This window comes from Bradyrhizobium sp. ERR14, from assembly GCF_014198235.1.
Lineage (GTDB): Bacteria > Pseudomonadota > Alphaproteobacteria > Rhizobiales > Xanthobacteraceae > Bradyrhizobium.
In genome coordinates, this window is record NZ_JACIHD010000027.1 from 1 (window position 1) to 56187 (window position 56187).

The 56187-nt window shown below is 64.9% G+C and carries 49 protein-coding genes (1 of these 49 only partly in view); 24 read left to right on the forward strand and 25 right to left on the reverse strand.

Translation table 11 applies throughout. The features are described 5' to 3' along the window. Nucleotides 1-202: 202 nt before the first annotated feature. Both GGD62_RS36565 and GGD62_RS36570 read right to left on the reverse strand, forming a co-directional pair. The gene (locus tag GGD62_RS36565; protein WP_183713312.1) at nt 203-1291 is read right to left on the reverse strand and encodes a mandelate racemase/muconate lactonizing enzyme family protein; all 1089 of its coding nucleotides are present in this window, start codon (nt 1289-1291) and stop codon (nt 203-205) included. 171 nt (nt 1292-1462) lie between these two features. Next, complete coding sequence (locus GGD62_RS36570) at nt 1463-2656, reverse strand: M20/M25/M40 family metallo-hydrolase (RefSeq protein ID WP_183713315.1); 1194 nt, start codon at nt 2654-2656, stop codon at nt 1463-1465. A 230-nt stretch (nt 2657-2886) separates the two neighbouring features. On the opposite strand from GGD62_RS36570, the gene GGD62_RS36575 reads away from it, so the two are divergent. Beyond that, complete coding sequence (locus tag GGD62_RS36575; RefSeq protein ID WP_183713318.1) at nt 2887-3774, forward strand: outer membrane protein; 888 nt, start codon at nt 2887-2889, stop codon at nt 3772-3774. A 54-nt stretch (nt 3775-3828) separates the two neighbouring features. Here GGD62_RS36575 and GGD62_RS36580 read toward each other — a convergent pair whose 3' ends face one another. After that, nucleotides 3829-5079 carry an MFS transporter gene (locus GGD62_RS36580; RefSeq protein ID WP_183713321.1) on the reverse strand — a complete coding sequence of 417 codons (1251 nt, stop codon included), beginning with the start codon at nt 5077-5079 and terminating at the stop codon, nt 3829-3831. Between the two features lie 226 nt (nt 5080-5305). Beyond that, nucleotides 5306-6826 carry a CYTH and CHAD domain-containing protein gene (locus GGD62_RS36585; RefSeq protein WP_183713324.1) on the reverse strand — a complete coding sequence of 507 codons (1521 nt, stop codon included), beginning with the start codon at nt 6824-6826 and terminating at the stop codon, nt 5306-5308. Between the two features lie 287 nt (nt 6827-7113). Here GGD62_RS36585 and GGD62_RS36590 point away from each other — a divergent pair, with 287 nt between their 5' ends. The 3 genes from GGD62_RS36590 (at nt 7114) to GGD62_RS36600 (ending at nt 9392) form a co-directional block, all read left to right on the forward strand. After that, nucleotides 7114-8532, forward strand: a complete 1419-nt coding sequence (locus GGD62_RS36590) for a TAXI family TRAP transporter solute-binding subunit (RefSeq protein WP_183713327.1) — start codon at nt 7114-7116, stop codon at nt 8530-8532. Nucleotides 8533-8803: 271 nt separating this feature from the next. Next, the gene (locus GGD62_RS36595) at nt 8804-9031 is read left to right on the forward strand and encodes a DUF3606 domain-containing protein (RefSeq protein ID WP_183238712.1); all 228 of its coding nucleotides are present in this window, start codon (nt 8804-8806) and stop codon (nt 9029-9031) included. A gap of 196 nt (nt 9032-9227) precedes the next feature. Beyond that, nucleotides 9228-9392, forward strand: a complete 165-nt coding sequence (locus GGD62_RS36600) for a hypothetical protein (RefSeq protein WP_245283389.1) — start codon at nt 9228-9230, stop codon at nt 9390-9392. A gap of 117 nt (nt 9393-9509) precedes the next feature. Here the strand turns inward: GGD62_RS36600 and GGD62_RS36605 are convergent, their stop codons facing one another. The 4 genes from GGD62_RS36605 to GGD62_RS36620 form a co-directional block, all read right to left on the reverse strand. Continuing rightward, entirely contained in the window at nt 9510-9878 is a 369-nt protein-coding gene (locus tag GGD62_RS36605; protein WP_183713330.1) for an avidin/streptavidin family protein, read from the reverse strand. A gap of 142 nt (nt 9879-10020) precedes the next feature. Then, a complete protein-coding gene (locus tag GGD62_RS36610) occupies nt 10021-10461 on the reverse strand; it encodes a CBS domain-containing protein (protein WP_183713332.1) in 441 nt (146 codons plus the stop codon). A gap of 134 nt (nt 10462-10595) precedes the next feature. Beyond that, nucleotides 10596-10892, reverse strand: a complete 297-nt coding sequence (locus GGD62_RS36615) for an HGGxSTG domain-containing protein (protein ID WP_183713335.1) — start codon at nt 10890-10892, stop codon at nt 10596-10598. Continuing rightward, on the reverse strand, nt 10889-11536 hold the full coding sequence (locus tag GGD62_RS36620; protein ID WP_026202792.1) for a hypothetical protein: 648 nt from the start codon (nt 11534-11536) through the stop codon (nt 10889-10891). The genes GGD62_RS36615 and GGD62_RS36620 overlap by 4 nt, the downstream gene beginning before the upstream one ends. Nucleotides 11537-11987: 451 nt before the next feature. Here GGD62_RS36620 and GGD62_RS36625 point away from each other — a divergent pair, with 451 nt between their 5' ends. Then, nucleotides 11988-12971, forward strand: coding sequence for a tripartite tricarboxylate transporter substrate binding protein (locus GGD62_RS36625; protein ID WP_018322680.1), 984 nt, complete (start codon nt 11988-11990; stop codon nt 12969-12971). Nucleotides 12972-12992: 21 nt separating this feature from the next. Here GGD62_RS36625 and GGD62_RS36630 read toward each other — a convergent pair whose 3' ends face one another. Then, nucleotides 12993-13454 carry an NUDIX domain-containing protein gene (locus tag GGD62_RS36630; protein WP_183713405.1) on the reverse strand — a complete coding sequence of 154 codons (462 nt, stop codon included), beginning with the start codon at nt 13452-13454 and terminating at the stop codon, nt 12993-12995. A 106-nt stretch (nt 13455-13560) separates the two neighbouring features. Between GGD62_RS36630 and GGD62_RS36635 the strand changes: the two genes are divergently transcribed. Beyond that, nucleotides 13561-14676 (forward strand): DUF1236 domain-containing protein, encoded by a 1116-nt coding sequence (locus GGD62_RS36635; protein WP_183713338.1) that lies wholly within the window; start codon nt 13561-13563, stop codon nt 14674-14676. A 48-nt stretch (nt 14677-14724) separates the two neighbouring features. Here the strand turns inward: GGD62_RS36635 and GGD62_RS36640 are convergent, their stop codons facing one another. After that, nucleotides 14725-15684: a lytic transglycosylase domain-containing protein gene (locus tag GGD62_RS36640; RefSeq protein WP_183713341.1), complete on the reverse strand. Its 960-nt coding sequence runs from the start codon at nt 15682-15684 to the stop codon at nt 14725-14727. A gap of 184 nt (nt 15685-15868) precedes the next feature. Between GGD62_RS36640 and GGD62_RS36645 the strand changes: the two genes are divergently transcribed. Next, complete coding sequence (locus GGD62_RS36645; RefSeq protein ID WP_183713344.1) at nt 15869-16903, forward strand: L,D-transpeptidase family protein; 1035 nt, start codon at nt 15869-15871, stop codon at nt 16901-16903. A gap of 6 nt (nt 16904-16909) precedes the next feature. Here GGD62_RS36645 and GGD62_RS36650 read toward each other — a convergent pair whose 3' ends face one another. From GGD62_RS36650 to GGD62_RS36660, 3 genes are all read right to left on the reverse strand, one after another. Further along, nucleotides 16910-17185, reverse strand: a complete 276-nt coding sequence (locus GGD62_RS36650) for a hypothetical protein (protein ID WP_018322685.1) — start codon at nt 17183-17185, stop codon at nt 16910-16912. Nucleotides 17186-17262: 77 nt separating this feature from the next. Then, nucleotides 17263-18120 carry a VOC family protein gene (locus tag GGD62_RS36655; RefSeq protein ID WP_183238706.1) on the reverse strand — a complete coding sequence of 286 codons (858 nt, stop codon included), beginning with the start codon at nt 18118-18120 and terminating at the stop codon, nt 17263-17265. 148 nt (nt 18121-18268) lie between these two features. Further along, on the reverse strand, nt 18269-19471 hold the full coding sequence (locus GGD62_RS36660) for a urate hydroxylase PuuD (RefSeq protein ID WP_183238705.1): 1203 nt from the start codon (nt 19469-19471) through the stop codon (nt 18269-18271). 178 nt (nt 19472-19649) lie between these two features. On the opposite strand from GGD62_RS36660, the gene GGD62_RS36665 reads away from it, so the two are divergent. Further along, on the forward strand, nt 19650-21014 hold the full coding sequence (locus GGD62_RS36665; RefSeq protein WP_246783588.1) for a sorbosone dehydrogenase family protein: 1365 nt from the start codon (nt 19650-19652) through the stop codon (nt 21012-21014). A 52-nt stretch (nt 21015-21066) separates the two neighbouring features. On the opposite strand, the gene GGD62_RS36670 is transcribed toward GGD62_RS36665, so the two are convergent. Then, complete coding sequence (locus tag GGD62_RS36670) at nt 21067-21867, reverse strand: SDR family NAD(P)-dependent oxidoreductase (RefSeq protein ID WP_183237887.1); 801 nt, start codon at nt 21865-21867, stop codon at nt 21067-21069. A 249-nt stretch (nt 21868-22116) separates the two neighbouring features. Between GGD62_RS36670 and GGD62_RS36675 the strand changes: the two genes are divergently transcribed. Genes GGD62_RS36675 through cyoD form a run of 4 tightly spaced genes read left to right on the forward strand, consistent with a single transcriptional unit; the run spans nt 22117 to nt 25964 of the window. Continuing rightward, nucleotides 22117-22950, forward strand: a complete 834-nt coding sequence (locus GGD62_RS36675) for a cytochrome ubiquinol oxidase subunit II (protein ID WP_091964603.1) — start codon at nt 22117-22119, stop codon at nt 22948-22950. Further along, nucleotides 22940-24940 carry a cytochrome o ubiquinol oxidase subunit I gene (gene cyoB, locus GGD62_RS36680; RefSeq protein WP_183237988.1) on the forward strand — a complete coding sequence of 667 codons (2001 nt, stop codon included), beginning with the start codon at nt 22940-22942 and terminating at the stop codon, nt 24938-24940. The genes GGD62_RS36675 and cyoB overlap by 11 nt, the downstream gene beginning before the upstream one ends. Continuing rightward, nucleotides 24940-25581 (forward strand): cytochrome (ubi)quinol oxidase subunit III, encoded by a 642-nt coding sequence (locus GGD62_RS36685; RefSeq protein WP_018322692.1) that lies wholly within the window; start codon nt 24940-24942, stop codon nt 25579-25581. Before cyoB ends, GGD62_RS36685 begins: the two co-directional genes overlap by 1 nt. Further along, a complete protein-coding gene (cyoD, locus tag GGD62_RS36690) occupies nt 25578-25964 on the forward strand; it encodes a cytochrome o ubiquinol oxidase subunit IV (protein ID WP_018322693.1) in 387 nt (128 codons plus the stop codon). Before GGD62_RS36685 ends, cyoD begins: the two co-directional genes overlap by 4 nt. Nucleotides 25965-26183: 219 nt before the next feature. On the opposite strand, the gene GGD62_RS36695 is transcribed toward cyoD, so the two are convergent. Next, the gene (locus GGD62_RS36695) at nt 26184-26972 is read right to left on the reverse strand and encodes a thermonuclease family protein (RefSeq protein ID WP_179735506.1); all 789 of its coding nucleotides are present in this window, start codon (nt 26970-26972) and stop codon (nt 26184-26186) included. A 200-nt stretch (nt 26973-27172) separates the two neighbouring features. On the opposite strand from GGD62_RS36695, the gene GGD62_RS36700 reads away from it, so the two are divergent. The 4 genes from GGD62_RS36700 (at nt 27173) to GGD62_RS36715 (ending at nt 32127) form a co-directional block, all read left to right on the forward strand. Next, entirely contained in the window at nt 27173-28771 is a 1599-nt protein-coding gene (locus tag GGD62_RS36700; protein ID WP_018322695.1) for a GMC family oxidoreductase, read from the forward strand. A gap of 7 nt (nt 28772-28778) precedes the next feature. Next, the gene (locus tag GGD62_RS36705; RefSeq protein ID WP_092259814.1) at nt 28779-29225 is read left to right on the forward strand and encodes a hypothetical protein; all 447 of its coding nucleotides are present in this window, start codon (nt 28779-28781) and stop codon (nt 29223-29225) included. A gap of 92 nt (nt 29226-29317) precedes the next feature. Then, entirely contained in the window at nt 29318-30337 is a 1020-nt protein-coding gene (locus GGD62_RS36710; RefSeq protein ID WP_183713346.1) for a S1C family serine protease, read from the forward strand. A gap of 59 nt (nt 30338-30396) precedes the next feature. Further along, on the forward strand, nt 30397-32127 hold the full coding sequence (locus GGD62_RS36715; RefSeq protein ID WP_183713349.1) for an FAD-dependent oxidoreductase: 1731 nt from the start codon (nt 30397-30399) through the stop codon (nt 32125-32127). 273 nt (nt 32128-32400) lie between these two features. On the opposite strand, the gene GGD62_RS36720 is transcribed toward GGD62_RS36715, so the two are convergent. Further along, on the reverse strand, nt 32401-35877 hold the full coding sequence (locus GGD62_RS36720) for an indolepyruvate ferredoxin oxidoreductase family protein (RefSeq protein ID WP_183713353.1): 3477 nt from the start codon (nt 35875-35877) through the stop codon (nt 32401-32403). A gap of 164 nt (nt 35878-36041) precedes the next feature. On the opposite strand from GGD62_RS36720, the gene GGD62_RS36725 reads away from it, so the two are divergent. The 3 genes from GGD62_RS36725 to GGD62_RS36735 all read left to right on the forward strand — a co-directional run bounded on the left by GGD62_RS36725 (nt 36042) and on the right by GGD62_RS36735 (nt 39613). Beyond that, a complete protein-coding gene (locus tag GGD62_RS36725; RefSeq protein WP_177237265.1) occupies nt 36042-36989 on the forward strand; it encodes a hypothetical protein in 948 nt (315 codons plus the stop codon). Between the two features lie 247 nt (nt 36990-37236). Beyond that, a complete protein-coding gene (locus GGD62_RS36730; RefSeq protein ID WP_018322701.1) occupies nt 37237-37935 on the forward strand; it encodes a cysteine hydrolase family protein in 699 nt (232 codons plus the stop codon). Nucleotides 37936-37945: 10 nt separating this feature from the next. Further along, a complete protein-coding gene (locus GGD62_RS36735; protein ID WP_183713356.1) occupies nt 37946-39613 on the forward strand; it encodes a regulator in 1668 nt (555 codons plus the stop codon). Nucleotides 39614-39691: 78 nt separating this feature from the next. Here GGD62_RS36735 and GGD62_RS36740 read toward each other — a convergent pair whose 3' ends face one another. Beyond that, nucleotides 39692-40696, reverse strand: coding sequence for a helix-turn-helix domain-containing protein (locus tag GGD62_RS36740; RefSeq protein ID WP_179735521.1), 1005 nt, complete (start codon nt 40694-40696; stop codon nt 39692-39694). 165 nt (nt 40697-40861) lie between these two features. On the opposite strand from GGD62_RS36740, the gene GGD62_RS36745 reads away from it, so the two are divergent. Then, nucleotides 40862-42481, forward strand: coding sequence for a hypothetical protein (locus GGD62_RS36745; RefSeq protein WP_246800433.1), 1620 nt, complete (start codon nt 40862-40864; stop codon nt 42479-42481). A 34-nt stretch (nt 42482-42515) separates the two neighbouring features. Further along, nucleotides 42516-43040, forward strand: coding sequence for a hypothetical protein (locus GGD62_RS36750; protein ID WP_246800434.1), 525 nt, complete (start codon nt 42516-42518; stop codon nt 43038-43040). Nucleotides 43041-43042: 2 nt separating this feature from the next. On the opposite strand, the gene soxA is transcribed toward GGD62_RS36750, so the two are convergent. From soxA to GGD62_RS36785, 7 genes are all read right to left on the reverse strand, one after another. Beyond that, nucleotides 43043-43822 carry a sulfur oxidation c-type cytochrome SoxA gene (gene soxA / locus GGD62_RS36755; protein WP_183713359.1) on the reverse strand — a complete coding sequence of 260 codons (780 nt, stop codon included), beginning with the start codon at nt 43820-43822 and terminating at the stop codon, nt 43043-43045. Next, nucleotides 43819-44136 carry a thiosulfate oxidation carrier complex protein SoxZ gene (gene soxZ, locus GGD62_RS36760; protein WP_183713362.1) on the reverse strand — a complete coding sequence of 106 codons (318 nt, stop codon included), beginning with the start codon at nt 44134-44136 and terminating at the stop codon, nt 43819-43821. Before soxZ ends, soxA begins: the two co-directional genes overlap by 4 nt. Then, nucleotides 44136-44603: a SoxY-related AACIE arm protein gene (locus tag GGD62_RS36765; protein WP_183713365.1), complete on the reverse strand. Its 468-nt coding sequence runs from the start codon at nt 44601-44603 to the stop codon at nt 44136-44138. Before GGD62_RS36765 ends, soxZ begins: the two co-directional genes overlap by 1 nt. A gap of 8 nt (nt 44604-44611) precedes the next feature. Then, on the reverse strand, nt 44612-45052 hold the full coding sequence (gene soxX, locus GGD62_RS36770) for a sulfur oxidation c-type cytochrome SoxX (RefSeq protein ID WP_183713414.1): 441 nt from the start codon (nt 45050-45052) through the stop codon (nt 44612-44614). Nucleotides 45053-45248: 196 nt separating this feature from the next. Next, nucleotides 45249-46520 (reverse strand): NAD(P)/FAD-dependent oxidoreductase, encoded by a 1272-nt coding sequence (locus GGD62_RS36775; protein WP_183713368.1) that lies wholly within the window; start codon nt 46518-46520, stop codon nt 45249-45251. Nucleotides 46521-46572: 52 nt separating this feature from the next. Then, nucleotides 46573-48759, reverse strand: a complete 2187-nt coding sequence (locus tag GGD62_RS36780) for a xanthine dehydrogenase family protein molybdopterin-binding subunit (RefSeq protein ID WP_183713371.1) — start codon at nt 48757-48759, stop codon at nt 46573-46575. A 12-nt stretch (nt 48760-48771) separates the two neighbouring features. Next, the gene (locus tag GGD62_RS36785; RefSeq protein ID WP_026202799.1) at nt 48772-49221 is read right to left on the reverse strand and encodes a (2Fe-2S)-binding protein; all 450 of its coding nucleotides are present in this window, start codon (nt 49219-49221) and stop codon (nt 48772-48774) included. A 332-nt stretch (nt 49222-49553) separates the two neighbouring features. On the opposite strand from GGD62_RS36785, the gene GGD62_RS36790 reads away from it, so the two are divergent. Together GGD62_RS36790 and GGD62_RS36795 are read left to right on the forward strand one after the other, a co-directional pair. Next, complete coding sequence (locus GGD62_RS36790; protein ID WP_183713374.1) at nt 49554-51170, forward strand: B12-binding domain-containing radical SAM protein; 1617 nt, start codon at nt 49554-49556, stop codon at nt 51168-51170. A 263-nt stretch (nt 51171-51433) separates the two neighbouring features. After that, complete coding sequence (locus GGD62_RS36795) at nt 51434-53629, forward strand: hypothetical protein (protein ID WP_183713377.1); 2196 nt, start codon at nt 51434-51436, stop codon at nt 53627-53629. Nucleotides 53630-53667: 38 nt separating this feature from the next. On the opposite strand, the gene GGD62_RS36800 is transcribed toward GGD62_RS36795, so the two are convergent. Beyond that, nucleotides 53668-55056, reverse strand: a complete 1389-nt coding sequence (locus tag GGD62_RS36800) for an MFS transporter (RefSeq protein ID WP_183713381.1) — start codon at nt 55054-55056, stop codon at nt 53668-53670. Between the two features lie 173 nt (nt 55057-55229). On the opposite strand from GGD62_RS36800, the gene GGD62_RS36805 reads away from it, so the two are divergent. Next, nucleotides 55230-56187, forward strand: partial view of an isocitrate/isopropylmalate dehydrogenase family protein gene (locus GGD62_RS36805; protein WP_183258600.1) — the 5' portion only. It continues 104 nt past the right edge of the window; the window shows 958 of its 1062 coding nt (coding positions 1-958); it begins with the start codon at nt 55230-55232; the stop codon falls past the right edge of the window.

The following is a 56187-nucleotide window of genomic DNA, read 5'->3' on the forward strand; positions in this document are numbered from 1 at the left end:
CCCTCCGGCGTAAAATCAAGCGCGCTGGCTGGGACAACGCATTCCTCTTGGCCACCCTCAGCCATATGCGATAGCCCTGCGCTTGCGGGGGAGGGTCGGGGTGGGGGTGCCTCCGCGGTGGGATTCCCGACGAGGAGAAAGCCCTCACCCGCGCCCTTCGGCGCGACCTCTCCCGCAAGCGGGAGAGGTTAGGACACCGAGTCTAAGGCGCCAGCTTCGCCAGCCCCGACCAGTCGAAGCTGATGCCGTGCCCGGGCCGGTCCGGCGCCAGCGCCTTGCCCTCCTGCAGCACCAGCGGATGCTCGATATATTTGTCCAGCCCGAACCCGTGCGCCTCCAGATAGGATCGGTTCGGGCAGGCCGCGAGCAAGTGAACGGTAATGTCGTGGGCGCCGTGGCTAGTGACGGGCAGGTTGAACGCTTCCGCCAGCCGCGCGATCTTCATGAAGGCCGAAACGCCGCCGCAATTGGTGACGTCAGGCTCGGGATAGGACACCGCGCCACTGGCGATGTAGCTCTTGAACTCCCACAGCGAGCGCAAATTCTCGCCCGCCGCGATCGGCACGCCGCCTGCTTGCAAGATGCGCGCGTGGCCGGCGACGTCGTCGGGGATAATCGGCTCCTCGAGCCAGGTGAGGTCGTAGGGAACGAAGGCGCGCGCCGCGCGGATCGCCTCTTCGACCGTCCATTTCATGTTGGCGTCGACCATCAGCGGAAAACCGTCGCCGAGGTGTTGTCGCATCGCGGAGACTTTCGCGACGTCGGATTTGAGATCGGGCCGGCCGACCTTCATCTTGATGGCGCGAAAGCCCTTGGCGAGATTGCCGTCGGTCTGCCTGAGCAGCGCCTCCACGGAGAGATCGAGGTCGATGCCGCCGGCATAGCACGGGACGCGCGCGTCGAACCCACCGAGCAATTGGTACAGCGGCAGCTTGGCGCGCCGCGCCTTCAAATCCCACAGCGCGATGTCGAGCGCGGAGAGCGCTAGCACCACCGGCCCGCCACGGCCGCCATAATGCAGCGCCCACCAGACGTGATGCCAGATCGCCTCGGTGTCGTTGGCCTCGCGTCCTTCGATCAGCGCGGGGATCTCGCGCTTGAGGATGTCGGCGACAGCGCCGCCATTGCGCCCGACCGTGTAAGTGTAGCCGACGCCCTCGGCGCCGTCGGCATCGCGGATGCGGCAGGTGATCAGCTCGAACGCCGCGATCTCGCCATGGGTGGAGTCGGAGAGCGTGACGGGGAGGGGGATCCGGTAGAGCCCGGTCTCGATATTTGCGATGTGCGGCATGTGGCCTCCCTTCTTGTTTTTGTTTCGTAGGTGGGTTAGCCGAGCAAATGCGCAAAGCGCATGTGCTCGGCGTAACCCACCACTTCTGTCGGCGCGGAAAGTAAAGAGGTGGGTTACGCCAGCGGACTGCGCTTTGCGCAGCCGCTAGCTAACCCACCCTACATCCTTGCCTCACCGCATCGTCGCAAGCTGCACGGCCAGCGCACACGCACGGTCGTATTCGTCGAGATTGATCCATTCGTCGATGGTGTGTGCCTCGTTCTGGCCGGCGCCGAAGGTCACCGTCGGAATGCCGTGACGGACCATCCAGTTGGCATCCAGGCCGCCATTGGCGGTGCGGACGTTCGGCGTGCCGCCGACCGCGGATACGGCCTCGACCGCGCGCTTGATGACGGGCTGGCTGTCCTTCATGCGGAACGGATAATAGTCGGTCTCGGCCTTGAACTTGACCTTGCCGGACTTGCCTTGCGCGTTCGTCACCTTCTTGGCCGCCTTCTCGAACGCGGCCTTGTAGGCCTTGGTGATCTCCTTGAAGAACTTTCCGTCATGGCTGCGGCTTTCGCCGCGGACATGCACGTAGTCGGTGACGACATTGGTGGCATCGCCCGCGGGGCGGCCCTCGCCGCCGGTGACGGGACCGACATTGCTGGTGCCTTGCCGCTTGCCCTTCACCACCTTGCCGAACCAGCCGCCGGCCTTCACATCTGCAAGAGCGAGCGCCATGATCATGGTCGAGGAGATGCCGCGCTCCGGCGCGACGCCGGCATGCGAGGCGCGCCCCATGATCTCGACGGTCCAGCGGTCGGCGCCGACCGCGCCGATCACGACGTTGGAGGCCGAGCCGCCGTCATAATTGAAAGCCATCACCGGCGAGCCGAGCTCGTCCAGCTTGACGTGGCGGGCGCCGTAGAGCCCGCTCTCCTCGCGCACGCAGAACAACAGCGTGATCGGCGGATGGTCGAGCTTGTGCTTCTCGAGCTCGGCCGCCAGCGTCACCAGCACGCCGCAGCCGCAGCGGTTGTCGCCGCCGAGCGCGGTCTTCGCCTGGTTGACGATCTTGCGCCCGGACTGTTTCGGCTTGGCCCCAGCACACAGCGGCACGGTGTCCATATGGGTCATGAACATGATGCGCGGCTGGTTGTGCAGCGCGCCGCGGCCGGGCAGGTCGACGATCAGGTTGCCGGTCTCGGTCGGCACGGGAATACGCGTGTTGGCATCGTCGAGCCGGATCGCCTTCGCCGCTACGCCGCTCTCCTTCAATGCGGCGGTGATCTCACGCCCGATCGCCGCCTCCTGTCCGGTCACGCCCTCGACGGCGAGGAAGCGCATGAGGCGGTCGGTGGCGGCTTTGGTGTCGACAGGCATGAGTTCATTCCCTTGATGCGCGATGCTTGTCAGCATCCCTTGCAGCGCGCCGTTGTGCAAGGCGGGCTCGACGCATGAGGGACGGCGCTGCGTTGCCATGCGCGCATGGTCCCGCAGCGTCGCGCGAACACAATGTGTCCGGTTGTTGCTGTCAGGTGACAGCGTCGGCTGCGATTCGCTTCTAACTTCAGGATGTTTCGTGGCGCCGCGGCGCGCCGATATTTGCCGAAATGCTGGGGACGACGATGCGGATCGCGGCCATTGCCGGAAGTGCCTTATTGTTCGGTGTCGTGGCGGCAAATGCCGCGGATATGGCGGTCAAGGCGAGACCCGTGCCGGTCGCTGCGCAGATCTTCAGCTGGACCGGCTTCTATGTCGGCGCCAATGTCGGCGGCGCCTGGACTCCCGGCAGCGGTGACAGCGATTTCGGACCGCTGTTTCCCGCTTTCGGCGTGCCGCCCCCGGTCGCACCCGTACTGACGATTGTTCCCGAACAGAGGGGCATCATTCCCGGTGACGGCCGCCACAGCGGTGTCATCGGCGGCGGCCAGATCGGATACAATTGGCAGGTCCAGCAGTTCGTGCTCGGCGTGGAAGCCGACGCGGTCGGCACTGGCTTGAACGGCAGTAGCGGCAGCGCTTCGCGCACCTTCGGCGCCCCGACATTTGCGCCGCCGGTGACGCAGACCGTGACGGTCGATTTCGGTCATATCGACTGGATGGCCACCTTCCGCGGCCGCGCCGGCGTCACGGTGGACCGTGCACTGTTCTACGTCACCGGCGGCGCCGCCGTCGCCGAGATCGGCGGTTCCAGGACCACCGTTGTCAACGGCCCTGGCATCGGCATTCCGGCGGGAACGTTCACGGCAACGAACGGCTCGACCACGCGCTGGGGCTGGACCGTCGGCGGAGGCATCGAGTGGGCGTTCACCCCGAACTGGAGCCTGGCCGGCGAATATCGCTACACCGACTTCGGTCGCCGCAGCGTCGCCTTCACCGTTCCCGATGGGTTCGGCGGCGTTTTCGCGACGGGGACGTCAAGCTCGCGGCTGACCGTCGAGCAAGCGACCCTCAGGGTCAATTATCGCTTCGGCGGGCCGGTGGTCGCCAAGTACTGAGCTTGGTCGCGGGGATACTCTGAGAGCGTACAAGGATGGGGTTGAGCGAAGCGCTCAGCCGGTCCCGCGAAGCGGCAGCGTATAGGCCAGGAAGACCAGCACGCCGATTGCCAGCATTGCTGCCATGAACAGCAGCACCGCCGGCAATCCCGCGAGCGCCGCCACCGCGCCGGTCACCGACTGCACCAGCGCCGCGCCGAGGAAGAAGGCGAGGTTCACGGCCGCCAGCGCCTTGCCCGTAGTCTGCGCGTCGACCAGCTGCCGCGACATGCCGAACAGCAGCGGCTGGGCGGAGGTCGCAAGGCCGATCAGCACAAACAGAACGAGGTCGTATTGCGTCGGCATCACGGGCGCGCCGAACAGAACGGACACGGGGTAATGCGGCGCCCCGAGCGCCATCAGCGCCAGCAGCACCGCCCCGGCCATATGCGAGCCTGCCACCAGCGCGCGGCGGCGGCCAAGCCTGCGGTCGATCATGCCGATGCACAGGGGCCCCGCGATCATCGCCAGCGTGAACGCGCCGAGCTGATTGCCGGCCTCGACCCGCGACAAGCCCTTGACGTCCATCAGCCACGGTCCGCCCCACAGGCCGCGCAGCACCAGCGAGGTTGCCAGCGACACCAGCGCGAGCGCGATCAGCCCGCGCAACGGACGCGAGAAGCCGAGCCTGAGCACCTCGATCATCTGCGCCAGCGGCGAGGAATCGTCCTTGTGCTCGGCCGGCTGCTGCGGCACCAGCGCGAACACGGCGAGCGCGACTGCAACGCCGCCAGCGGCGGACATCCAGAACCCGGCGCGCCAGCCGTAAGCATCGACCACGAAAGCGAGCGGGCTCGACGACAGCAGCATGCCGATATTGCCGATCGAGAGGATCGCGCCCGACCACAGCCCGAAGCGGCCCGTCGACAATTGCTTGGCCGCCAGCGTCATCGGGCACATCAGCATGCCGGACGTGGCAACGCCCAGCATGAACTGCCCGACCGCAAAGCTCGCAGCCCCCGTGGCAAAGCCCGACGCCACCGCGCCGAATACGGTCCCCGCGAGCAGGCTCAGCGACACCGGCCGCACGCCGAAGCGATCCATCGCCGCGCCGACCGGGATCTGCGCTGCGGCAAAGGCGAAAGGATAGATCGAGGTGAGGCTGGCGAGGGCTTGCGGCTCGATGTGGAAATCCGCGGCCATGAGGTCGAGGCTGACGGCGGGAATAGTGCGCAACAAGGTCGAGAGCATATGGCCGCAGGCGAGCGCGAGAAGTGCAAAGATCAGCGTGCGGGTGGCGGTACCCGCGTCGTCGGTGGTGGCCATGAGCGTCCCGTCCCGGAAGGTTTGGATGGGCGTACATGATGACGAGGCGGGCGCCAATGGCGGCAGCGCGACCCCCTCATTCCGGATTGTGGCGTCTCGGGATCAGCGCGCGGAAGGACGAGATACAGGCAGCCGACGGTTCGCATCGTCAGTGATGGGCAAGATGGAGCCGAACTGATTTCGCCAGTTGCCGACCCAAGCGATGTCAGTTGCCATGCCGGCCCTCCTACGCTCGCGCACTCGGCATCGCGCGCAGCCGGCGCAACCTGCTCAGCTCCTTCGTTGCGTCCTTCATCAGGCCGTCAGCGGCCTCGCGTTCCTGGCCGACGACGACGCCCGATGCGAAAGCCTGGGCGCGGCGGTGCGCAGGTGGCGCCGTCAGCGCCGCCTCCGTTGCCAGCTCGCGGTGCGCCATGAAGTCGTTCAGCGATCCGAGCGCGGATTGAATCTGCTTCAGGCGGTCGGACAGGGCTGCAAGCTCCTTGCGGTCGCGATCAGCGTAGAGGCTTTCGAAGAAATCGACGGCGTAGCGGATCTTCTTGATCTTGATCCGCAGCTTGTGGCGCCGCATCGGATCCAGGTCGTGCAGGCGCTTGCCCTCCTTTCGCGCCTTCCTGATGCGCCGGTCGAGCAACGCCGCGGCGTAAGCGGCGATCGAACGGTCATCATCGCCGTGAGGCCGTCCGCCTCCGATCCACTCGATCACGTCGATCAGCAGGCGGCGGTAAGGCGCCGACATGACCGCATCGCGTGCCCGCTCGAATGCCGCCACCCGTTGCCGGGAGAACCTCTTGCGGATCGCGCGGGCGCCGCGTCGCGGCACGTCCCGTTCGGTGATCGGCCGGATGCTCTCATTCAGGAATACGTCGATTTCACGCGCCGGCGCCAGCTCGCTCGTGAGCCATTTCAGCTCGGCCTTGATCCGCGCGGTGCTCGCCCGCGGAAGGATATCAGCGAACAGCGAGATGGCCGCACGCAGACGCCGCAAGCCGACCCGCATCTGATGAACCCCTTCGGCGTCCATCTCACGCACCGGATCGGCGTTCGCGGTGACCTGACGCAACGTCGAATGTGCGATGACGCGGAACGCCTCGCGCGGTGAGAGTCCGTCCTCCAGCGCGATCGGCTCGGCGTGCTGTGCGCCGCCGCCACTGCCGGCGACGAGCAGGTAGCCGCGCTCGGATTTCGAACGCAGATCGAGCTCCGCCCCGGTTTTGCGTTCGAGATCGCGGGCAAGGCGGAACAGGTCCGCGACATGCCCGGACTTCAGTTCCAGCTCCAACTCGGCGACGGGCCGCGACCGGTGACCGGCGCTGATGCGGCCACGGTCGACCGCCAGTTCGATCTGGCTCTTCCGGACGCGTCGCGCCTGCGCCAGGCGATGAATGTCGGTCTGGAAGACCGGCTTCAGCTTGCGAGGAAGCTTTCGAGTCGCAAGATCCCGGAGCGGCGTGTGTCCCGTCTTATTCAGGTCGGGACGTGCACCGGAAACCTCGTGCTCCCATTCGCCCCGCTTCACGCCATCCGTGCCGCCGGCTTTCACGGTCTGCACGTAGCGCCCCTCGATCTTGCGGACGCGCAGCGTCAGGCCATGGCGCCTGAGCTTGTGCTTGGTCGTATCGTAGTAGGTCGACACGAGCGACTGCTCGGACTGGTCGCCGCGCCGCCCACTCAAACCGCCCGTCCGCAACACTGACGACAATTTTCGCGGCGCAACGCGGAATTTAAGTTCCGTTTCGGAGGCCATGGCGAATTCTTTCGTTTGCTGAATTCAAAGCGGTGCCGGCTCGGGAAGTTCCGGGCCCGCCAGCTTTTCGACCCGCACGCCGCTGCGGGAGCCGCAAAGGCACGGAAACTTCACGCGATTGAAAGGCAACGCCATGAACTGAAGCGACACCCTGGGCCGAACCAATGCAATTGCGATCCTCGTCATCGTTCGCGCGTACGGACCAGGCCGGAAGCCAGAGATTGTTCCCGGGAAAACGTGGTATCCTGCGGAGCAGGGAGAACCCCGATCTGCGGTTGGCGGCGGCCATGTCTTCGTCCGAGAGTCCGAGTAAAACGACCAGTGAAGCGGCCCGCCGCGAGCGGAGAAGAAGCAGTTCCTTACTGTTGGTCCTCGCCGTTGGATTTCTCATTTTTGCCGCCGCAGCGGGCGCGCTCTATTATGCGTTGCGGCCGGACGTCCTCCGGATCGCCGTTGGACCACCCGGCAGCGATGACGACAAAGTCATTCAGGCGATGGCCGATGCCTTCGCGAGCGAAAGCCGTACTGTCAGGCTGCTTCCCGTCAAAACCGACGGGGCGGTGGAGTCTCTCGCCCTGCTTGGGGCAGGCAAGGCCGACCTTGCCGTCGGCCGCGGCGATCTGGACATGCCCGCCGAGGCACAGACCGTCGCCGTCGTGCGCAAGAACTTCGTCGTGCTGTGGACTCCGTCTGGAGCCGCCGGCAAGAGCTCGAAAAGAAAGCCCTCGCCGAGAATCAAGGAGGTCGCCGATCTCGCAGGGCGCCGCGTCGGCGTGATCGGCCGGACCCCGGCAAATGCCGCATTGCTACGCGTCATCCTGAGCGCCTCCGGAGTGGAGGCGGACAAGGTCGTCGTGACACACTTCGGCACGGACCAGACCGAGGAGCTGGCACGCGATCTCACCATCGATGCCTTCATGGCGGTCGGGCCGCTCGACAGCAAAATCACGTCCGATGCCGTGGCTGCAACGGCGCGCCTGCGCGGCGAGCCGAGATTTCTCGCCATCGAGACATCGGAAGCGATCGCCCTGAAGCATCCGCGGTATGAATCGGAGGAAATTCCGCCCAGCGTCTTCAAGCCGGATCCGGCCTGGCCGGGTGACAAGGTCGAAACCGTCAGCGTCAGCCACCTCATCGTCGCGAGAAAGTCCCTGCCTGAAACGACAGTCGCCGCCTTTTTCCGCCAGCTCTTTGCCGTTCGCCAGGCGATTGCAAGACAGGTCCCGGGTGCTGCGCATATTATCAAGCCTGATGTCGACAAGGACACGGAGCTACCGGTGCATCGGGGAGCGGCGGCTGTCATCGACGGCAACGAACGTACCTTCCTCGACCGATACGGCGATTACTTCTGGTTCGGGCTGCTGCTTCTTTCCGGGATCGGCTCGGCCGCCGCCTGGTTGCGTCGCTATTTGAATCGCGACGAAAGAGAGGAAACCAACGACCATCGCAAGAGAATCCTGGCCATGGTGTCCAGCGCGCGAACCGCGGGATCGAGCCAGGAGCTTCTGGTTCTGCAGCGCGAGGCCGACGCCATCATAGCTGAAACGCTCGAATGCTACGACGACGGCGCTATCGAAGAGGAGGAACTCGCAGCATTCGGTCTGGTGCTCGGCCTGTTGAGCAGCGCCATCGCGGAGAGACGAGCCGCGCTGCAGCGTGCCAACTTCGAAACCGTTCGAGGCGCGGCGGGCGCGCCGCGAGGATGAGGCGCCCTCTGAAGCTGCCGCTGTCGATCTCTGCGACGCATCGGCCCGCAAATGCCAACGGATCGAGGGGCGGAGCCGCCTGGATCAACTTCTGCTTGTGTGCATGAGCTTCCGGCGCGGTCGAAGTTCTCCGCCCCGACACACATCCTGCTGTCGATCGTGACGCTCTCGTCGCCGTTTCGCTTATTCCATCATTCGGTGCCGGCGCTGTTCGGGAAGAATCGGAACAAAACGGACATCATCGCTCTTACTCTAGCAAGGAGACCTGCTCATGCTGTGCTCAAGGCCGCCACGGGTCATTCGCACGACGCTTGATCTTGCGGACGCAAAGCAGGTCAAGTCCGTTCGAAGGCGCCTCAAGATCTCCGATGCCGATCTGATCAGGATCGTCGAAAAGATCGGCAACTCTCTGACGGCCATAGAGAAGGAAGTTCAGCTCGAAAAGCTCGAACCGGTGGAGCAGTGCAGCGCCAAGAGTGGCCTCACGTTCCCCGGATAGATTCAGTCATTCCATAGAAAAGGAGAACTGCAATGAACGGCCTGATTTACCTCATAGGATTAGTCGTCGTGATCGCGGCCATTCTGTCATTCTTTGGCTTGCGTTGACCGCTTTCTTTTCTACTAGCGCGACGCGCCACCTGTCTGGGTGAAGCATTTGGCAACTTCGCGTGCATCAAATGGATGATTTGCACCAGGTGAATACCATCATCGCCACGACCATTTGCGCGTTCTTCAAGGGACATCCCGACGCGCAGATCGGGACCGAAGAGGCCAAGCTGCTGGCGAAGCAGATTGCCCAGGCGCTGGATGAGGCAGGGCTGCAGATTTCCCCAGTCGATCCGACAAGCGCGCCGCGCTAGCTTTTCGGCTGGCAACCGGTGATGTGCGGGGTGAACGCCTCGCGCAATTGTCGACGGCAAGGACGGGCGCCCAAGGACGGGCGGCAATGGCACCAACGGGACCCGCTTCCTCGTGCTTCAGGTTCGTTCGAACGTATCGACGTTCGTTGTCACGGCGCGCCACCAGTTTACTGGTTTGAGCTTCGCCGGGGCGCCCTCTCTGGACGCGCTCAGCGCTTGGTCTGCGATCACGAACCAGGCGGTCTCCATCTTTCCGTGACGCAGCAATCCGGTATAGGAGACGGCGCGGTCGCCCGTCACAGACGAGCCCACTGCGACAAAGGCGATGCAATTGCCTTTATGAAACCCGGTGATGGGCACTGCTTGGCCGTAGAAGCCGCTGTCGTCGAGCGCGGTCTCGAAATTCCCCTCGATGCGGCCGTTCGCATCATCGGTGATGCGTAAGATGGAGCCGAATTGATTTCGCCAATCGCCGACCCAGGTCATGTCGGTTCTCCTACGCTCGTCGATTTGGCTCGGCGCGCAGCCGGGCGGCCTGTGCAGTTCCTTTGTGACACAGTCCGATTGCGGTTGGCTGCGGCCTACGTACGGCTCGGGACGCCGGCATTCCAAGGCGCGACGGCCTGCTTCAGCCGGAGATCGCGCCTGCGTGCTGTCCGCCTGCTCGCGAAATTCCGTGCAGCGCCTTCGCCGCACCGTCGCCGGACCTGCACCCGGCGATATCGCCGAGCGCGATGATGCCGACCAGCCGCTTGTCTCGATTGAGCACCGGCAGCCGCCGCACCTGAATGTCGGCCATGTTACGGGTGACCTCTTCGATGTCCTGGTCCTCGTAGCAGTATTTGACGTCTGTGGTCATGACGTTCCGCACTGGCGCGTCCGGCCCCAGGCCCATCGCGACCCCTCGCGTTGCGATATCGCGGTCCGAGATCATACCGACAAGGTGATCATATTCAGCCACGGGCAGCAGGCCGACATTGAGCGCCGCCATCGCCTCGGCTGCGTCCTTGATGGTGTCCTGTGGGGTGCAAAGCTGCACGTCGGGAGTCATGACATCGCTGACTCTCATGGAAATCTCCATCGCTGATAGGCCGCCAACAAAATGCGCCGGCGGTCGTTCCTCAGGAACAGGTCGCAAATGGCGACGAGTTCCCGAAGTCATGATGCAGGGCAATGATTGTCCATTGACGGCAGGCTTTTGGACTAAGCGGTTTGATCCCTCCGATCGTCTGACGCCATCTCCTCCAGCAGCTTTCCCGCCTCATCGAGCAGTTCCCGGATCGCCCTTCGCTCCGCGATCCGCTCCTGTGTGAAGGCGCCATGCTTGTGCGCATTGCGGTTTCCAGGTGGCGCGCCCGATCCGGGCGCGGCACCGTGCATACGGCAGCGGAGCTTGCCGCGCATGGCCGGCGCGCGGCAGGCGAACCCGCCGCGTGTGTCGGCGCCGCAGCGCGGGCTCGCCGCCATCGCGCGCGTGTTGCGGATGTGACCGGCCCTCATGCGGTGGTGCCTCGCAACGCCTCGGTCCGGTCGCGTTCGCCGGCGTCGCGGAGCGGGGCCAGCCCTGCCTCTGTCGCGGTGCCCGGCTCGGCAGCGATCAGATGTGCCTGTTGCGTGACATTCCCCACGATCGCGCTGCCGCCGTCCTGCACCGACAGATTCTGCACCGTGATCGGACGTTCACCGTTGCCGCGATGGCGGTTGAGGGCCTCCATCTGGGCTGCGAACGTGCGAGCCAGCCGGGTCAATGTGCGGGCGACGCCTTCCTGCTGCGGGATGCCTTCGGCGAAGGCGAGGCGGCAGGCAAAGCGCATGGTCGCGACGTGGACGGACACCATCTGCGCCGTCAGCATGGTTTCGAGGGAATCCCGCGGGGCGATGCTTTTCATCATCGAGATCATGAAGGCGAGATTGTCCTCATCTGGCTTCTGCAGGATCACGCTGGCTTTCATCAACTGCTTGAGGATGCCATGCAGAGCGTCTTGATCGACGGCACCGAGCGCCTCGCCCAGCAAGTGCTCGCCGGTCTCCGCGTCGGGATGCTGAATTGCGATCCGTTGTCCGGTGAGCTTGACCCGCGGGGCGGGCCTGCTGCCGTACCTGACGACTGGCGTCGTGCTGTTGCGTGTCATGGCTGTTGTCATGTCGATGTCTCCCTTGAGCCCACGGCACGCGCGAGCAGGCCTCTCCGGTGCGAGAAGACCTCTCAGTTGCCGTGCGGCGGTTGCGTATTCAAATGTCGATGCTGGGCTTGTTCGCGATCGAAGCGAGGCCCACATGGCTGTGGAGGCCGATTGCTCACGCGGATCGCGATGATGGCATTATGCCCCTGTTTTGCCCGACGAGTCAAAATCGATTTCGCAACATCCGAAAGTTTCTGCCTGGCGTAAGTCCTTGTTCGGACAGGGGCCGTCTACTGTGCATGGGGTTGTTTTCGCATTTTTTGTCTGCAGGCGATGCACACGTGCCGTGGGGCGGAATGCCGGCGACCAAACGCGATTGCGAAATCCGGGATGGCCGCTATTCATGATCTTCACATGCGTCGCACCAACAAGCCTGCACAAGCGGCGCTGCTGATGTCTGGGGAGAGAACCAATGCAACGAACCGCCCGCCTGCTCGCCGTCGTCGCCGGATTGTGTGCGTCTGTACTGTCGACGGAGGCCATGGCGCAGAAATATCCGGTGCGGCCGGTCAAGGTCATGGTCGGCTTCAGCGCCGGCGGGCCGGTCGACGTCGTCGCGCGCATCGTCGGCGATCGCCTGGGCAACAAGCTCGGGCAGCCCTTCGTGGTCGAGAACCGCGCGGGCGCCAACGGCATGATCGCGGCCGAAGGCGTCGCCCATGCGGAAGGCGACGGCTACACCATGCTCGCCTGCAACTCGTCCACCATCACGCTCAACAAGACGCTATTCAAGGATATCCGCTACGATCCGGAAAAGGACTTCGCGCCGCTGACCACCGTCGTGTCGGCGCCGCTGGTGCTGGTGGTCAATCCGGAGAATCCAAAGACGGCTAATATCAAGACCGTCGCCGATCTCGTCGCCGCGGCGAAGGCGGCACCCGGCGCGCTGGCCTACGGTTCGGGCGGCAACGGCAACCTTGCCCATCTCGCCATGGAGCTGCTGAGCCAGAAGGCCGGCATCAAGCTGATCCACGTGCCTTATCGCGGCGGTTCGGCCGCCGAGGTCGGCATCCTCGCCCAGGAGGTGCTGGCGGTGTTCGATCCGCTCTCCGCTGTGCCGCTGGTCAAGGCCGGCAAGTTGCGCGCGCTCGCGGTGTCGTCGGCCGAGCGGCTGCCGGCGTTGCCCGATGTGCCGACCGTCGCGGAAGCCGGCTATCCCGGTTTCGACATCTCGTTCTGGGTCGGCTTCTTCATGCCAAAGCCGACGCCGGCGCCGATCCTGGAGACGCTGCACCGGGAAATTGTCGCGGCCGCCAAGGATCCGGCGGTCGCGGAGAAGCTCGGCTCGCAGGGGGTCGTCAGCGTGCTGACCCCGGCCGAGTACGCCGCGAAGATCGCGAAGGAGACGAAGGAGCTCGCCGAGGTCGTCGCTGCCGCGGACATCAAGGCGGAGTAGGAAGCGCACCTGCTTCCATCGCTATTCACCGCCGGCCAGCTGCGCCAGCCGATCGAGCAGCGGGCGTTGTCCTGCGTTGATCTTCTCTTGCGCCTCCTCGAGCGTGAACCATTCGGCACGGTCGACTTCCGGGAAGACTTGCCGTTTGCCGCTGCGCGGCGGCCATTCCATCTCGAACGTGTTGCTGCGGATGCTGCGCACATCGATATCGAGCTCGGCGGCGAACGCCGTGACGACCTTGCCGCCGCGCTGCTTGGCCTCGCCAAGCGAGACCAGCGGCACGGACATCTCTAATCCCAGCTCCTCGGAAAATTCCCGTCGCGCGGTCGCCTCCGCATCGTCTTTGTCCGCATATTCGCCCTTGGGGATCGACCACGCGCCGAGATCCTTGTTGCGCCAGAACGGCCCGCCGGGATGAACGAGGAGGATCTCGATCGCCCGGCGTTTGCGATAGGCAATGATCCCCGCACTCTTCGATGGCATCGCAGGTTCCGTGCAGAAGCGGTCCGCTTTGTCTCGGGAAAAAGTGGAACCGGCCGTTTTAGCGCAGGTTAGTAGCCAACGTTCATTTGATAAAAGGGAGTGAACCATGATCCGCCTGTTGGCAACCACCGCATTGGGGCTGGTGCTGGCGAACGCCGCCTTCGCGCAATCGCCCACCAAGTCCGAGCAGACGCCGCAATCTCAATCCAATTCCACGGCGCCTGCGACGACCTCGCCATCCGGCGCGGCCGGCACGCAGCAGACCACATCGCAGCCTCAGCAATCACCGTCGACGGGAACCTCGGCACAGACGACGCAGAGCACCGCGCCATCCTCCGGGGCCGCCAATTCCGGCACATCCAACAATGCTGCGAGCAGCACGGACACTTCGCGGCCGCAGAGCGGCACGGCAAGCTCGAACACGACCGGTAACCAGCCCGCCACCCAGCAGGGCGCCAACCCGCCGCCGGCAAACACGAACCAGGCGCAGGATCGGTCCAATCCGCCACCGGCCAATAGCAATCAGGCGCAGCAGGCGCCCGCTGCATCCGGGACCAACCAGGCTCAGCAGGCGCCTACGGCGCCAGCCGGCAATCAGGCGCAGGGCGAGCGGTCCGGAACCAACTCTCAGGCGGCCGCGCAGACCAACGTCAATCTGAACCGCCAGCAGGAGACGAAGATCAGCACCTCGATCTCGCATCTGAACGTCCGGCCGCTGACCAGCGTCAATTTCTCGCTGAATGTCGGCACGGTCGTGCCGCGCGACGTGCACCTCTCGACCCTTCCGCCTGACGTGGTCGAGATCGTGCCGCAATATCGCGGCTACAGCTTCGCGCTGGTGAAGGATGAAATCGTCGTGGTCGATCCGGCGACCTACAAGATCGTGACGGTGCTGCCGTATTCGGGGAAATCCACGGCAACGACGACGTCGACCACCCGCGAGCGTAGCGCAAGCAAGTTCTCTGACCGCGATCGCGATGCGATCCGCAAGCATGCGAAAGCGCGTCCCGAGAGCCGGAGCGAACGGCAGACCACCGGAAGCACAGCGCGCACCGAGATCCATGTCGGCGATCGCGTCCCTGATAGCGTCGAGGTCGAGGAATTTCCGAGCACGGTTTATCGGGATGCGCCCGACCTGCGGGAGTACCGCTACATCCATCGCGATACCCGGACTTATGTCATCGAGCCTCGCGAACGACGCGTGATCGAGGAGATCGACTAGTTCTCAGCCGTCGGAAGCCGCCCATCGGGCGGCTTCTCGATTTGTGCGTCAGATCGCCGAACGTTCGCGTGCCGCGATGCGGATGGCCCGAGCCTTGGTGCCCTTCGCCGCGCGGACTGCAATCATGCTCCTCGCCTTGCCGCGGGCCGAGGCGTTCTTGTGGAGCAGGGATACGAACCGCTTGCGCGTCCGGTTTGTCGACAGGCGCGCCGCAAGCTGTTCGGCCTTGCGAATAATGGTCGCGACTGAAGGTGTCAGGTTGACCGGAACCCAGGCGATATCCTTGGCCTTGGAGAGGCTGCCGATGCCCTCGCATGGCGCCTCGCGCGGCAGGTCGATCCTGATCGCGAGCGCCTCGGACCGCTCGGTCCAGTCCTCAGCCTTGGTGCCGGTGATGATGCGGACATAGTCGCGCGTCTCACGCGGCAGCTCGCTCTCCTTGGCGAGCCACTTCTGAACGCGGCCGGGACCGGCATTATACGCAGCCGCGGCGAGGCCGAGATTGCCGAAATCGTCGCGAAGCTTGCGCAGGAATTTTGCCGATGCGGGCAGCGCCTTCATGGGATCGAAGGGATCGTCGAGCCCGACTTCGGCGGCCGTCCCGGGCATGAACTGCGCCACGCCCTGAGCGCCGGCCTGGCTCACCTCGTTGGACTTGAAGCGGCTCTCCTGCCAGAGCAGGCGGGCAAAGAATGGCACGGGAATGCCGCTGGCCTCGGCGGCCTCGCGCAGCGCGTGGCAAAATCGCTCGGTCGGGGAAACCGGCGCCTGTAGGGCTGGCTCGTCCGCCCGGGGCGGCTCGATCACCTGCTCATAGGCGGCACGCGCGTTGGCGAGCTCGATGGCCTGCACACTTGCGAGGAAGAGCTCGACCACCGGAACAAGTGGGGAGGCCCGATTGTTCTGAATAACGGCGCGGTCGAAAGTTGATGTTTGCCGGGACGCCGACGGATCGAGGTCGCACATCAGAATCATGAACGCGGCGCAAGCCGCGATGACAAATCGCATTTGCGGAGACAACCTCGAACTGTGGGATGAACGGCCAGCGGTGCGCCGGCGATAAGGAGTTCTTAACCGTCTGATTGCGGCAAAGCTGCGGTCTCGTTGGTTCCTTCGGTGTTACTACGGTGTTCCCAAGAAGAAACTGCCCGCGGTTTTGCGGATCATTATTTTTGGAATGGGACGAGCGATCATGAGGCGGTGGCTGCTTGGCGCGGTGATGTCGATGTGGTTCGTCTGCCCGGTGCTCGCGGGCCATCTCGATGCGAAAGCGGTGAACGAGGCCGCGCGGCCGGAAAAGCAGCCGGCCGCGGACAAGGTCGACGCGCCGGTGACGAAGCTGCAGATTCTGCTCGATCGTGCGCAATTCTCTCCTGGCCAGATCGACGGCAAGTTCGGCGAGAACGCGCAGAAGGCGATGAAGGCGTTCGCCGAGCAGAACGGAATGGCCTTCGACAAGGTCGTTGCCCCTGAACTCTGGGACAAGCTGACCGCAGCGAGTGAGGGGCCTGTCGTTGTCGACTATAAGATCACCGACGCGGACGTGAAGGGGCCGTTCCTCAAGAAGCTACCGGCCAAGCTCGATGACATGAAGTCGCTGGAGGCGCTGAGCTACACCAGCCCGCTCGAAGGGCTCGCGGAAAAATTCCACATGAGCGGAGAGCTGTTGAAGGCGCTCAATCCGGGCAAGTCATTCGACAAGGCTGGCGAGGCGATTGCCGTGGCCAACGTGCCGGCGCGGCGGGAGCTGCCGCGCATCGCTCGGATCGAGATCGACAAGACGCGCGCGACGCTGAAGGCTTACGAGGGCTCTGGTCGTCTGGTCGCGTTCTACCCGGCATCAATCGGCAGTCCGGATCGCCCGACGCCGACGGGGACGCTGAAGGTCACCGGCACCAACGAGCAGCCGACCTATCACTACAATCCGGAGTACAAGTTCAAGAGTGTGAAATCCAAAAGACCCTTCGACATCAAGCCGGGTCCCAACAATCCCGTGGGCTCGTATTGGATCGGCCTGTCGGCGCAGGGCTATGGCATCCACGGGACGGCGGAGCCCGACAGGGTCAGCAAGTCGGCCTCACACGGCTGCATCAGGCTCACGAATTGGGACGCCCGTGTGCTCGGCGAGAACGTCAAGCGCGGCACGCCCGTCGTCTTCCTCGATGCGCCGACGGAATCTTCCTCGAAGCAGAAGGGCAAGACGGCCGGCAAGCGCGCCGCGAATTAGTCCTTGCTAGTCCTTGGGGAAATCCTTGCGCATCGCCATCTCGGCGGCATCCCCCGGCGACAGCACGGTCTGGTCGAAGGCCGCTTGCGGCTTCGTCATGATGTCGTAGAGCGAGATGCCCTTGATCGGCTTGCCCATGAGCTCGCGGACGCAGTCGGCGAGCGTGCCGTTGTAGACGAGATAAGGCGGACCTCGGTCCTTCTGCCTCTCGCCCTTCAGCGACGGCCACTTCTTCAGTTCGGCCGGCGCGTCATAGGCGATCGGCGATCCCTCTTTGAACATGCGTTTGGCCCCGGTGGCTTGGATTGCAGGGAATCCTAGAGCCGCCGGGTAAACACGCGTTGAAGAATTAGTTCAAATCAGCCGGCAATGAAGGCGAGCAGGGTGCCGTTGGACTTGGCCGGCGGCACACAGAGCGCAGCTCCGCTCCGCACAGCTGCCGAACCCAGTGCCTTCTCGGTCGCTGCCAGGTCGCCGCTGGCGAGCACCAGCGCCGCGCCGCCGCGCTCGGAAAGGCCCGCGAGCGGCACGCCCGGATAGCGTTTGGCGAGCTGGTCCAGCGTCAGATAGATGAAGTCGGCCCGATCGCCGCCGGAGGGCACCGTGACCGCGCCGTCGGCCTCGGCGGTCGGTTCGCGGTCGATCAGCCGGCCGAGATGCGCGGCGTCCTTCGCCGGCTCCGGGGTTGCGATCAGCGTCTGCCTGATCCGCTTTGCCGCGTTGGCGTGCCTCATCAATTCGGGAATCCACACGGTCTCGCGCGTCTTGTGCTGGCAGGCGAAGATGCGCACCCCGCCCGGCGCTTCCGCGGTCGGCCACATGAAGGTGCGGAATTTGGCCGCCGAGACGGTGCCATCAGGCAGCGTCACCGGCCGCTCGAAATCGGTCGGGCCGATCGGCGCCAGGCCTCGCGCGCGGATCTCCTCGGCACCGGCGGCGGAATCGACCGCGGTGAAAGCGATGCGCTCGATGCCTTCGCCGCGCTTGTCGAGGAAGGCGCGCGCCGGTGCGTTGTGCTCGGTCGCGACGAGCACGCCGAGCAGCTCCATATAATCGGGGTCGAACATGATGGTGTAATTGCCGGTGCCCATATGCGCGCTGTGGGTGCCGCGCGGCGACACGGTGAAGCCGAGCTGCCGATAATTCTCGGCGGCCTTGTCGAGGTCCTGAACCATGACCACAGCGTGGTCGATACCGATGACGTTCTTGAGGGCCACTGTTCTTTCCCCGCGCATGCAAATGACTTTGGGCCGCGTCGGCGGCCGCTGGTCCTGTCTACGCCGGATAGGCGGTCAAGTCATTTTCAATTCAGTGGGAGATGCGGAATTTCATTCCGCGAAATGATCTGTCGCCGCGCGGGCAGCATCAGCGGGCCTGCTCGAGATAGGCGGCGAGGATCGCGCGCTCCTCGCCGGTCATTTCGGTGATGTTGCCGGGCGGCATCGCGCTCGACCAGGCCGCGACGCGGCCGATCAGGCGGATGTTGCGATGGATGTGCTCGGGCGCATCGAGCAGGATGCCCTTCGGTGCGGTCACGATGCCGGCCCAGACCGGCTCGGCCGCGTGACACATGCTGCAACGGGACGTCACGATCTCCTCGACAGCGGCAAGGGTCGGCTGTGTCGGCAGTGCGCCGGACTTGACCTCGCGCGGTCCTGCGGCGGAAAGGAAGAGGATCGCAATCACGCCGATTGCCGCGACGCCCCACACCCACCATGGCGATTTCCGCCCCGCGTGGCGCTCGTTGAAGAAGTGGCGGATCACCGGCCCCAGCGCCAGGATGATGGCGACGATGATCCAGTTGAAGCGCGTGGCATAGAGCAGGGGATAGTGGTTGCTGATCATCAGCACGACCACGGGCAGCGTCAGGTAGTTGTTGTGGACCGAGCGCTCCTTGCTGGCCTTGCCGAGCTTCGGATCCGGCGCCTGTCCCGCGATCAGGCTGGCCACGATCTTCTTCTGGTTGGGGATGATCAGCGCAAAGACATTGGCCACCATGATGGTGCCGATGATGGCGCCGATCTGGTTGAAGGCGCCACGGCCGCTGAGCACATGGGTGAAGGCAAAGGTCAGCGCGACAAGGAACAGATAGCCGCCGATGGCGAAGGGCAGCTCGCGCTGGGCGAGCCCGGTGCGGCAGGCGGCTTCATAGAGGAGCCACGCCAGAGCCAGGCTCGCGAGGCTGAACAGGCCGGCCTGGAACGGCGTGAGATCGAGGATCGACTTGTCGACCAGGAACAGATCGGCCTCGAGATAATACACCACCACCATCAGTGCGAAGCCGGACAGCCAGGTGGTGTAGGCCTCCCATTTGAACCAGGTCAGCTCGTCCGGCATTTGGTTGGGAGCCACCAGATATTTCATGATCCGGTAGAAGCCGCCGCCATGGACCTGCCAGGCTTCGCCCTGGACGCCGTCGGGCAGGTCACTCGTTCGGTTGCCCTTGGGCCTGAGGCTGAGGTCGAGGGCGATGAAATAGAAGGAACTGCCGATCCAGGCGATCGCCGCCACCACGTGAAGCCAGCGCAGCAGCAGGCTCGCCCATTCCGATATGATGGATCCCCACATGATCATCCCGTCGATTGCGACAGCGATGCCGCAGCTTTGATGACCGCAACCCCCGCCCATACAATGTGTCGCACCTATCCGCGGTGTTTTCCAGTACGATGGGCGCAGCTGATGCACATCGTGCGGGCATCAGCTGACGTGGGATGCGGCAGAGCTTCGACCTGCCGCGGTGGTATCGATGGTCGAGATTGCAGGCCGGGAGGACAATTTGAAGAGCAGAATTTTGTCCGTCGCGATATTCGCGGGGCTACTGATTGCTACCGGTGCGCAGGCCGAGCCGGTGTTGCAGGGCAAGGACGCTTATGGCGATTGGCGGGCCGACAAGCCCGGCACGGTCAGGCTGATCCGGCCGCGGGATCTGGTCAGGCCCGGCGCCACGCGGTCGGTTGCGAGCTCGTCGCGCGTGGTGCCGCGCCCGGCCGAGGCTGCGCTCCAGGTGCCGGCGGGCTTCAAGATCGAACTGTTCGCCGAAGGACTGCGCGCGCCACGCATCATCAGGGTTGCGCCGAATGGCGACGTCTTCGTCGCGGAGACGCGGGCCGGCACCATCCGTGTGTTGCGGGCCGGGGAGGGCAACAAGCTCGCGACCAACGAGGTGTTTGCCAGCGGCCTGAGGCAGCCGTTCGGCATCGCCTTCTTCCCGAACGGGGACAATCCGCAATGGGTCTATGTCGCCAACACCGATAGCGTCGTCCGCTTTCCCTATCAGGCCGGCGATCTCAAGGCGCGCGGCAAGGCCGAGACGATCGTGCCGAGCCTGCCGCATGACGGCGGTCATTCCACCCGCGACATCGTCTTCACGCCCGACAACAAGCGCATGCTGGTCTCCGTCGGTTCGCTCAGCAACGTTGCGGAAGGCATGGGCACGCCCCCGGGCGGGATGGAGGCGTGGGCGAAAACGCAACCGCTCGGCGCAGCCTGGGCCAGTGAGACCGAACGCGCGGCGGTGCTGGCTTTCAATCCCGATGGCAAGGAGCGGAAGATCTACGCCACCGGCATCCGCAATTGCGTCGGCCTTGCGATCCAGCCGCAGACCGGTCTGCCCTGGTGCTCGACCAACGAGCGCGATGGCCTCGGCGACGATCTCGTGCCCGACTACGTGACCAGCGTGAAGGAAGGCGCGTTCTACGGCTGGCCCTGGTTCTATATCGGCGCCAACGAAGACCCACGCCACGCCGGTGCGCGGCCGGATATCAAGGACAAGGTGACGGTCCCCGATCTGCTGGTGCAGCCGCACTCGGCCTCGCTCGGCATGATTTTCTATCAGGGCACGCAGTTTCCGCCCGAGTATCAGAGCGACGCGTTCGCCGCGGAGCACGGCTCCTGGAACCGGTCGAAGCGCACCGGCTACAAGGTGATCCGCATCCGGATCAAGGACGGCAAGCCGACGGGTGAGTACGAGGATTTCGTCACGGGTTTTGTCGTCAGCGACATGGAAGTGTGGGGGCGGCCGGTGGGAGTCGCGGTGGCGAAGGACGGATCGCTGCTGATCTCGGAGGATGGCAACGGCACGATCTGGCGGGTGACGCACGCGCCGCAGTGACGGTGCATCCTCTCCCCTTGCGGGAGAGGGTGGCGCACCGCACCGGCAGCTTCTAACCCCGTCTCACGCTGGCCCCACCATCCACCGGTAGCGTCACGCCCGTAATGAAGTTTGCCTCATCCGACGCCAAAAACAGCGCAGCGTTCGCGACGTCCCATCCGGTGCCCATTTTCTTGCGCAGCGGCACCTTGCTGTCGCGTTCGGCCTCGACCTCGGCGCGGGTCTTGTGCCATTCGCGGGCGCGGGTGTCGACGGCCATCGGGGTGTTCATCAGGCCGGGCAGGATGACGTTGGCGCGGATGCCGTATTCGGCGTTCTGGTAGGCGAGCTGTTCGGTGAAGGCGATCATCGCCGACTTCGTCGCCTTGTAGGCGACGTAAGGATAATTCGTGATCGCCGCCATCGAGGAGATGTTGATGATGGCGCCGCTTCCTTGCGCGCGCATGATCGGGATCACTTCTTTTGCCGCCAGAATGCAGCTTTTCAGATTGATGGCGACGACGCGGTCGAACACTTCCTCGGTCAGTTGCAGCAGCTCGGCATCGCCGCCGGACAGGCTGACACCGACATTGTTGTGCAGCACGTCGATCCGGCCCCAGCGCGACTGGGCGTCCTTGACCATCGCCTTGATGTCGGCCGACTTCGTGACGTCGGCCTTGAAGGCCGCGGCGGTGCCATGTTTCGCGGTGATCATCGCCACCGTTTCCTGCGCCGATTCCAGATGATGATCGACGCACAAGACCTTTGCGCCTTCGCGCGCGAAGGTCAGCGCGGTGGCGCGGCCATTGCCCATGCCTTCGCCGGGGCTTTGCCCGGCTCCGACGACGATGGCGACCTTGTCCTTCAAGCGCATCTCGGTTCACTCCCTGATCCCGTATTTCTCATTATTTTCGTGCAGATTAGCAATCGTCCCGACCGGGGAGAAGGGCGCGGCTTCTGCGTTCATGTCATTGACATCGCATGGAATTGCATGTTGCGCGGGCCCAACGCGCATGGCTGGCCCTTGCGGTTCAGGAACCGTTCTGAGGCCGCCGCGTTTGTTGCGGAGCCTTTCCCGCGCTAGGCTCTGTCCCGGGGCTTCCCAACCGCCAGTGGCTTGCCGATGAATCTGCTCGACCCACAAGGGCCCGTGGCTGCGGCCAACAGCACCATTCTGGTCGATTCCGTCTTCATCATGCTCGTGATCGTGGTGCCGACCATTTTCGCGATTCTCGGCTTTGCGTTCTGGTTTCGCGCCTCGAATCCAAAAGCGCGCTACCAGCCCGACTTCGTCTATTCCGGCCGCGTCGAGATGGTGGTGTGGGCGATCCCTGCGCTCACCGTCATCCTGCTCGGCGGCGTCGCCTGGATCGGCTCGCATCAACTCGATCCCGCAGCACCGGTGCCGGGGACCGGAAGCCCGGTGCGGATCCAAGCGGTTTCGCTCGACTGGAAATGGCTGTTCATCTATCCGGACCAGCGCATCGCCACCGTCAACACGCTGACCGTGCCGGCCGGCGCCGAGCTGAACTTTCAGCTGACGTCGTCGAGCGTGATGAACACGTTCTTCATCCCGCAGCTCGGCAGCATGATCTACACCATGAACGGCATGGTGACGAAGCTGAACCTGCGCGCCGACAACGAAGGCAAGCTGCAGGGGTTGTCCGCGCATTTCTCCGGCGACGGCTTTCCCGACATGATGTTCGACGTCAACGTCGTCTCGCCGCTCGCCTTTCCTGAATGGGTGGCGACCACGGCGAAGACCGATGCCGTGCTGAATGAGGACAGCTACAAGAAGCTGATGCAGCAGGGCGTCGAGAAGGGCAGGCCAATCTATCGCCTGGAAGATCCCCGCCTGTTCGACCTGATCGCGACTCAGCACATTCCGCCGGGACCGGGGCCGGAGCTGCTCTCCGATGCAGGCCGTCCGCACAGTGGAGGCCATGATGCTCGGTAAGCTCGATTGGTCGGCCATTCCGTTCGATCAGCCCATCCCGCTGGTCGCGGGCGCAGTGGTGCTGGTCGCGATCCTCGGCGTGCTGACCTGGGTCGTGGTGAAGGGGCATCTGCCCTATCTCTGGAGCGAATGGATCACCAGCGTCGATCACAAGCGCATCGGCGTCATGTACATCCTGCTGGCCTCGGTGATGCTGCTGCGCGGCGGCAGCGACGCCATCATGATGCGGATCCAGCAGGCCGTCGCCTACCAGTCGCAGGGCTACCTGCCGCCGGAGCACTACAACCAGATCTTCTCGGCGCACGGCACCATCATGATCTTTTTCGTGGCGATGCCGTTCGTGATCGGGCTGATGAACCTGATCGTGCCGCTGCAGCTCGGCGTGCGCGACGTCGCTTTCCCGACGCTCAATTCGGTCGGGTTCTGGCTGACCGCGACCGGTGCGCTGCTGGTCAATCTCTCGCTCGTGATCGGCGAGTTCGCGCGCACCGGCTGGCTCGCCTTTCCGCCGCTGTCGGAGCTGTCCTATTCGCCGGGCGTCGGCGTCGACTATTACGCCTGGTCGCTGCAGATATCCGGCGTCGGCACGCTGGTCGCCGGCATCAACCTTGTCACCACGGTGCTGAAGCTGCGCACCAGGGGCATGAATTATTTGCGCATGCCGATGTTCTGCTGGACCACGCTGGCCTCGAACCTCCTCATCGTCGCGGCCTTCCCGATCCTCACCGCCACGCTCGCGATGCTGCTGCTCGACCGCTACCTCGGCTTCCACTTCTTCACCAACGAGGCCGGCGGCAACGTCATGATGTTCATGAACCTGATCTGGGCCTGGGGACATCCGGAGGTCTACATCCTGGTGCTGCCGGCGTTCGGCATCTTCTCCGAGGTGGTCTCGACCTTCTCCGGCAAGGCGCTGTTCGGTTATCGCTCGATGGTGCTTGCGACCATGGCCATCTGCGTCATCTCCTTCATGGTCTGGCTGCATCATTTCTTCACGATGGGGGCAGGGCCGGACGTCAACGCCATCTTCGGCATCGCCAGCATGATCATCGCGGTGCCGACCGGCGTGAAGATCTACAATTGGCTGTTCACGATGTATGGCGGCCGCATCCGCTTCGCGACGCCGATGCTGTGGGCGGTCGGCTTCATGGTGACATTCATCATCGGTGGATTGACCGGCGTCCTGCTCGCGGTGCCACCCGCAGACTTCATGCTTCACAACAGCATGTTCCTGGTGGCGCACTTCCACAACGTTATCATCGGCGGCGTGTTGTTCGGCGCCTTCGCCGGCTTCGAATACTGGTTTCCCAAGGCGTTTGGTTTCCGCCTCGACGAGCGCTGGGGCAAGCTGGCGTTCTGGTTCACCTTTCTCGGCTTCTTCATCACCTTCATCCCGCTCTACATCGCCGGCATGCTCGGCATGACCCGGCGGATGCAGCATTATGACGTCGCGGCGTGGCGGCCCTGGATGATCGTTGCAGCAATTGGCATGGCCGTGCTCACGATCGGGGTGATCTGCCAGATCATGCAGCTCGTGGTCAGCATCCGCAACCGCGAGGCGCTGCGCGACCGTACCGGCGATCCCTGGGACGGCCGCTCGCTGGAATGGGCGACCTCGTCGCCGCCGCCGGTGTTCAACTTCGCCTTCAATCCCGATGTGCGCGGCGAGGACGCCTATTGGGACATGAAAGTCCATGCCCAGCAGCAATCGCTCGAACGCGACAGGCCGGAATATCAGGACATCGAGATGCCCCGGAATTCCCCGACCGGCTTCGTCTGCGCGTTCTTCGCCACCGTCATGGGCTTTGCAGTCATCTGGCACATCTGGTGGATGGTGATTTTGGGCGGTCTCGGCGCGTTCGCGACCTTCGTCGTTTTCGCCTGGCGCGACCATGACGAATACGTCATTCCCGCGGAGGAGGTCGCAGCGATCGACCGCATCAATCTCGAGGAACGACGCAGCCTTGTCAGCATGGCGGGGGCGGTCTGATGACGATGACTGCGACCGCCGGCCACGCGCATGCCGATCCCCATCACATCGGGCTCGTCATCGAGCATCCCGGACCCGCTTCGAAGCGGATCGTGACCGCCTACGGCTTCTGGATTTTCCTGCTCTCCGACATCGTGATGTTCTCCTGCTTCTTCGCGGCCTACGCGGTGCTGTCCGGGCAGACGGCCGGCGGCCCGAAGGGCTCGGAGATTTTCGAGCAGAGGAACGTCGCGATCGAGACCGTGTGCCTGCTGTTGTCGAGCTTTACCTGCGGCATGGCCAGCATTGCGGCCGATGTACGCAACCGGTTCTGGTTCTATCTCGGGATGACCGTGACCTGCGTGCTCGGGCTGATATTCCTCGTCATCGAGTTCCGCGAATTCGCCGATCTCGTCGCGCGCGGCTACGGCCCGTCGCGCAGCGCGTTCCTTACGGCGTTTTTCTCGCTGGTCGGCTGCCACGGCCTGCATGTCTCGGCCGGCGTGCTGTGGCTCCTCACCATGATGGCCCAGGTGTTTGCCAAGGGCTTCCGCGCCGACGTCCTGCGCCGGATGATGTGCTTTGCGCTGTTCTGGCACGCGCTCGACATCGTCTGGGTCGGGGTGTTCTCCGTCGTCTATTTGCTTGGGAGTGCCGCATGAGCGATCAGAGCCACGCGCGGAGCGACCACGACCTCGCGCCGGGCGAGGAAGAGCAACACAGTGTCGGCACCCGTATTCTCGGCTACGTCGTCGGCCTTGTCCTGGCTCTGCTGCTCACGGCGACGTCGTTCTTCATCGCCGGCACCGATCTGGTCTGGCAGCCCTCCATCCCGGTCGCGTTGATCGTGCTGGCGATCGCGCAGATGGGGGTGCATCTGGTGTTCTTCCTGCACATCACGACCGGTCCCGACAACACCAACAACGTGCTGGCGCTGGCCTTCGGCCTGCTGGTGGTCTTCCTGGTGGTGGGCGGCACGGTCTGGATCATGGCGCATCTGAACGCGAACATGCCGCCGATGGACCAGATCATGCGGATGCAGTGATAGCACCGCCCAAAAAAGAAGAGCCGCTTGTTGTGACAAGCGGCCCAAGTCTAGGGAGGAAACGCCCAAGCAAGGCAATCAGGCCGGAGCCGGATTGCTGCCAAGGAAACGCCCGCGCAAGCGCTTGCGTACCTTTATCAGTGCAGCAACTCGCGAAGGGGTTCAATTCCGGATCAATACGGTCATGGACTACTACTCACGGATGCGTGAGGGAATTTTTCACTTCGGCCGGCGGCAATTGTAGGCCTTGCGGAAGCCGGCCGCCTGGGCATCGTCCTCCGAGCAGAACCAGCGGTCCGGCTTGGTGGTCGCGGGGTAGCTCGGGCAACCCCGCAGATGATAGATGCCGATGTTGCCGGTGACGCGTGCGCGCACCGCGAGCTTTCCCTTGATGCTGCAACTCGGCGGCATCGTCAGCTCCTCCGGGAACAGCACGGCGCGAATTTCCTTGTCGCGGTCCGGACGGCAGGCGGCGCCCAGCAGTGCGCCGTCCTTCTTGCCCGCGCGGAAGTCTTGCGGCGCAACAAAACAGCCCTTCCAGATCCCGGCGGCGGCCGACTTGGCCTCGGCCACGGCCGGCTTGACGTTCGCCTTGATCGGCTCGCGGGCGACGGCAAAGCCGAGCTTGACCAGCTGCTCGTTCAGGCTGGCCTTGTCGCCCTCGGCCGTGCAGATCGCCCGGTGCCGTTTGCCAAAGCTCTTCTCCGGCCCGACATCGTCACAGCGCACGGAGCGCTTGTTGATCAGCTTCGCCAACTGGTCGCGAGCCTCGATGCCGCAGGTCCAGGAATCGGCGTGGTCGTCGATGCAGACCTGGTCGAGCTCGGGCGCGTCGACGCCGTCAAGCCGGTAGGTGACGTCGCCAAGCTGGATGGAGTTGCCGTCGCGGACTGTCGCGGCGGCGGTCAGCGCGGAAGCCGGCTCGGAAGACGCCAGGACTCCGGACAAGGCGAAAAACAAAACGAGCGCAAAAGCGCGGGCGGCGGCAAAGACATTTCGGAAGGACATGCGGTCTCGCTATCGATTGCTCGTGCGCCTGTTCCTAGCATCCGGATGTGGCGATACCAATGGTCTGCACCCTGCGAAGTGCGACATTCCGGCCCCGCGGCTTTACTCCCCGCCCGCTCTGACCCTATCGTTCGCAGGCCTTGCGGACCGTGCAGGCCGAATCGCCCGGGAAGCGGCGAGGGCGGGAGGAAAAGGTTGCGATGAAAGACCCCGTGGACGTCCTGATCATCGGCGCCGGCGCTTCGGGCGCGGCGGTGGCGTGGTCGCTGGCCGAGACCAAGATGCACATTCTCTGCCTGGAGCAGGGCGGCTGGATGAACCCGGCGGAATATCCCAGCACGGGCCGGGACTGGGAGGCCAAGTTCTACGGCGAGTGGTCGTCGAGCCCGAACGTGCGCGGCCGGCCCGAGGACTATCCGATCAACGACGACAATTCGCCGATCAAGGTCGTGAACTACAACGCGGTCGGCGGCTCCACGGTGATGTACACCGCGCACTGGCCGCGGCTGCATCCCTCCGATTTCAAGGTGAGGACGCTGGACGGCGTCGCCGACGACTGGCCGATCGATTACGACGCGCTGACCCCGTTCTTCGAGGAGAACGATCGGATCATGGGCACGTCGGGCTTGTCAGGCGATCCGCTCTCGCCGCTGACGCATCCGCCGATGCCGCAACAGCCGCTCGGATTGTCCGGCGCCATCATCGGCAAGGCCATGAACAAGCTCGGCTGGCACTGGTGGCCGTCGGATACGACGGTCGCGACGATGGACTATGAGGGCCGGGCGCGCTGCATCAATCTCGGCCATTGCACGCCGGCCTGCGCGCAAGGCGCCAAATCTTCCACCGACATCACCTATTGGCCACAGGCGATCCGTGCCGGCGTCGAGCTGCGCACCCATTGCCGGGTACGTGAGATCACCACCGACGAGAGTGGCATGGCCTCCGGCGTGGTCTATTACGACAAGGACGGCGTCGAGCAGTTCCAGCCCGCGCATGTCGTCATCATCGCCTGCAACGGCGTCGGCACGCCGCGGCTTTTGCTGAATTCGGCGTCAAACCGCTTTCCGAACGGCCTTGCCAATTCGTCGGGCCTCGTCGGCAAGAATTTGATGTTCCATCCCTATGCGCAGATCTACGGCTATGTGAAGGAGCCGACCGATAGCAACCGCGCGCCGCCGACCTGCCTGTGGAGCAAGCAGTGGTACGACACCGACCCTTCGCGCGGCTTCGTGCGCGGCTATGGCGTTCAGTTCGTGCGCGGGGCCGGACCGGTGTTCGAGGCTGTCGTCAGCGAGCAGAAGGGCATTCTGCCCTGGGGCGAGGATCATCACCGCGTCTTCCGCAAGCTGAACGGCCACCGGCTCGGATTTTCCGCGATCTGCGAGGATCTGCCGGAGGAGCATAATCGCGTCACGCTCGACCCGGTCCTGAAAGACAGTCACGGCATTCCCGCGCCGAAGATCGACTACACGATCAGCGAGAACAGCCGGAAGATGATGGAGCATGCGTTGGCGCGCGGCCGGGAGATTTTGGAGACCGCGGGCGCCACCGACATCTGCATCAATTCGCCGATCCCCTGGGGCGGCTGGCACCTGCTCGGTACCGCGCGGATGGGCACCGACCCGGAGCGCTCCGTGGTCAATGAATGGGGCCGCACGCACGACGTCAAGAATCTCTTCATCGTCGACGGCAGCATCTTCGTCACGTCGGGCGGCGTGAACCCGACCTCCACCATCCAGGCCCTCGCGCTCTACATCGCCGACCAGATGAAGCAGCGCCTCGCCAATTTGTTTGATTAAGGCCGCCATGTCCGCAGACAATCTCACGCGCACCCAACGCGACGACCTCCGCAGCATCGCCGCGATGATCGTTCCCGCCAGCGACGAGTACAAGGTGCCCGGCGCGGACGATCCCGCGATCCAGGCAGATATGCTCGCAACGCTTGGCCGCGATACCAAATTGGTCGCGGCCGCGCTGGATGATCTGGCGCGGCTGGCAGGAGCGCCGCTCGCCGAGCTCGATGCCACCAGACGCGATGCGGTGGCGCAGGAGTTTCGCAAGCACGGCGGCGTCGCCGCCGCGACGCTCGTCCGTGTCGTGCTGCAATGCTACTACCGCGACGACCGCGTGCTGGGTTCGCTGGGGATCGAGCTACGGGCGCCATTCCCGAAGGGCCATGTGCTTCCGGATGGGGACTGGTCGCTGCTCGATCCGGTGAAGGCGAGGGCAGGCACGCTGCGGCGGGCGCCCTAGCCATCTGGGCAGTCCAGCCCTGCGCGCCCGACGGGCACCTTGCGCGGCCGGGCACAGGCCACCATCTGTGTGAGCCTTCAAGGACTCTTGCCATGCTGGATTTCACCTCTGATATCGTCGATGACGCCGCGTCATCGCGAACGACAGCATCTGCGCCGGCCGATGACCGGGCGTTGCTGGACGCCTATTCCAATGCCGTGATCGATGTGACCGACCGGGTCGGCCCCGCGGTCGTGCGTGTCGAGACCGGGCCAAAAGTGCCGAACGGCCGTGAGCGCGGCGGGCTCGGCTCGGGCATCGTGATCTCGCCTGATGGCCTCGTCCTCACCAACAGCCACGTGGTCGGCATGTCGAAGGAGATCCGGCTGCGCGACGTCGAGGGCCATGTCGGCGAAGCCCAGGTGCTCGGCGTCGATCCCGATACCGATCTTGCGCTGCTGCGCGCCAACGGCGTGCGCCATTTGCCCTATGCCGCGCTCGGCAATTCCAAGACGCTGCGCCGCGGCCAGCTCGTGATCGCGATCGGCAATCCGCTCGGTTTCGAATCGACCGTGACCGCCGGCGTGGTCTCGGCGCTCGGCCGCTCGATCCGCTCGGTGAGCGGGCGCACCATCGAGGACGTGATCCAGACCGACGCCGCGCTCAACCCTGGCAATTCCGGCGGCCCGCTGCTGTCGTCGAATGCCGAGGTGATCGGCATCAACACTGCCATCATCAACGGCGCTCAAGGCATCTGCTTCGCGGTTGCCAGCAACACCGCGCAATTCGTGCTGTCGGAGATCATCCGTCACGGCTATGTCCGTCGCGCCTATATCGGCGTCGCCGGACAGACCGCGCCGATCCCACGGCGGCATGCGCTGCTGGCCGGCATCGAAAACAAGATGGGCGCATTGCTCGCGCAGATCGAGCCGGAGGGTCCGGCGGCGAAGGCGGGCCTGTTGCCTGGCGACGTCGTCATCAGGCTCGACGGCGTTGAGATCAACGGCGTCGACGATTTGATCCGCGTGCTCGACCGCGACCGCATCGGCCGGCGGCTCGCCATGAACGTGCTGCGGCTCGGCCGCCTGCGGGCGATCGATATCGACCCGATCGAGCGCAAGCCGCAGCGCTAGCGCCGAAGGGGCGAGGCGAGGTATGACGGTGTCATGCCTCGCCTTCGGAAACCCGCCGCATGATGCCGGCGCATGAGACCTACGACGTCATTGTCATCGGCGCCGGTGCCGGCGGCATGACGGCGGCGGCCGTGGCCGCTGCGCAAGGCCTGCGCGTGCTGGTGATCGAGAAGACCGCGTTCGTCGGCGGCACCACCGCCTGGTCCGGCGGGATGGTCTGGATTCCGGCCAATGCCAGGATGAGGGAGGCCGGGCTCTCCGACAGCGTCGCGGATGCCGTCCAGTATCTGTCGAGCACGGTGCCCGAGCCCGCCAATGCCGGCCTGCGCGCCGCCTTCCTCGCACGCGGGCCCGAGGCGATCGCCTATCTCGAAGCCAACACGGAAGTTCGCCTCCAGCCGGTGAAGGCCTGTCCGGATTGTTATCCGGAGCGGCTGGGCGCAACCGCTGGCGGCCGCGTGCTGGAGTCGGTCGGTTTCGACGGCAGGCGGCTCGGCGGCGCTTTTGCGCGATTGCGGCCACCGTTGCCGGAGTTCACGCTGTTCGGCGGGATGATGGTCGATCCTCGCGACGTTTCGCATTTGCGCAGTGTTGGAACATCGCTGCGCTCGACCCTGCGTGCGGCGCGGCTGATCTCTCGATATGCGCTGCAGCGGCTGCGGAGCCGGCGCGGCACGTCGCTGTATCTCGGCAACGCACTTGCCGCGCAGCTCTATGCTTCGCTGCTGGCGCGGCAAGTTGAAGTTCTCTTCAGCGCCGACGTCGAAGACCTCTCGATGCAGGGCGACCGCGTCAGTGGCGTGGTGATCCGTCATGGCTCGCGCGACCGGCCGATCGCAGCGCGCCGCGGCGTGGTGCTGTCAACCGGCGGGTTCTCGCACGACGCCGTATTGCGCAAGCGCTTTTTCCCGGCGGCGGCTGGCTTCGTCTCGGCGACCAACCCTTCCAGCACCGGCGACGGACTTCGGCTGGCGGCAGCGACAGGCGCCGCGCTCAATGCGGATGCGACCAGCCCGGCCTATTGGGTGCCGGCCTCGCTATTCCGCCGCGCCGACGGCAGCCGCGGCGTGTTCCCGCACCTTGTGGCCGACCGCGCCAAGCCCGGCGTGATCGCCGTCAACACAGCGGGCCGACGTTTCGTCAACGAGGCGCTGTCTTACCACGAATTCGTGCTGGCCATGCTGCGCGACAGCAATGGCGAAGCGGACCGGCCGTTCTATTTGATTTGCGATCGTCGGTTCCTGTGGGCTTACGGCCTCGGCCGGATCAGGCCGTTCACGCGGAGCTATCGGCGCTATGTGGCGAGCGGCGAGTTGATCGAGGCGCCTGATATCGCGGGCCTCGCGGCGAAGATCGGCATCAAGCCGCGGGTGCTGGCGGCGACGATCGCGAGCTACAACGAAGGCGCGAAGGAGGGGCGCGATGGCGAATTCGGCCGCGGCAGCACCATCTATCAACGCCATCTCGGCGATGCCGCTCACAAGCCTAATCCCTGCGTTGCGCCCATCCTCCGCGCCCCGTACTTCGCGATGCGCATCCATCCGGCCGATCTCGGCACGGCCGTCGGCATGAAGGTCGATCCGCAAGCCCGGGTGCTGCGCGCGGACGGCACGCCGATCGCGGGCCTTTACGCCTGCGGCAATGACATGGGCTCGATCATGAACGGGAATTATCCGGGACCGGGCATCACGCTGGGGCCGGCACTGGTGTTTGGATATATCGCAGGAAGGCATCTGGCGGAGGGAAGCGTCACACGTGAGACCGCTGCAGGCGTGTCGGCGTCGGTTTAGCTATTTCCACCGCTGCCATGCTCCGCGAAAGCGGGGCATGCAGTACGCCGCGGCCCATCGGTTCAATCACAACCGCCTCGGAGTACTGGATCGCCCGGTCCCGGCTCCGCCAAGGCTACGCCGCGGCCCACACGAGCACACGAGCGCTTGGCACGCCGAAGCTTAAGCGAAGGCGGCAAGCCGGGCGACGACACTGAGTATGTGGCGAGACTCTGGATTGCTTCGTCGCATGGCTCCTCGCAATGACGGGGAGAGAGCCTGCGTTCTTAGCCGCTACTCCGCCGCCGCCGCAAAACGGCTGTTCTCCAGCTCCGCCTCCAGCCGTGCCGTCTCGGCCGCCGCCAGCTTGATGTTGGTCTCCTTGACGTGGCCGAAGCCTCGGATCGTCTCGGGCACGCGCGCGAGGCGTGCCAGCAGCGGGATCTGCTCTGCCTTCAGCCCGGCCATCCGCTGATCAATCATCGCCAGATAATCCTCAACCAGCTTGCGCTCGGTCCGGCGCTCCTCGGTGCGGTCAAACGGATCGAGGGCGCTGCCGCGCAGGAACTTGAGCTTGGCGAGAACGCGGAAGGCATGGATCATCCAGCCGCCGAACTCCTGCTTCTGCAGCCGGCCCGTCGACTTGTCGCGCTTGGCGAAGATCGGTGGTGCCAAATGGTATTTCAGGGTGAAGTCGCCGTCGAATCTCTCCGAGACCTTCTTCGCGAAGCTGCCGTCGGTGTAGAGCCGGGCGACCTCGTACTCGTCCTTGTAGGACATCAGCTTGAACAGATTTTTCGCGACGGCCTCGGTCAGCTCGGTTGACGCGGGAGAGGCGAATGTTTCCGCCTTGCGTACCTTGGCGACGGCCGCGAGATAGCGGTCGGCATAGGCCTTGTCCTGATAGCTGGTCAAAAACTCCGTGCGCGTCGCGACGATGTCGTCGAGCGACTTCGTCGGCGCCGACGCTCGGCTCTTGAACTGCAGCACGCTGCGCACCCGCGACATGTCGTGGGCGGCCAGGCGTCCCCAGGTGAAGGCGAGCTTGTTCATCTCGATCGCGGCACCGTTGATCTCGATGGCGCGCAGCAGCGCCTCCAGCGACAGCGGGATCGCGCCCTTCTGGAAGGCGAAGCCGAGCATGAAGGGGTTGGTGGCGATGCTGTCGCCCATCAGCGCGGCGGCAATGCCCGTGGCGTCGATAATATCGAGGTTCTTGTCGCCGACGGCGTCGCGCAGCACGGTCTGCATCGTGCCCATCTCGAAGTCGAGATCGGGGTTTTGCACGAAGCTCGCGGTCGGCTGCAAATCGGCGTTGATGTAGGCTTTGGTCACGCCACGTTCGGCGCGGCTGAGCGCGGTGGGGCCGGCCGAGACGATCATGTCGCAACCGAGAATGACGTCGGCGCCGCCGGTGGTGATGCGGACCGCGGAGATGTCTTCAGGCTTCCGTGCGATGCGGACATGGCTCATCACGGCGCCGTTCTTCTGCGACAGGCCGGTGAAGTCGAGCGCCGAGCAGCCGCGGCCGTCGACATGGGCCGCCATGCCGAGCAGGGCGCCGATGGTGATGACGCCGGTGCCGCCGATGCCGGTGACGAGGATGTTGTAGGGCGCGTCCAGCTCGCGTGCGGGCGGCAGCGGCAAATCGGCGAACAGCTGGCCGGAATCGACGGCCGAAGTCTTCATGCGCTTGAGCGAACCGCCATGGACGGTCACAAAACTCGGGCAAAAGCCCTCGACGCAGGAAAAGTCCTTGTTGCAGTTCGACTGGTCGATCTGGCGCTTGCGGCCGAACTCGGTCTCCAGCGGCTGCACCGAGACGCAGTTGGAGGCCTGCGAGCAGTCGCCGCAACCTTCACAGACCAGCTCGTTGATGAAGGCGCGCTTGGCGGGATCGGGATAAAGCCCGCGCTTGCGGCGTCGGCGCTTTTCCGCGGCGCAGGTCTGGTCGTAGATCACGACCGTGAGACCCTTGATGTCGCGCAGCTCGCGCTGGACAGCATCGAGCTCGCGGCGGTGATGGATGGTCGCGCCTTGCGGGAAGTAGTTTCCTTGCGGGTACTTGCCCGGATCGTCCGAGACGATTGCCAGGCGCTTGACGCCCTCGGCCCAGACCTGATGCGCGATCTGCGCGACGTTGAAGGCCCCTTCGGCGGGCTGGCCGCCGGTCATGGCGACGGCGTCGTTATAAAGGATCTTGTAGGTGATGTTGATGCCGGCGGCCGATGCCGCGCGGAGCGCCAACAGCCCGGAATGGGTGTAGGTGCCGTCGCCGAGATTCTGGAAGATGTGCGTCTCGCTCGTGAAGGGCGACTGGCCGATCCAGTTCACGCCCTCGGCGCCCATATGCGAGATCAGATCGGTGCGGCGGGTCGGCATGCTCAGGGCCATGCCGTGGCAGCCAATGCCAGCCATGGCGCGGCTGCCTTCAGGCACGCGGGTCGAGGTGTTGTGCGGACAACCCGAGCAGAAGAACGGCGTGCGAGCCAGCTTGATCTGCGTGCCGGTGGTGACCGGATTGTCGAAGGCCTCGAGCCGCGCGAGGCGCTGCTCCAGCACCGGGCTGTGATGGCCGAGCTTGCGTAAGCGCGCGACCAGCGCGCCGGCGACGATGGTCGGCGTCAGCTCGCCCTCGCTCGGGAGCAGCGGCGCGCCGCTTTCGTCGCGCTTGCCCGTGATCGTCGGGCGCCGCGATGCATCGATGTTGTAGAGGATGCGCATCAGCTGGTCTTCGATGAAGCCGCGCTTCTCCTCGACCACGAGCACGTCTTGCAGACCCTCGGCGAAACGCTTGGCGCCGCTTTCTTCCAGCGGCCAAGTCAGGGCAACCTTGTAGATGCGAAGACCGAGGTCCTGCGCGTCCTTGTCGGTGATGCCGAGATCAGCCAGCGCCTGGCGCAGATCGAGATAGGCCTTGCCGGTCGCGACGATGCCGAGCCGCGCAGGCTTGGAATCGAGCACGATGCGGTCGAGCTGGTTGGCGCGGGCGAAGGCCTGCACCGCCGCCATTTTCGGGCCGAACAGGCGCCGCTCCGCTTCCAGCGGCGGATCGGGCCAGCGGATGTTGAGGCCGCCGGGCGGCATCTCGAAATCGTCAGGGAGCACGATCTTGATGCGTTCAGGGTCGCTGTCGATCGACGCCGAACTCTCCACGGTTTCGCTGATCGCCTTGAAGCCGACCCAGCAGCCGGAGAAGCGCGACAGCGCAAAACCGTAGAGGCCGAGATCGAGATAGTCCTGCAGCGTTGCCGGATTGATCACGGGGATCAGCGCAGCTGCGAACACCTGCTCGCTCTGATGCGCCAGCGTCGAGGACTGGCAGCCGTGGTCGTCGCCGGCCAGCGCAAGCACGCCGCCGTTGAGCGAGGTACCGGCGGCGTTGGCGTGCTTGAGGGCATCGACCGAGCGGTCGACGCCTGGGCCCTTGCCGTACCAGATGCCGAATACGCCATCGACCTTGGCGCCCGGAAACAAGCCGACCTGCTGGCTGCCCCAGACCGCAGTCGCCGCCAGATCCTCGTTCAGGCCAGGGACGAAGGCGATGTCATGCTGCTGGAGATGCGACTTCGCGCGCCACAGCGCGTGGTCGTACACGCCGAGCGGGGAACCGCGATAGCCGGAGATGAATCCGCCGGTGTTGAGGCCCTGGAGCCGGTCGCGTTCGCGCTGCAACATGGGCAAGCGAACCAGAGCCTGTGTGCCGGACAGGAAGATCCGCTTCGATTCGAGCCGGTATTTGTCGTCCAGCTCGACCTGCAACAGCGTCATTTCGGCAGTCCTTGTGTGGTAGTCCGGCGAGGGATTTTGCGCCGCGGGAGGCTTGCGGCTTTGCGAAGCGAGAGATGCCAGTCAAGAGCATGGGCCGGCGAAGTCAATATCGCTGGCCGCATCCGTGGCGCTCCTGCTAGTCATGGCTTCCAGTGGAGAACATCATGGCTGCAAACGCATTCGACACCGAGATCACAGCGACGGCCGAGGCCCTGATTGGACCGTGGCGCCAGCCGCGTCAGATGCTGCAAGCGCAAACCTACGACGCGCACGCGTCCATTCACGACGACGCCACCGCGCAGAAGCTCGGCTTCAAGGGCGGCACCATCGAAGGCCCGACGCATTTCAGCCAGTTCGCTCCGCTCTGCGCGCAGCTGTGGGGACACACCTGGTTCGAAACCGGCTGCCTGTCCGCGCATTATCGCAGCGTCTGCTATGAGGGCGAGGAGGTGCAGGCGATTCTGTCGAAGCCACTGCCCGGAACAAGCCAGTGCCAGATCCAGATGGTCAAGCGCGACGGCACCGAGGTGCTGCGCGGCACGGCTTCGGTCGGTGAACCGCACGCAGCGACTGCGCTGGAGGCGCGCCTCGCCGAGCTCAAGCCGCTCGCCGATCCCGTCATCCTGCGCGACGTCAAGGTGGCGCAGACCGGCAAGCGGCAGACGGTCCGCATGGCGTTCGATCAGACCATGGGCGACCTCTATCCGTTCTCGCTGCGGCAGAAGCTCGCCGTCATCACCGAGAATTCGCCGTACTATTCCGGCGCCGACAACCCCTGGGGCAGACCGATCATCCCGATGGAGATGCTGAGCGTGCTGTTCCAGTATCGCTCGAAGGACGATCCGCTCCCGGCCAAGGGCCCGGCCGTCGGCCTGTTCGCCGATCAGGAGATCCGGCTGATCAAGGGCCCGCTCTTCGAGGGCGAGGAGTACGAAGTCGAGCGCGAGGTGGTCGCGCTCTCCGGCAGCCGCCGCACCGAAAGCGCCTGGGTCAGGACACGCGTGTTCGACAAGGCGGGCACCATGGTGGCCACCATGCTGCTGAACATGGCGACGATGAAGGACTCCTATGCGCCGTACGAGGAAGAGTATCGGCAGCTGTATGGGGCGTAGGAGCGATGGCTGCACCCTCTCCCCTTGTGAGGGGAGAAGGGAAGAATGCTGCCAATCGGCCGCCCATCCTTTAAGCAGATGCACGCGGCGAAGCCGTCGCACAGGGAATATGCAGACGCCGATCGCTTGCGTAACCTTCTGACTACACAACGAATTCCCTCGCGTCCGGCGCTCCACCGCAATTGTACACAATGGCACGGCGCTTGCAGAACTCCGGCAAAGAGAGTTCTCGCGAGGGGCGGGCGTCATGCTGGACTCGAGCAAGTCGACATTGGGCGTCATCAGCGCCGAGCCCGAGCCGATCAGGCTCGACTGGCCGAGCACCGCGCTTCTCATCATCGACATGCAGCGCGACTTCATGGAGCCCGGCGGCTTCGGCGAGACGCTCGGCAACGACGTCAGCCAGCTTGCGCGCGCGGTGAAGCCGATCGGCACCGTGCTGACGGCGGCGCGCGACACCGGCATGTTGGTGATCCACACCCGCGAGGGCCATCTGCCCGATCTCTCCGACGCGCCGCCGGCGAAAGTCGAGCGCGGCGCGCCGTCTTTGCGCATTGGCGACCCCGGTCCGATGGGCCGCATCCTCATTCGCGGCGAGGCCGGTCACGACATCATTCCCGAGCTCTATCCGCTCGACAGCGAGATCGTGATCGATAAGCCCGGCAAGGGCGCGTTCTACGCCACCGAGCTCGGCGACGTGCTGGAGAAATACGGCATCGAGAATCTGCTGGTGTGCGGCGTCACCACCGAAGTGTGCGTCAACACCACAGTGCGCGAGGCCAATGACCGCGGCTACCGCTGCGTCGTCATGTCGGACGGCTGCGCATCCTACTTCCCCGAGTTTCACGAGATGGGCCTGAAGATGATCAAGGCCCAGGGCGGCATCTTCGGCTGGGTCGCAACCTCAGCCGCAGTTCTGGAGGCAATGAAGGTTTCGACCACATAGGGGTATTGTCATGAGCACATTGACGGGGACGGCCGGCAAATCTGACTTGAACAAGTCCGAGTTCAAGCCGGCGCTATGGACATCGGGCGACTGGAACGCGTTTTTCGGCTTCGGCACCAACATCCTCGTCAACATGCTGGTGCTCACGGGGCTGCTGCGCTTCGTCTTGAAGATGCCGGACAGTCTGGTGTTCGGCCGCATCCTGCCCGCGCTAGGGCTGATGATGTGCCTCTCGACCTTCTACTACGCCTACCTCGCCTACCGTTTGGCGCAGAAGACCGGCCGCAACGACGTCTGCGCGCTGCCCTCGGGCGTCAGCGTGCCGCACATGTTCATCGTCACCTTCGTGATCATGCTGCCGATCACGCTGAAGACCGGTGACCCGCTCAAGGGCTGGTCGGCCGGCCTCGTCTGGGTGTTCTTCCAGAGCTTCATTCTCATGATCGGCGGTTTCATAGCGCCGTTCATCCGCAAGATCACGCCGCGCGCGGCGCTGCTCGGCACGCTTGCCGGCGTCTCTGTCACCTTCATCTCGATGCGGCCGGCGCTTGAGATGTATATGACGCCGCAGATTGGTCTCGTCTGCTTCGCCATCATCCTGGTGAGCTGGTTCGGTGGCGTGAAATATCCGCGCGGCATTCCCGCAGGCCTCGTCGCGATCGCAGTCGGCATGATCATCGCCTGGGGCTCGAACCTGTTCGGTCTTGGCCTCGGTGGACTTAGCGTCAAGGGTGTCGGCGATGCCTTCGCCAATTTCGGCTTCTCGGTGCCGATTCCCGCCGTGGGCTACGTGTTCTCCGGCTTCGAATTCCTCGGCATCATCCTGGTCACCGCCATTCCGTTCGGCATCTATGACCTCGTCGAAGCCATGGACAATGTCGAGAGCGCGGAGGCAGCGGGCGACGAATATCCAACCACGCGAGTCCTCACGGCGGACGGCGTCGTCAGCCTGATCGGCTGCCTGATGGGCAATCCCTTCATCAACGCCGTCTATATCGGCCATCCCGGCTGGAAGGCGATGGGCGGCCGCATCGGTTACTCCGCCGCAACCGGCATCATGGTGATCGTGCTGGCCTGGTTCGGCATCATCTCGGTGCTGCTGGCCCTCGTGCCCGTGGTCGCGATCTCGCCGATCCTGCTCTACATCGGCATGCTGATCGGCGCCCAGGCGTTCCAGACCACGCCGGTCAAGCACGCGCCCGCGATCGTGCTGGCGCTGACGCCGCATCTGGCCGCCTGGGCCAAGCTGCAGATCGACACGATGCTGGGCTCGACCATGAATGCGGCGGCAACCGTCGGCGGCATGGCGGCCGACAAGGCCGACGCGGTGAAGGCTGCCGCGATCGCCGCGCTGCCGCAGCAGGGCGTGTTCTACCACGGACTGGAGGTGATGGGCGGCGGCTCCATCCTCGGCGGCCTCATCCTGGGCGCGATCGGCGTCTTCATCATCGAGCGCGACTTCGAGAAGGCATCAGGCTTCGCGCTGGTCGGTGCGGTCCTGACCTATTTCGGCTTCATGCATGGCGAGGCCGTCGGCATCGGCGGCGGATTCGGTGTCACGCCCGCCGTTGCGCTGGCCTACGCCGCGATGGCCGCCGGCCTGTTCGCGGCCAGCAAGCTTGGCGCCGGCGGACACTATGCCGCCCATCCGGAGATGTCGGCCGCGCCGGCGGAATAGGAGAAGCGAAGCGGAGATTGCGGCCGGGCGGCGATATGCTGCCCGGCCGTTGCCTTTCAAGCCGCACGACAAGGCAAGTCAACCGAGCTGGTTGATCCACTCGCGGAATAGCTCCGGGCCAGCGTCGACGGCAGCTGCGAGATCGCGGGAGTCGCGCGCTGCGCGCGGCGAGTAGCCGAAGCGTTGCCGGAAGCTGCGGCTGAAATGGGCCTGGCTCACGAAGCCGAATTCAGCTGCGATCTCCGCATTCCAGCGGTCTTCGTCGGCGTCATCCAGCAGCACATGGATCGCCTCGAGCCGCCGTCCGCGGATGTAATCGGCGACGCCCGCCAGCGGCGTGAAGACCCGATAGAGCACCGAGCGCGACACGCCGATCTCGCGGCAGATGGTTGCCACCGAGAGATCGGGGTGACCGAGGTTCTGATCGATGAAACGGCTGGCGCGATGAAGGATGGCGATGTCGCGCCGGGCGAGCCCTTGCTCGCGCGGCCGCGCGGCCATGCCGAAACATCCGCGCAGCAGCCCGAGCGTCGTCTGGACCGCCTCGGGCGCCTCGTTCCCGTCCATCGCCGGAAGCCGTCGTCGCAGCAGTCCCATCTGATCGGCGAGCACGCGGCCGGCGGCGCCGTCGAGGACGAGCCCGTGCAGGTCGAGACCATCGGGCGCGGCGTTGACGATTGCATCGCGCTCGACGTCGAGGCTGATCGTGTCGGTCGCCGTGGCGATGCCGTCGAAGCGCCGGGTCAGGTCGAGCACTAGCACCTGGCCGGGGCCGGCCGAGATCGGCTCGCCGTCGACCTCGCCGCTCCAGGCGCCGCGACGGAGCAGCAGCAGCGCGAATGAGTTGCGGCCATCGGCCTTTGCCAGCGCGGCGGTTCGGGTGAAGCGCACGGGCCCCATCCTGGTGGATGCGGTCACCAGGCCGCCCAGCAGCCAGGCCTCGGCCAGAACCTCGAAGTCGTCGCTGGACGTGCCTTCGGGGACCGACACCTCGTAATGGGTGAGAATCGCGCGGTAGCGATCGAGCCGCTCGGCGGCGGGTAGCTCCGCTGTATCGAACCGCAGATACGGAATTTTCGTCATGCCAGGCCGCTCCCTCCGGCAGTTGGTCTGCAAATTGGGACGATCAGGCAAGTTTCCACGTCGTCGAACCGCAGTCTACGGACATGAATATTCATATTATCGCGCGCGGGCCAGACGTGAGTGTTTGCCGGCCCGCGCAATTTGCTAATGACTTGAAGGTGAGCGATGAGCGAGCAGGGGATGGCGGTTGCGTTGAAGCCGGCTGAGGGTCGGATCGTCGAGAGAAGGACGTCGGCCGCGAGGGGGGCTGCGCGCCGCGGGTGCGGCCGGCCCTTGCTCGGGAATTTCGCGGCTGCTGCAATCGCGCTCGCCTTCGCCTGGCTGGATGCCTCATCCGCGCGGGCGCAGTTCGTCTGCGTCGATGCCAGCAACAGTGCCGCCGGTGCAACCGCAAGCTCGTTTTCAAGCGTCGCTTGCGGAGCCAATGCAAGCGCGACGACCGAGGGCGCCGCATACGGCGCTTCGAGCGCTGCCGGTTCGGAGGCCTCGGCCTTTGGTGCCGGAAGCCTCGCCGCAGGCGGCATGAGCACGGCGCTGGGCTATCACAGCTATGCGGGCGGCTTCTGGAGCACGGCGGCCGGCGCCTCGAGTTCGGCCAGCGGCGCCAACGCTTCGGCTTTCGGCTACCAGAGTTCCGCGTTAGGCTTTGCCGGCACGGCGATCGGCTACCAGGCGGCCGCTGGCGCCTTTGCCAGTGCGGCCGTAGGCTATGGAGCGGCAGCAGGCGGCATTGCCAGCACGGCGGTTGGCAACGCCAGTCGGGCGCTCGCCGACAACGCCTTGGCGATAGGTGCCAGCGCCAACGTTTATGCAGCGGGCACAAACGGCACGGCGGTCGGCTACAATACCGGAGTGAATGGTGCCAACAGCACCGCGGTCGGCGCGAGCAACAGTGTCACCGGCAACAACAGCGGCGCGTTCGGCACCGGGCAGACCGTGCGCGGCAATGGCAGCTACGCCATCGGCGACCCCAATACGCTGAATGGCAACGGCAGCTTCGTGCTGGGCGACAACAACACCGTCAACGGCACCAATCAGGCCGGGCGGGGCGACAACGTCAATGTAGTCGGCTCCAACAACGCGGTGGCCGGCACGGCGAGCGCTGCCGGATCCTCCGTGTTCGGCTCCGGCAACACCGTCAATGCGCCCAATGCGCTGGTGATGGCGAACGCGGGGACCGTGACCGGCGCGGGCGGCATCGCAATCGGCAACACCGTTTCGGTCACTGGGGCCAATGCCTTCGCTGTCGGCAACAATTCCAGCGCCGGCTTTGCCAATTCCGCCGCCTTCGGCAATGGCGCCACAGTGACCCGCGCCAACCAGCAGACGTTCGGCACGGCCGGCAACACCTACACTATGGCCGGCATCACCTCTTCGGCCAGCAAGGCTGCGCAGAGCGGCACGACCCAGCTTGTCACTTCCGATGGCGCCGGCAATCTCGCGACCACGACGCTTGCCAATCTCGGCATCGCCTCGGCCAGCGATCTCAGCGCCATCAATGGCCAGCTCGCCAGCATCAACGGCCGCCTCGACGACCTCAGCAGCCGGACCAGCAAGGTGACCAGCGGCGTCGCCATGGCCTTTGCCATGGCCGGCGTGCCGACGCTGCTGCCGAATGAGAGTTTTGCCGTGACCATGAACTACGGGACCTTCGAGCGGGCCAACGGTCTCGCGTTCAACGCGGCACTACGTCTCAATCAGAACATGCAGTTCAACGGCGGAATAGGTTACGGACCCGACCAGCGGGTCGCCGGCGGACGCGTCGGCTTGCGCATGGGCTGGTGAGTGCATGGTCGTATCGCCACGATTGATCGTAGGTATGATCCTCATCGCAGCCTGCGCACCCATGCGTGCGGAGACGCAATCACCGCCTTCCGGCTTTGCGGATCGTTGGGCGGTTCACCCCGCCGCGGCCCCGACACGACAGGGCGGGCCGCAGGTCACCGTCGAGCAGGCACTCTATCTGATCCGCTCCTCGCTACTGACGTTGAATGACGCCAATCGCTCCGGCAATTATTCGGTGTTGCGCGACCTTGCCGCACCTGAATTCCAGGCCAGGAATAGTGCCGCCGATCTCGCGCTTGCGTTCTCCGACCTGCGGGCCCGCAAGTTCGACCTGTTTGGAGCCGCACTTCTCGCCCCGCGATTGTCGGCGGCACCCAACGTCAATGGCCGCGGCATGCTGCGGCTCAGCGGCACCATTCCGACGAGGCCGTTGCAGATCGATTTCGATCTGATGTTTCAGGATGTCGGCGGTAGCTGGAGGCTCCATGGACTATCGGTCGCGACACCCGCGGCTGCGGCCGAAGCCACCTCGCCGCAAGCGGAAGCCTCAAAGCACTAGTCTCAGGGCCGGACGGCCGGCGTCTCCATCGGCAAGCCGCGCGCCCGCGACATCAGATAAAGCTCGAGCGCGACCAGCTCGGGCGAGCCGTAATCATAGGCCTGGGCGCGGACGCCGCTCATGCAGCTGCGCAGCCGTCGCTCCAGCGATCCCAGCGTTTGCCATTCGAGGCGGTAGAGCGGATAGCCGGTCGGCTGTCCCTGCGTGATCGGCGCGCCCGCAAGGCGCTTGTCGAAATTGTCGTCGTGGCAATTGGTGCAGGCGAGGTTGAGCTGGCCCTCGCGCTGCATGAAGAGGTCGCGGCCTTGCTCCACGAAGGGCTTTGCTTGCGGATCGTCGCCGGCGGTGATCGCGACACCGCGCGATTGATGGGCGACGAAGGCGGACAGCGCCAGGAGGTCGCGGCTCTCGTAAGGCAGTGGCGAGGCCTGCTGATGATTGGAGCGGCAGAGATTGATGCGCTGGTCGAGCGTGACCGGGCGACTGAGCGCCTTGTCGAAGGCCGGGTAGCGTGCGGCAACACCCTTCATGCTGGTGCGTGTATCGCCATGGCAATCCGCGCAGGCTTTCTCGGCGCTGCCGGTCTTCTTGTCCCATAGCTGTTCGCCATCGAGCACGAACAGCATGCCGGGATTGGAGGTGTCGTCGTCCTGCATGGCGCGCGTGTCCGGGCCCATGAAGGAGTAGCCGGACCGGCGCGCATCGTGCGGGACTTCACCAGCGGGCAGGGCAGGCGCTGCGGCGAACAATGCGGCCGCCGCTATCGCGCGCCAAACGCTCATTCGACAATGATCGATGCCGACGCGGTGGAGGAATAGCCGTTGTCGCCGATCCACTCGAACTCGAACTTGCCGCTTTTCCTGGCGACCGTGAAGAACGACAGATAAGGATTGGCCGCGATCGCCGGAAACAGATCGGCGCGGAAGATCTCGGCGCCGTTGTAGCGGCAGGTGAAGCTCGTGATGATGTCGCGCGGCACCAGCTTGCCGTCTGTGGTATGGCGGAAGCCTGTTTCCATGATATGCGAGGTCAGCGTGCGGATCTCGATGACGTCGCCGCGCTTGGCCTTCGCGGGAACGTTGATAAGCGCGGCCATCAGTTCATCTCCTCGGTGCAGGCGGCCAGCGTCACGACCACGTCGGCGGCGACCTGCCAGAACGTGTCGTCGGACAGGTGTGCGATCGCAACCACCTTCTGGGTGTCGGCGAGGCGGATGCGGGTCGAGACTTGGGCGCGGCCGGTGGAGGGGCCGAAATAGAAATTGCCGATGTTCGGCTGCGGGTTCTTCTCGTTGAAGACGTGGATGCTCTTGACGTGGTCGTCCGCCGTCATCGGGCTTGCAACGCTTACCGTCATCGGCACGGTGTTGCCGTTCTCGACCAGCGGCGGAATGTCGAGCTTTACCCTGCCGGTGCGAATTGGTGCTTCGCCGACGACATTGCGGATTGCGGTGTTGAGCATCGCCGGCGTCGCGTGAAGCGGACGCAGGGTGACGATCGGGATCGTCCCGGCGGCCGTCACGCCTCCGGCGAGGCTCAGAAATTGTCGTCGCGTGGTTGGCATGAACAGTCCTAGTCGCGAAGCGTTGCAAGAAAAGCCACGATGTCCTCGATCTCCGCCGCCGACAAGATCGGCTTTCCGGCAAAATTGCGTCCGACTCGCACGAGGTCGCCGTTGCGATAATAGGACGGCATGATGGTGTCCGGGTTGAAGCGCGCCGCATCGACCAGCCGAAGCCGCAACTGACTCACCGACCATCGGTTCCCGGCCCCGGCGAGGTCGGGCGCGAGATCGCCCTGGAACCGCGTTTCGGGGAAGGGGCCGGAATGGCAGAGGATGCATGTCGTGGTGCGCGCCAGCACCAGCGCGCGGCCGCGCACGGCATCGCCTGGCGCGCCCGTGAGAGAAGCCGGGATGCCTTCGCCTACGATCTTGTAGGGCGCGAGTTCGTCTGCCTTGGCAAGCGAGGACAGGGCGAGGCTCGCCGCGATGAACGCAGCAACCGCAGAAATCGGACTGGGTGCACGGTGCCGCCGCGAACTCCGCTTACCTCTCCCGCTTGCGGGAGAGGTCGCCGCGCAGCGGCGGGTGAGGGCTTTTTCCTCTTGGGGAGTCTCGCGAGTGGAGACACCCTCTCCCCAACCCTCCTCCGCAAGCGGGGGAGGGAGCGCACCTAGCTCGTGGCGGCAACTTGGTCCCATCATCGCTCTAACCAAAGACGTCCGCCGTGATGATTTGAAACCAGCGCTCGGCTTCGGTCGCCTCGCGGGCGCGCAATTCGCGCGGGGCATCGACTGGGCTCGTCGCGCCGCCCTCGACCTCGGCAAAGATGTCGCCTTTCGGCTGATAATTGCCTGCAAGCAAAAATCCATAGCCTGGCGCGACGGTGTTGTAGCAGACGCCGGTCAGCCGTGGCGTCTCGGGTGCCCGGCCCGCGAGCAAAGCGACGATGGCAGCGGCGCAAGCCTTGCCCTGCCCGCTTGCGGCCGAGGCCGATTTGGGAATGCCGCCGCCGAGGCAGGCGTCGCCGATGACATGGATGTTCTTGACGAGCTTCGACTCGAAGGTCACGGGATCGATCGGACACCAGCCGGTGTGGTCCGCCACGCCTGCGATCTCGGCAATGCGTCCCGCGCGTTGCGGCGGAATGACATTGGCGACATCTGGCGTGTAGTTGCCGAACTCGGTGACAATGGTCATGGTCGCCGGATCGACTGAGGTCACGCGGCCGCCTTGTGACAGCGCGATGCGCTCGATCATGTCGCCATAGAGCTCCTTCCACGCCCTCTCGAACAGCCGCTGCTGGGAGAAATTGTCCTTGGCGTCGAGGATCAGAACTTTTGACCGTGGCTTGTTCGTCTTCAGATAATGCGCGATCAGGCTGGCGCGCTCGTATGGCGCGGGCGGGCAGCGCGAGGGATTAGCGGGGATTGCGATCGCGACCGTGCCGCCGTCAGCCATTGCTTCCACCTGCCTGCGCAGCAGCAGGGTCTGCGCGCCGGCCTTCCAGGCGTGCGGCATCTTCTCCGATGCGGCGTCGTCATAGCCGGGCAGGGCTTCCAAGTGGAAGTCGATGCCGGGCGAGAGCACGAGGCGGTCATAGGCAAACGTGGCGCCATCGGCGGCCGTCACGCTGCGCTTTTGCGCGTCGACGGCCGTCGCGGCCTGAGCAGCGACGGTGACGCCCTCGGCGGCGAGCCTGTCATAGCCGAACTGCTGCGCGTCGATCTCGCGCAAGCCGGCGATCACCTCGTTGCTGAAGGGGCACGACGTGAAGGTCTTGTTCGGCTCGATCAGCGTCACCTGCAAGCCCGCCTGCGCACGCTTGAGCGCCCGCGCGCAGGCCGCTCCACCAAAGCCGCCGCCGACCACGACGATGCGGCCTGCGGATTGCGCGCGCAGGATCGAGGGGACGGCAAACGATGTGGCCGCGGCGGTGATGCCGAGAACGGCATTCCGCCGTGTCACCGGCGCATTCATGAATCTTGTCCGCAAAATGCCGCGGCGGCCGTCGTGGCCGCCGCGGCTGTGCTTAGGCGAAGGTGATATTCTGGTCCCGCAGCGGCACGGAGCGGATGCGCTTGCCGGTCGCGGCGAAGTACGCATTGAGCACCGCCGGCGCGGCGACGCCGATGGTGGGCTCGCCGACGCCGCCCCAGAACCCGCCGCTTGGCACCATCACCGATTCAACCTTCGGCATCTCGTTGATGCGCATCGAGTTGTAGGTGTCGAAGTTGGTTTGCTCGATCTTGCCGTCCTTGACGGTGCAGCCGCCGTAGAACAGCGCGGAGAGGCCATAGACGAAGGACCCCGCGATCTGCCGCTCCACCTGCGCCGGATTGACGACGTAGCCGGGATCGGTGGAGGCGACGATGCGATGCACCTTGATCTTGCTGCCGTCGGTCACCGAGATTTCGGCGGCGCCGGCAACATAGCTGCCATAGCCCATGACCTGGGCGATGCCGCGATAAACGCCCTGCGGCGCCGGCGTCGTCCAGCCGATCTTCTCGGCGACCGCGTTGAGCACCGCCAGATGCTTGGGATGGTTGCCCATCAGCTTGCGGCGGAATTCGAGCGGGTCCTGGCCTGCGGCCTGAGCCAGCTCGTCCATGAAGCATTCCATGTAGATGGCGTTGTGATTGACGTTGACGCCGCGCCAGAAGCCGGGCGGAACGTGCGGGTTGCGCATCGCATGCTCGACCAGCAGGTTCGGCACCGAATAGCCGAACGCCGCTTCGCCGGATTGGGCGACGCCCTGGAAGGCGGCCGGATCCATGCCGTTCTGCAGCGCTTCGGGGCGCAGCGAGAACAGGATCGATTGTCCGGACAGGCGGTAGTGCAGCGCGACCAGGTTGTTGTTGGCGTCGAACGCGCCGGTCATCTTGCACTGGGTGATCGGGTGGTACCGGCCGTGCGCCATGTCCTCTTCGCGCGACCACAACAGCTTGACCGGGGTGCCCGGCATCTCTTTGGCGATCATCACGGCCTGGCGGACATAGTCGGTCTGGCCGCGTCGGCCGAAACCGCCCCCTAACATCACCTTGTGCACGTCGCACTTGTCGGCCGGCAGGCCGGAAGCTTCGAGCACCGCCGCGAACGCCGCCTCGCCATTCTGCGTGCCGCACCAGACCTCGCATTTGTCCGCGGTGTAGAGCGCGGTGGCGTTCATCGGCTCCATGGTGGCGTGGTTCTGGTAGGGATAGGAGTAGACGGCCTCGACCTTCTTGGCGGCGCCGGCAATCGCGGCCTTCGCATCGCCGTTCCTGTTGCCGACATAGGCCGGCTGGTCGTTGTTGAGGCCTTCGGCCAGCCACTTCGCAATCGACTCACTCGAGACCTTTGCGTTGTCGCCCTCGTCCCAGACGATCGGCAGCGCCTCCAGCGCGGTCTTGGCGTGCCACCAGGTGTCGGCAACGACCGCGACCGCGGTATCGCCGACCTTGACGACTTTCTTGACGCCTTTCATGCTGGCGATCTTGGCTTCGTCAAAGCTCTTCAGCTTGCCGCCGAACACCGGGCAATCCTTGATCGCGGCATTCAGCATGCCCGGCAGCTTGATGTCGGCGCCGTAGATCATGGCGCCGGTGGTCTTGTCGACGGTGTCGAGCCGCTTCACGCCCTTGCCGATCAGCTTCCAGTCCTTCGGATCCTTCAGCTTGACCTCGGCCGGCGGCGACAGCTTGGCTGCGGCCTCGGCGACCTTGCCGTAGGTCGTGGTCCGGCCCGATGGCGTATGGGTGATGACGCTGTTCGCGGCCGCGCATTCGGAGGCCGGCACCTTCCATGCATCGGCGGCGGCCTGGATCAGCATCACGCGCGCGGTGGCGCCGCCCTTGCGGACATAGTCCTGCGAGGAGCGGATGCCGCGGCTGCCGCCGGTCGAAAAATCGCCCCAGACGCGCTTGCGGGCGACGCTCTGGCCGGGTGTCGGATATTCGGTGGTGACCTTGGTCCAGTCGCATTCGAGCTCCTCGGCGACGAGCTGGGCGAGACCGGTGAGTGAGCCCTGGCCCATCTCGGAGCGGGCGATGCGGATCACGACGGTGTCGTCGGGCCTGACCACGACCCAGGCGCCGATCTCCGGCGAGCCGTCGGCCGCACGGACCACGGCGGGCCCGCCGAAGGGGAGGTCGAGGCCGATCGCAAGGCCGGCGCCGAGCGTGGCGCTGCCGATGACGAAGGCGCGGCGGTTGAGCCGCGGCGAGATATGCTTATTCATGTGGGGATTTCCTTACGCGCTTGCGATCGTGTGGATCGCTTCGCGCACCTGCTGGAAGGTGCCGCAGCGGCAAATGTTGGTGATGGCCTCGTCGATATCGGCGTCGGTGGGCTTCGGCTTCTCGCTCAGCAGCGCCGCCACCGCCATGATCATGCCGCTCTGGCAATAGCCGCATTGCGGCACGTCCTGGGCGATCCAGGCCTCCTGCACCTTGTGCAGCGCATCGCCGGAGGCGAGCCCCTCGATGGTGGTGATCTTCTTGCCCTCGGCTTCGCTGACCGAGACGCCGCAGGAGCGGGTGGCGACGCCTTCGATGTGAACCGTGCAGGCGCCGCATTGTGCAATGCCGCAACCGTATTTGGTGCCCGTCAGGCCGGCATTCTCGCGAATCGCCCAGAGCAGCGGCGTATCCGGCTCGACGTCGAGAGTGAAGGTTTTTCCGTTGATTGTTAGGTTTGCCATCGCAAGTCCCCTGATTGGCCCAATCCACCGATTGAACTCAGGGGCGCAATGTGTCCGGCAAACTGGAACTGTTCAAATCAACAGTCCGAGGGGTGAAATGCGAAGAATTACGCCGCTGAGGGAAGATTGTGGGGAGGGTGGTGTTTTGTCTCGCCCTCCATCATGGTTGATTCGGTCGTCCTTCCGCGGGCGCCAATCCATGGGTCTGAGGCGACGCCAGCCGTGAACGCCGGTTCCAGGCCCGGTCGAGGCCACGGCGACAGTTTGTCCCTTTTGCCGGGGTGCAAGACGCGGGCGCTTTGGTACACTGCGCCGACGCCAGAAGGAGTTCCATGAACGTGCCGAGTCCCAACGTACTGATGCTGTACCCGCTGTTCTCGGCAGAGTCCTTCTGGACCTTTGGCGAATCCTGCAAGGTATTGGGCGTAAAGCGCCCGGCCGCTCCTTTGGGCCTGATCACCGTTGCCGCGATGCTGCCCGAAAGCTGGACCGTCCGGCTGATCGATTGCAACACGGCGCCCTTCAATGACGAGGATCTCGCCTGGGCCGATGTCGTCTTCACCGGCGGGATGATGCCGCAGCAGGCCGACACGCTGCGCCTGATCGAGCTCTGCCGCGCGGCTGGCAAGCCGGTCGTCGTGGGCGGTCCCGACCCGACTTCGAGCCCGCACATCTATGAGCGGGCCGACTTCCGGGTGCTCGGTGAGGCCGAGAGCGTCATCGACGAATTCATTGCGGCCTGGGAGGGTGGCGCGCGGAGCGGCACCTTCACCGCACCGAAATTCCAGGCGGACGTGACCAAGACGCCGGTGCCGCGTTTCGACTTGCTCAAGTTCGAGGACTATCTCTATCTCGGTGTGCAGTATTCGCGCGGTTGTCCGTTCACCTGCGAGTTCTGCGACATCATCGAGCTCTACGGCCGCGTGCCGCGGACCAAGACGATCGAGCAGATGTTCGTCGAGCTCGATAGGCTCTATCAGATGGGCTACCGCGGCCATCTCGACTTCGTCGACGATAATTTCATCGGCAACAAGAAGTCGCTGCGGCAATTCCTGCCTAAGCTCGCCGAATGGCAGCGGACCCACGGCTATCCGTTCGAATTGTCGACCGAAGCCTCGGTCAACTTGGCCGATGATCCCGAGCTATTGGAGTTGATGGGGGCGGCGAATTTCTTCGCCATCTTCGTCGGTATCGAGAGTCCGGATCCGGCAACGCTGGTCGCGATGCGGAAGAAGCAGAATACCCGGCGCAACATCGCCGAGAGCATCCACAAGATCTACGCCGCCGGCATGCTCGTCACCGCTGGCTTCATCGTCGGTTTCGACAATGAGAAGGTCTCCATGGCGGACGCCATGATCGATTTCATCGAGGAAGCGGCGATTCCCGTCAGCATGGTCGGACTACTCTATGCCTTGCCGAACACGCAGCTGACGCGCCGCCTGGAGCGCGAAGGCCGGCTCCACGCGGGCCACGATGTGGCGCCGACCATCGGCGCCGATCAGTGCACGGCTGGAATCAATTTCGATCCGGTGCGCCCGCTCCGCGACATCCTGACGGACTACAGGCGGGTGCTGGAGCACGTCTACAGCCCGGCTGCCTATTCAGGACGCGTCGACCGCCTCATGACGCTGCTCGACCGGTCCCGGCAGCGCCACGAGCTCGCCGAAGGCGATATCCGCGCCAAGCTCGGTGCGATGGAGACGGTGCACAAGGTGGTCACCGCCCTTCCCGAGGCGCGTGGACCGTTGTGGCAAACTTTCATGAACTGCGCCAAGCGCGACACGACATCCGCGCGCATTGCCGTGCAGATGATCGCAGCCTATGCCCATCTCGGACCGTTCTCGCGCAAGGTCATCGCCGCCATTGACGCGCGCCTGGCGGCGCTGGACGAGCAAATCCCGAGTCCAGCCGTAGCTGTGGGCGCGACCGAGGCTCGACATCTGGCCTGACATCCGGAGAGCGATGGAACCGCCCACGACGCTTTGATGCGCTGCCCGGCGTGCCGTCGGCAATCAAACTGGCTGTCATGTGTGAGATCCCGGCTTGACAGCAGGACAACCTCAAGCTGATCGTCGTCAGGACGACCCGGGCCCGCCGCGATTTCGGCGTCTGGACGTTCCGCGCGGGCATTTTGAGTTGGCCCGCGAGGCTCAGTGCTCGTCTGCCATTGCGACCGACGTCATTGCCGGAAAAGCTCTAGCGGGGTTGGGCCATGTTCAGGAAGGTGATCCGCTGGTCGGTTGCGCTGATTGTCGTGGCGGTGCTGGTCTTCGCATATCTGCCTTCCTTCATCGCCGATTCCATCTACAAGAACGTCGACGACATCACCGATGGCGAGATGCCCGCCACCGTCACGGCCTTTCAATCGGGGCCGGACGTCGTCAGTACCATCGGTGGAAGCGGCGAGGGCCTGAACTGCAGCCTGCCGCCCTGGGCCAACATATTTTTCGACGGCGGCAGGGATTCCAACCAGAAGCGCCATCTCGTCCTGCAGCGCTTCAGGCAGGCCTGCGTCTTTCACGACCTGTGCTATCGCCATGGCCTGGCGACCTATGGCTATAACCAGAACGATTGCGACCGCATTCTGCAGAACGCGGCTTTTCGACTGTGTCTCTACATACGAAACGGCAGCCAGGAGAGCAGCGCGGCGCGCTGTCAGACCGACTCCAAGATGGTTCTGGCCGGCGTGAGCATCGGCGGATACGACGCCTATCGCGGCTGGGACCGATCGACCTATTTCGAGTTCGATTCGGACCCGTCGCGGTCGAACGGATTTCTGGTCAGCCGTGTGGTGGATCATCCGTTCAAGGCGGCCGCGCCGGCCAAATACGGCAGCGACCCCGATCAGGTCATTCTCATGTTCGAGAACGTCCGCTCCAATCTTGCGGTGACCTGCATCACCTGCGCGAGTGTTCCCGTTCTCGAGTGGACGACCGATCCCAACGCCGTCAGCGCCGAGTTGCGCTCGGTCGGCGTGACGCGGTTGCCGGAAGCGCTGCTCAAGCGCGAGCCCATGCTGTCCGAAACCATGCCGGTCTGGTTGCCGCCGCGCCGTCGACACGCGGCGCCGCATCTTCTGGTCGACGGAGCGGGCAAGGACCATCTGATCTGGATGAGCCGGAACAACCCGCAGGACAGCATGTCCTGTATCGTCGGCGCCGATCCGGCGCGCCTCCTCACCAATACCCTGCCGGCCCGGGATCTCTGCTCCGTCGATGCGGGCCCGTCGCTCAGCAGGGTTGAGGTCGACATGTTCGCGACCTCTCCGCTTCCGATGGAAGTGCCCGGAAGTCCGGATCTCGTCTACGCGACGTCGATCAGCACACAGAAGACAAAGGAGCAGCATCTGAGCTTCTGCTCCCGCTCTGCATCCAGGAAGGTCGAGGAGTCCGGAGGCGACGACCGGTCCAAATGCGTCACCTTCCCCGAAACGGAGGTTCGCAAGGGCGCGGCGCTCGGTGCATTCCAGAACTTTCCGCTGGTTCGCGCCGGACAGCAGATCTATTTCGCGCGGGACATCGATCAGCGGACGGATTCGCTGTTGACCGCCGCCTGGCAGCGCGCCTTCGGCAACAGCTTCTCGCCCGACGGTGCCTTGCTTGTGATTGACGTTGCGCCGCCGCTCGCCGCCAAAGGGCCTCTCTCGGCCAAGCTGAAGAAGATCGTCCGGTTCAACATCGACGATCGCTTCGATCCGATGATGCCGATCACGCGCAAGGCGGATGATTTGCGATTCCTGAGCCTCGAGGCGTCGAAGTCGAGTGTGCACCTTCGCACGATCGATTTCGCCAAGGACGACCCTTCCGTTGGCAATGGGCGGCTGACGATGGGCGACGGGGACGTGGACCTGGATCGCTCGTGGGCGGAGAGACCCATGCTGGTGCTGGAGACCAGGGAGGCGCGACCGAGGACCAAGCTGGTGTTCTCCCGTGGGGAAATAGCGATCGAACCGGGCAAGCCCGACGTGTCCCGCGCGACGACCGAAGTGTTGACGCTGCAGACCCTGGTTTTCGAACGCGATGCCGCCGCGCCGTCGGATGCGCCGTTCGTGAAATCGGCCGGAGCTGCTTGCCGGGTCGTCTATGAGTTCGAAGCGAACCACACCGATTGGGCGTGCTATCGCGCCTTCGACCCCGACCGCGCGATGCGAGCCTCGCCAGCGACGCGGATGCAGGCCTCCCAGACGCTGGTTGGGCGGTTCAGCCAAGGCGGCGGCCATGGCCTCGCATTTCCCGATCTCTGCCTGAAGTCGGAGCCGATCATCCTGACGCCGCAAGGAGGCACGTTTGCGCCCCTGAGCGAGACCGCGGGCTGGAAAGGCCCGCCAAAGCTGACACGGACGATCAAATGCGAGCCGCTCGATGCCGCGGCAATCGTGAGCCGTCCCATCGCGCAGAAGGCTCCGTGAAGGCGGGCCGGCCAATGAGGCGCGCCAACGCGTTCGGTCTACTTCACCGCCAGCCGTAGGAAGCTCATCACGCTGCCGAGTGCGGCAAAGCCGGCGCCGAGCGCCAGCGCGACGGTTGCGCCGTCGTGACCGGCCAGCGCGAAGCAGAGCGCCGCGAGGGCCGCCCCCGTCGTCTGTCCCGTCAGGCGCGCGGTCGCGACGATGCCCGAGGCGCTGCCGCTGCGGTGCGGCGGCGCGCTCGACATCACCGCCTTCATGTTCGGCGCCTGGAAGAAGCCGAAGCCCATGCCGCAGATCACCATCCGCCAGATGATGTCGGCAATGGCGGGGTTGGCCGGAAGCGTCGCAAGCAGCGCCATGCCGAGGCCGAGCAGCACCAGGCCGATGCCGCCGAGCAGGCCGACCGCGTGGCGGTCGGACAGGCGTCCCGCGATCGGCGCCATGATGCCGACCACCAGCGGCCACGGCGTCATGAAGAAGCCGGTCTCGACCTGCGAGCGGCCGAGCACGTCCTCGAAATAGAACGGTAGCGAGACGAAGGCGAGGCCCTGCACGGCGAAGGAGCACACCGCAGTCGCGGCCGACAACGCGAACATCGGCCGGCTGAACAGGTCGATCGGCAGCATCGGCGCCGGATGGTCGGCGTGCCGGCGCGTCAGGATAAAGCCGAGCGCGAGGGCCGTGACCAGCTCGATGATCACGACCACCGGCGACAGATTATGCGCGGCACTGCCGATGCCGGTGATGAACAGGCCGAGGCAGGCCGACGCCAGGATTGCGCCGAGAAAGTCGAACCCGTGATCGGCGCGCGGCGTCTTCGGCAGCATCGCAACGCCGATGCCGATCGCGACGAGGCCGAACGGGATGTTGACGGCGAACAGCCACGGCCACGGGCCGAGGGCCAGGATGGCGGAGGCGATCGTTGGCCCGAAGGTGAAGGCGGTCGCGACCACAAGCGCGTTGTGGCCAAAACCGCGGCCCAGCATCCGGCCGGGATAGACGAAGCGCACCAGCGCGGTGTTGACGCTCATGATGCCGCTGGCACCCAGCCCCTGCAGCATGCGCGCGACCAGCAGGCTGTCCAGCGACCACGCCACCGCGCAGAGCAGCGAGGCGATGGTGAACAGGATGAGGCCGCCGAGATAGATGCGCTGGTGTCCGACGATCTCGCCGAGCGCACCCAGCGGCAAGAGCGTTGCCACCAGCGCGATCTGGTAGACGTTGACCACCCACACCGACTGCTCCGGCGAGACATGCAGATCGGCAGCAATGGCGGGCAAGGCGATGTTGGCGATCGCGGTGTCGAGCGAGGCCATCGCCAGCGCGGTGAAGATCGCGGCGATCGCCCAGCGCCGCTGCGCGGCGGGGAGGCCATCAGAGGTGGTGTGGTCGGGCTCGCGCGCGGCGGCAGGTAACGTGATCGTCATTGCGTTGGCGCGTGGCTCCGGCGGCGCGGCTCAAATCGGTCATTTCGCATGTACTACGGCGGGGCCGCCTTCCACAGGCATATGCTTGCATGCTGTGTATGCGCGAAGGTGAGGCGATGACGGCTCGCGCTGGCGTATGATCGCGCCGCGGCTGCAAAAGTCAGGGGATCGCCATGCAAATCGTCGTTCTGCCCGGTGACGGCATCGGACCCGAGATCACGACCGCGACATCGGGCGTGCTGCGCGCGGCCTCGGAGCGCTTTCAGCTCAATTTGCGTCTGGAGGAGCACGCGGTCGGGCATGCGAGCCTGAAGCTATCAGGCACGACCGTGCGCCCCGAGCTGCTCGACATCGTCCGCGCCGCCGACGGCCTGATCCTGGGTCCGACCGCGACCTTCGACTTCAAGGACGAGGCGCATGGCGAGATCAATCCGTCGAGGTACTTCCGCAAGAACCTCGACCTCTACGCCAATATCAGGCCCGCGCGCACCTATGCGGGGCGGCCCGGCCGCCTCGGTGATTTCGACCTCGTCGTGGTCCGCGAGAACACCGAGGGGTTCTACGCCGACCGCAACCTGGAGCAGGGCAGCGGCGAGATGCTGGTCACGCCCGACGTGGTGATCTCGCTGCGAAGGATCACACGCCTCTGCTGTGAGCGCATCGCGCATGCCGCATGCCGCCTCGCGATCAAGCGGCGCAGGCACCTCACCATCGTGCACAAGGCCAATGTGCTCAAGATCGGTGACGGCATGTTTCTCGAGATCTGCCGCGCGGCGGCGAAGGCCTATCCAGGACTGAGCGTCGACGACATTCTGGTCGATGCCATGATGGCGCATGTGGTGCGCAGTCCTGATCGTTTCGACGTCATCGTGTCCACCAACATGTTCGGCGACATTCTGTCCGATCTTACCGCCGAACTTTCGGGAAGCCTCGGCCTCGGCGGCTCGCTGAATGTCGGCGAGCGCTACGCGATGGCGCAGGCCGCGCACGGCTCGGCGCCCGACATTGCCGGACAGGACGTCGCCAATCCCGTCTCGTTGATCCTGTCGACCGCGCTGCTGCTGGCCTGGCACGGCGAGAAGACTGGTGCGGTCCGCTATGAAGAGGCCGGGCACGCGATCGAGGCGGCGG

Bases quoted from the DNA above. Each gene is read 5' to 3' on its own strand.
- GGD62_RS36565 (WP_183713312.1), bottom strand. From the start codon at position 1,291: ATGCCGCACATCGCAAATATCGAGACCGGGCTCTACCGGATCCCCCTC.
- GGD62_RS36570 (WP_183713315.1), bottom strand. From the start codon at position 2,656: ATGCCTGTCGACACCAAAGCCGCCACCGACCGCCTCATGCGCTTCCTC.
- GGD62_RS36575 (WP_183713318.1), top strand. From the start codon at position 2,887: ATGCTGGGGACGACGATGCGGATCGCGGCCATTGCCGGAAGTGCCTTA.
- GGD62_RS36580 (WP_183713321.1), bottom strand. From the start codon at position 5,079: ATGGCCACCACCGACGACGCGGGTACCGCCACCCGCACGCTGATCTTT.
- GGD62_RS36585 (WP_183713324.1), bottom strand. From the start codon at position 6,826: ATGGCCTCCGAAACGGAACTTAAATTCCGCGTTGCGCCGCGAAAATTG.
- GGD62_RS36590 (WP_183713327.1), top strand. From the start codon at position 7,114: ATGTCTTCGTCCGAGAGTCCGAGTAAAACGACCAGTGAAGCGGCCCGC.
- GGD62_RS36595 (WP_183238712.1), top strand. From the start codon at position 8,804: ATGCTGTGCTCAAGGCCGCCACGGGTCATTCGCACGACGCTTGATCTT.
- GGD62_RS36605 (WP_183713330.1), bottom strand. From the start codon at position 9,878: ATGACCTGGGTCGGCGATTGGCGAAATCAATTCGGCTCCATCTTACGC.
- GGD62_RS36610 (WP_183713332.1), bottom strand. From the start codon at position 10,461: ATGAGAGTCAGCGATGTCATGACTCCCGACGTGCAGCTTTGCACCCCA.
- GGD62_RS36615 (WP_183713335.1), bottom strand. From the start codon at position 10,892: ATGAGGGCCGGTCACATCCGCAACACGCGCGCGATGGCGGCGAGCCCG.
- GGD62_RS36620 (WP_026202792.1), bottom strand. From the start codon at position 11,536: ATGACAACAGCCATGACACGCAACAGCACGACGCCAGTCGTCAGGTAC.
- GGD62_RS36625 (WP_018322680.1), top strand. From the start codon at position 11,988: ATGCAACGAACCGCCCGCCTGCTCGCCGTCGTCGCCGGATTGTGTGCG.
- GGD62_RS36630 (WP_183713405.1), bottom strand. From the start codon at position 13,454: ATGCCATCGAAGAGTGCGGGGATCATTGCCTATCGCAAACGCCGGGCG.
- GGD62_RS36635 (WP_183713338.1), top strand. From the start codon at position 13,561: ATGATCCGCCTGTTGGCAACCACCGCATTGGGGCTGGTGCTGGCGAAC.
- GGD62_RS36640 (WP_183713341.1), bottom strand. From the start codon at position 15,684: ATGCGATTTGTCATCGCGGCTTGCGCCGCGTTCATGATTCTGATGTGC.
- GGD62_RS36645 (WP_183713344.1), top strand. From the start codon at position 15,869: ATGAGGCGGTGGCTGCTTGGCGCGGTGATGTCGATGTGGTTCGTCTGC.
- GGD62_RS36650 (WP_018322685.1), bottom strand. From the start codon at position 17,185: ATGTTCAAAGAGGGATCGCCGATCGCCTATGACGCGCCGGCCGAACTG.
- GGD62_RS36660 (WP_183238705.1), bottom strand. From the start codon at position 19,471: ATGTGGGGATCCATCATATCGGAATGGGCGAGCCTGCTGCTGCGCTGG.
- GGD62_RS36665 (WP_246783588.1), top strand. From the start codon at position 19,650: ATGGTCGAGATTGCAGGCCGGGAGGACAATTTGAAGAGCAGAATTTTG.
- GGD62_RS36670 (WP_183237887.1), bottom strand. From the start codon at position 21,867: ATGCGCTTGAAGGACAAGGTCGCCATCGTCGTCGGAGCCGGGCAAAGC.
- GGD62_RS36675 (WP_091964603.1), top strand. From the start codon at position 22,117: ATGAATCTGCTCGACCCACAAGGGCCCGTGGCTGCGGCCAACAGCACC.
- cyoB (WP_183237988.1), top strand. From the start codon at position 22,940: ATGCTCGGTAAGCTCGATTGGTCGGCCATTCCGTTCGATCAGCCCATC.
- GGD62_RS36685 (WP_018322692.1), top strand. From the start codon at position 24,940: ATGACGATGACTGCGACCGCCGGCCACGCGCATGCCGATCCCCATCAC.
- cyoD (WP_018322693.1), top strand. From the start codon at position 25,578: ATGAGCGATCAGAGCCACGCGCGGAGCGACCACGACCTCGCGCCGGGC.
- GGD62_RS36695 (WP_179735506.1), bottom strand. From the start codon at position 26,972: ATGTCCTTCCGAAATGTCTTTGCCGCCGCCCGCGCTTTTGCGCTCGTT.
- GGD62_RS36700 (WP_018322695.1), top strand. From the start codon at position 27,173: ATGAAAGACCCCGTGGACGTCCTGATCATCGGCGCCGGCGCTTCGGGC.
- GGD62_RS36705 (WP_092259814.1), top strand. From the start codon at position 28,779: ATGTCCGCAGACAATCTCACGCGCACCCAACGCGACGACCTCCGCAGC.
- GGD62_RS36710 (WP_183713346.1), top strand. From the start codon at position 29,318: ATGCTGGATTTCACCTCTGATATCGTCGATGACGCCGCGTCATCGCGA.
- GGD62_RS36715 (WP_183713349.1), top strand. From the start codon at position 30,397: ATGATGCCGGCGCATGAGACCTACGACGTCATTGTCATCGGCGCCGGT.
- GGD62_RS36720 (WP_183713353.1), bottom strand. From the start codon at position 35,877: ATGACGCTGTTGCAGGTCGAGCTGGACGACAAATACCGGCTCGAATCG.
- GGD62_RS36725 (WP_177237265.1), top strand. From the start codon at position 36,042: ATGGCTGCAAACGCATTCGACACCGAGATCACAGCGACGGCCGAGGCC.
- GGD62_RS36730 (WP_018322701.1), top strand. From the start codon at position 37,237: ATGCTGGACTCGAGCAAGTCGACATTGGGCGTCATCAGCGCCGAGCCC.
- GGD62_RS36735 (WP_183713356.1), top strand. From the start codon at position 37,946: ATGAGCACATTGACGGGGACGGCCGGCAAATCTGACTTGAACAAGTCC.
- GGD62_RS36740 (WP_179735521.1), bottom strand. From the start codon at position 40,696: ATGACGAAAATTCCGTATCTGCGGTTCGATACAGCGGAGCTACCCGCC.
- GGD62_RS36745 (WP_246800433.1), top strand. From the start codon at position 40,862: ATGAGCGAGCAGGGGATGGCGGTTGCGTTGAAGCCGGCTGAGGGTCGG.
- GGD62_RS36750 (WP_246800434.1), top strand. From the start codon at position 42,516: ATGATCCTCATCGCAGCCTGCGCACCCATGCGTGCGGAGACGCAATCA.
- soxA (WP_183713359.1), bottom strand. From the start codon at position 43,822: ATGAGCGTTTGGCGCGCGATAGCGGCGGCCGCATTGTTCGCCGCAGCG.
- soxZ (WP_183713362.1), bottom strand. From the start codon at position 44,136: ATGGCCGCGCTTATCAACGTTCCCGCGAAGGCCAAGCGCGGCGACGTC.
- GGD62_RS36765 (WP_183713365.1), bottom strand. From the start codon at position 44,603: ATGCCAACCACGCGACGACAATTTCTGAGCCTCGCCGGAGGCGTGACG.
- GGD62_RS36775 (WP_183713368.1), bottom strand. From the start codon at position 46,520: ATGAATGCGCCGGTGACACGGCGGAATGCCGTTCTCGGCATCACCGCC.
- GGD62_RS36780 (WP_183713371.1), bottom strand. From the start codon at position 48,759: ATGAATAAGCATATCTCGCCGCGGCTCAACCGCCGCGCCTTCGTCATC.
- GGD62_RS36785 (WP_026202799.1), bottom strand. From the start codon at position 49,221: ATGGCAAACCTAACAATCAACGGAAAAACCTTCACTCTCGACGTCGAG.
- GGD62_RS36790 (WP_183713374.1), top strand. From the start codon at position 49,554: ATGAACGTGCCGAGTCCCAACGTACTGATGCTGTACCCGCTGTTCTCG.
- GGD62_RS36795 (WP_183713377.1), top strand. From the start codon at position 51,434: ATGTTCAGGAAGGTGATCCGCTGGTCGGTTGCGCTGATTGTCGTGGCG.
- GGD62_RS36800 (WP_183713381.1), bottom strand. From the start codon at position 55,056: ATGACGATCACGTTACCTGCCGCCGCGCGCGAGCCCGACCACACCACC.